Here is a 57,671-nt window from a genome sequence, read left to right on the forward strand (position 1 = left end):
CAAGGTATCGCTGTGCGCCGCGCCGCTGGTGGAGGGCACGCTGGCGGCGATCGTTGCGGCCAATTCGGGAGCCGGGCTGGAGCAGGTGTTGGCCGAAGCGCGTGGCGCATTACAGGCCAAGCAGGCGCAGTTGGGCGAAGCGACGCCAGCCAGCAAATCGCTGAGCCTGCCGCTAAACCAGGGAAAAAGCGTCAGTTGGACGGTGCAAAATGCCCATGGTCTGCATGCACGCCCGGCAGCACGGCTGGCGGAAACGCTGGCGCCGTTCGATGCCGAACTGGTGCTGGAAAAGGCCGGCCAATGCGCCAATCCGCGCAGTTTGAATCAGTTGGCGCTGCTGCAGGTTCGCCAGGGTGATAGCGTGCGGCTGATCGCCAGCGGCACGCAGGCCGATCTGGCCCTGGCCGCTTTCCAGGCGCTGGCGGAACAGCATTTTGGCGAAACGGTTTCAGCTCACCAACAACCTTCGCTGCACGGTATTCCCGTGGAGGAGAGCGTCAGTAGCGGCCCGGTGTTGCAGGTTTACAGTTTCTGGCCGACGCTAGCGGAACGCAAGATCGGCGCTGACGACATTCTCAACGAGCAGCAGCGGCTGCGTGAAGCCTTGCAGCATACGCTGAGCGATTTGAACCGGCTGGCGGAGCGTACCGCGACCTTGATCGGCAAACCGCAGGCGGGAATATTCGGCGCGCACAGCATGTTGCTGGACGATCCGGATCTGCAACAGGCGGCCTATACGCGTATCGCCCAGCAGTTTTGCAGCGCCGAGCAGGCATGGCGGCAAGAGCTGGAGGCCATCGCCGCCGATTATCGCACGCTGGACGACGAGTATCTGCGCGCGCGCGAACTGGACGTGCGCGATATGCTGCGCCGTACCCTGAGCCATTTGCAGCGGCAGACTATTCCACCGATCGTCTTGACCACGCCGGCGATCCTGGTAATGGATGAGCTGATGCCGTCGGAAGTGGTGATGCTGGATCGCCGCATGGTATTGGGCATTTGCCTGAGTGGCGGCCACGCGCTGTCACACAGCGCAATTCTGGCCAAGGCGATGGGCATTCCGATGGTGGTTGGCATGAGCGATTGTCTGAGCAAAACCCGTAGCGGTCAACAAGCCATGCTGGATGCCGCGCGCGGCGTGCTGCAGCTCAGCCACTAGGCGCGCAGCTTGAACTGGCGGATATCGATTTGATAATGCTTTATTTTCCGCCACAGCGTGGTGCGGCCGATCGCCAGCAATTGGGCCATTTCGTTTAACTGTCCACGGCTGACGCTGGCCGCGTGCAGGATCGCCTGACGTTCGGTTTCCGCCAGCGTGGGCGTGGTGATGGTCGGCGGGAGGTCAGACGCCAGCTGCTGGCCCAGCAGATGGGCGGGTAAATCCGCCAGTTGAATATGGTGGTTATGGCAGATCATGGCCGCGCGCTCCACCACGCCTTTCAGTTGCAGATCGTTGCCGGGCCACGGGTATAACCCGAGCTGGGTCAAGACGTCATGATCCACCCGGAAGCGGCATTGAAAATGCAATTCCAACGCGTGTAAATGATGGTGTACCAACAGCGGAATGTCGTCCAGACGCTGGCGTAGCGGCGGGATCTGGATTTCGAACGCCTGCAGACTGTAAAACAGCTGGCGGCGGAAGCGGTTTTGCTGCACCAACAGCGGTAGATTGGCGGCGCTGGTGGCGATGATGCGTACATCGACCGGGATCACCCGGTTGGAATTGAGGCGCATGACAATGCCGGTTTTCAGCACCTGCAACAGCGCTGACTGCATATCCGGCGGTAAATACTCAATCTGTTCCAGATACAGTGTGCCGCCGTTGGCCAGCTCGAATTTGCTTAATTGTCCGGCCCGCTCTTCGTTGGCATCGCTGCCCAGCAGATCGCGCAGGCCCTGCGCTTCGGGCATCAGTTGGCAGTTGAGGGCGATATACGGCCCGGCGGCGCGTTCGCTGGCATTGTGAATCGCCTGGCCCAGCAGTTCCTTGCCTACCCCCTCTTCACCACACAGCAAAATCGGCTGATTACCCTTGGCGGCCTGTTGGCCATAGCGGATCAGGCGGCGCATCTCCAGCGAGCCGGACGGCATTTGCTCAAAGGTATGGCTGACGCGGCCAAGCTGGCTGCTGACGTAACGGCGCAGCGGTTCCAGCGGATGCAGCAGGGCGATAAAGCCACAGTGGTTGCCGTCGGGGATCGGCTTCAAGGTCAGCAGCGCGGCGATAAACTGTTGCTGGTTTTCGAAGGTGACCTCCATATGCTGCAACGGTTGCCGCTGCTCGATGGCGCGCTTGAGCATTGCCGGCAGCGTCAGCAGTTGCGCCAGCGGTTTCCCCAGGCTGTGCTGAACGTCGAGTTTCAGCATTGCTGCCGCGCGCTGGTTGAGGTATTGCAGATAACCCCGGTGATCCCAGGCCATGACGCCATCGTCCACGCCGTCGAGCAAGCCATAAAGCTGGTTCAGGTGGCGGTTGGATTCAGCCAGTAAACCGTCGGCATTCAACGAATTGCCGATCTCGCGCGCCAGCGCCAGCGTCAGTGACAGGTCGCCGGCGGCGGCGGCGATGAGTTGACAGCCGAGCGCAATGGCGCCGCGTTGACGGCCGCTGTTGTCATACACCGGTGTGGCGCAGAATGACCAGTCATGTAACGCCTCACGCACATGCTGCTTGCCGCTGACCTGAATCGGATGCCCTTCGGACGCCGCCAGCGACGGCGCATTGGTGCCGATATCGCCTTCCGCCCAGTAAGCGCCGGGCAGCAAACCCAACTGCGCCAGCCGTTGGCATGTGGTGATATCGCCGCACTGCCACAGCATACAGCCGCTTTCATCGAGGATTATCAGCACGCAACGGCGTTGCTCCATGTATTCGTAAGCGTCCTCCAGCGCCGCCTGACCCAGCGTCAGCAAATCGTTTTTGCGCTGGCAGACGGAGCTGAAGGTGCTGCCCAGCGCGCGCTGGGGCGCCTTCCACACCGACGGGCGCATCAACGTGCGGCAACGCAGCCAGGAGGCATAAATGGCCGCTGGCGGACGCTGTGACGGCGGCAACGCGCCGTCAGCCATCAGGCGCTGCCAGAGTGGGAGATTCTCCATCGCGTTGCGTCCACAGGTTCACGGGGAAAGGATAATACTAAACCGAAGGGAGAGAGGCTGGCTGTGAACCGGCGAGCATTCGGCATAAAAAAGGGGCGTGGCTGACGCCACCCCCCGATATCGTGCCAGACCAGGCTATCAGTTTTGGAACGGATTGCGCGGTTGGCTAGCGGTGGTGGCCGGTGCGCTGGTACGTGGCGCCGGTGCCGAGGACACGCTGCGACTGGCAGGTACTGGCGCGGTCGTCTGCTGCATTGGCGCGTTGTCCTGGTAGCCGTCGGCATAGGCGTCTTGTGCGCTGTTCTGCGGTGCCACGGCGTCTGGCGCGGTTGACACCGGTTTACCCAGCGCGCTGTTCAGCATCATCAGATCGTTTTCGTTCAGCGTGCCGAGCGCAGATTTGATGTTCAACTGGTTGATCAGATAGGTATAACGCGCATCGGACAGGTTGCGTTTGGCGTCATAAAGCTGAGTGGTGGCGTCAAGCACGTCGACGATGGTGCGGGTGCCCACCTGATAGCCGGCTTCCATGGCATCCAGGGAGCTTTGCGCGGAGATCACCGCCTGTTTATACGCGTTGATGCTGCTGATCGAGGCATTGACGTTATTGAACGACGAACGCACGGTCTGCACCACCGTACGGTGCGAGCTTTCCAGCTGTTCGCTGGCACCGACGAAGCTGTACTGCGCCTGCTTGACCTGAGAGTTGGTCTGGCCGCCGCTGTAAATCGGCAGATTGAAACTTACGCCGATCTTGTTCTGGCCAACGTCCGAATCCTCGGTACGATTACGCGAGCCGCCGTTGTTGGTATTGGTAATACCGGTTGAGGCGCTCATGTCGATGGTCGGCATATAACCGGTCTGTGCATATTTGATCTGCTCGCGGGCCAGATCCTGGCTCAGACGGGCGGACAGCAAGCTCAGGTTGCGCGCTTCGGCTTCCTTCAGCAGGTTATTGACCGCGTCCGGGCGCTTGGTGGCGAAGCTGTCGGTGTTCAGCGAGGCCAGTTCCGGATAGAAGGCGCCGGTGACCTGACGCAGTGATTCCAGCGCGTTGTCCAGCGCATTGCGGGCGCTGACTTCTGCCGCCAGCACGGTATCGTAATTGGATCGGGCGTTTTGCACGTCGGTAATGGCGACCAGGCCGACGTTAAAACGCTGGGTAGTCTGATCGAGCGTGCGGTACACCGCATCTTTCTGCGCCTGGGTGTAGCTCAGGGTGTCAATCGCCTTCAATACGTTGAAGTAGGCGGTGGCGGTATTGAGAATCAGCTGCTGTTCAGCGGTCTGGAAGGTAACGTCGGAAATACCGGCGGTTTTTTCCTGCAGCGTCAGCGCACGCCATTTGGACATGTCAAAAATGGTCTGAGTCAGCGCCAGCGAGCCGCTGGTGGTATCGGAATTGGTATCTTTGATATCACGATAACCACTGCCGTAAGTATACCCGGCGGTCAAACCCAGCTGCGGCAGCAACGGGCTGCGCGATTCGTTGATTTTTTCGAATGCGGCATCACGGTCAGCGGCAGACTTGCGCAGATCCGGGTTACTTTCCCTCGCCTGTTTGTAAACCTGCAGCAGGTTCTCTGCCTGGCTCATTGCACTGAAGCCGCCCAGGCTCAGTCCGATAAGAAGGGGGAGCAGTTTCTTCATTTGCATTCCTTGTTGTGCAGCAATATTGGTATGTTAGCGCTGACGATAGTCGAAATAGTTGCCGATTCTAACAGAGTCTTCGGTTCGCATAAGGTGGCTGAATGTGCCATCCGCGGGAACTTTTATCTTTCGAATGCCCTGTGAGCACTGGCTGAAATGCCTGCGCACTTCGCACCTGATATCATGGTCAACAATCTACCACAAAGCGGCGAAAGAAAGTCTCGCCGTTTCTGTCATCAAAACTGTTTATTTTATCGGCATACTCACGCAGGAGAAGAGTGCTTATGAGCCGTCCGCAGCCTACGCCCGTTACTTTCGATAAAAATGATGTAGAAATTATTGCACGTGACACGCTTTATCGTGGTTTTTTTTCACTCAATTTATACCGTTTTCGTCACCGGTTGTTCAATGGCGAGATGAGCGGCGAGGTCCGACGCGAGATTTTTGAACGCGGACACGCCGCGGTGCTGCTGCCTTACGACCCACAGCGCGACCAGGTGGTACTGGTGGAACAACTGCGCATCGCCGCGGTCGATACTTCCGAGTCCCCCTGGTTACTGGAAATGGTGGCGGGCATGATCGAAGTCGGTGAAAGCGTTGAGGATGTCTGTCGCCGAGAAGCGCTGGAGGAGGCGGGCATTGTGGTTGGGCGCTGCAAGCCGGTACTGAGCTACCTCGCCAGCCCGGGCGGCACCAGCGAACGGCTGTCGATTATGGTGGGCGAAGTGGACGCCAGCACCGCAGAAGGCATCCATGGGCTGGCTGAAGAGAATGAAGATATCCGAGTCCATGTGGTGAGCCGCGAACAGGCTTACCGTTGGGTTGAAGAGGGCGCGATTGATAATGCGGCATCGGTGATTGCATTGCAGTGGCTGGCGTTGCACCATGAATCGCTCAGAGCAGAGTGGATCAAGTAAATGACAAAGCGCTACACCCCTGATTTCCCGGAAATGATGAGACTGTGCGAAACCAACTTCGCGCAATTGCGTCGCTTGCTGCCGCGCAATGACCAAGTGGGCGAAACGGTGACTTATCAGGTGAGCAGCGCGCATTATCGTCTGACGATAATGGAATCCACGCGCTATACCACGCTGGTGGAAATCGAACAAACCTTCCCGGCGGTCAGCTATTGGAGCCTGCCGGCGATGACGGTACGGCTGTATCACGACGCGATGGTTGCGGAAGTGTGTGCCAGTCAGCAGATCTTTCGCTTTAAAGCGCGTTATGATTATCCTAATAAAAAGTTGCATCAACGCGACGAAAAGCATCAAATTAACCAGTTTCTTGCTGATTGGCTGCGCTACTGTTTAGCGCATGGGGCAATGTCGGTTCCGGTTTGCTAGGCACCCCCAATGCGTCAAGCGGCCTCTTTGTTGGCTGCCTTTGCTCACCCTGGTCGCCTGGCGGTCAGATACCAGGGATGATGAGCGTCGGCTCACCCGGTGGGCCAACGCAAGCGTTGTTCAAATCGGTCTGCGACCCATTTGCCGTTCAGTTGCCGTCTCGACGCAGCGCGATGCGGTAGGGATATGGACTGAGATAACAAAGGACACCATTTGGAAAGCCTGTTGAAACTGCCCGTGGCGAGTGGGGCCAAGGTCAGGATTTTACAAATAACCGATACCCACCTTTTTGCCGGCGAGAATGAGACCTTGCTGGGCATCAACACTTACCGCAGTTATCACGCGGTATTGGATGCCATCTGCGCGCAGCAACGGGAATACGATCTGATTGTCGCTACCGGTGACCTGGCACAGGATCATTCCCTCGAGGCCTACCGGCATTTTGCCGACGGCATCGCGCAACTGCCTGCGCCATGCGTCTGGCTGCCGGGCAATCACGATTTTCAGCCGGCAATGGTCGACGCATTGGCGGCGGCGGGCATTTCCCCGTCAAAGCAGGTTCTACTGGGCGACGGCTGGCAGGTGATCCTGCTGGACAGCCAGGTGTTCGGCGTGCCGCACGGCGAGCTGAGCGAATACCAGTTGGAATGGCTGGAGCGTTGTTTGCAGGCGTATCCCGAGCGTGCCACGCTGTTGCTGCTGCATCATCATCCGCTGCCGTCCGGCTGCACCTGGCTCGATCAGCACAGCCTGCGTAACCCGCACATGCTGGACGTCGTTCTGCAGCGCTATCCGAAGGTAAATACCCTGCTGTGCGGGCATATTCATCAGGATCTTGATCTGGCCTGGCACGGTCGCCGCGTGTTGGCCAGTCCGTCGACCTGCGTGCAATTCAAGCCGCATTGTACTAATTTTACCATCGATGACGTTTCTCCTGGCTGGCGCTATCTCGATCTGCTGCCGGATGGCCGCGTGGAAACGCAGGTCTTCCGCCTGGAAAACGATGATTTCCGCCCCGACATGGATTCGGATGGATATTGATGTCAACGCTGCTTTATCTACACGGCTTCAACAGCTCCCCCCAATCGGCCAAGGCGTCGTCGTTCAAGGCGTGGCTGGCTGAACATCATCCACATATCGAGATGCTGGTGCCGCAACTGCCACCTTACCCGGCAGAGGCCGCTGAACTGCTGGAAAATCTGGTGATGGAGCGTGCCGGGCAGACGTTGGGCGTGGTGGGGTCGTCGCTGGGGGGCTATTATGCCACCTGGCTGTCGCAGTGTTTTGCGCTGCCAGCAGTAGTGGTAAATCCTGCTGTGAAGCCGTTTGAGCTGCTGATTGACTACCTTGGGCAAAACGAGAACCCCTACACCGGTCAACAATATGTGTTAGAGTCTCGTCACGTTTACGATCTGAAAGTGATGCAGATCGACCCCTTGGAGTCGCCGGATCTGATCTGGCTGCTGCAGCAAACGGGCGATGAAATTCTCGATTACGGCCAGGCAGTGGCGTATTACAGCGCCTGCCGGCAAACGGTGGAGTCAGGTGGAAACCATGCCTTCGTCGGTTTCGAGCACTACTTCCCGCAGATTGTGGGTTTTTTAGGGCTCAACGCGGTCTGAACGGACCGTCCGGCACCTTCCTTTAACCACGAAAAAATAATCTACGATGACTCAATCCAGCTATAACGCTGATGCCATTGAAGTACTCAGCGGTCTAGAACCAGTGCGCCGTCGTCCCGGTATGTATACCGATACGTCGCGCCCGAACCACCTCGGCCAGGAGGTGATTGATAACAGCGTCGATGAAGCGTTGGCTGGCCATGCGAAGCGCATTGACGTGATTCTGCACGCCGATCAGTCACTGGAAGTGGTTGACGACGGTCGCGGCATGCCGGTGGACATCCACCCGGAAGAGGGCGTGCCGGCGGTGGAATTGATCCTGTGCCGGCTGCACGCCGGCGGTAAATTCTCCAACAAGAACTACCAGTTCTCCGGCGGTCTGCACGGCGTGGGGATTTCGGTGGTCAACGCCCTGTCGAAACGGGTGGAAGTCAACGTTAAGCGTGATGGCAACATTTACAGCATCGCGTTTGAAAACGGTGACAAGGTGCAAGATCTTGGCGTTACCGGCTCGTGCGGTAAACGTAACACCGGCACCAGCGTTCATTTTTGGCCGGACGAACAGTTCTTCGACAGCCCGCGCTTCTCCGTTTCGCGCCTCAGCCATTTGCTGAAGGCCAAAGCGGTATTGTGTCCGGGCGTTGAAATCTATTTCATCGACAAGGTGAACAACACCGAGCAGCGCTGGTGCTATCAGGACGGTTTGACCGACTACCTGATGGAGGCGGTCAATGGCCTGATCACCCTGCCGGAAGCACCGTTTGTCGGCAGTTTCGCCGGTGACATCGAAGCGGTGGACTGGGCATTGCTGTGGCTGCCGGAAGGCGGTGAGCTACTGACTGAAAGCTACGTCAACCTGATCCCGACCATGCAGGGCGGTACCCACGTCAATGGCTTGCGCCAGGGACTGCTGGACGCGATGCGCGAGTTCTGCGAATTCCGCAATATCCTGCCACGCGGCGTGAAGCTGTCGGCCGAGGATATCTGGGATCGCTGCGCCTATGTGTTATCGGTGAAAATGCAGGATCCGCAGTTTGCCGGGCAGACCAAGGAACGCTTGTCGTCACGTCAGTGCGCGGCGTTCGTTTCCGGCGTGGTGAAGGACGCTTTCAGCCTGTGGTTGAACCAGAACGTGCAGGCAGCGGAGCAGTTGGCCGAGCTGGCTATTTCCAGCGCCCAGCGTCGTCTGCGGGCAGCAAAAAAGGTGGTACGCAAGAAGCTGACCAGCGGCCCTGCGCTGCCGGGCAAACTGGCCGACTGCACCGCCCAGGATCTCAGCCTGACCGAACTGTTCCTGGTGGAAGGGGATTCCGCAGGCGGTTCGGCCAAACAGGCGCGCGACCGCGAATATCAGGCGATCATGCCGCTGAAGGGTAAAATCCTCAATACCTGGGAAGTGTCTTCGGACGAAGTGCTGGCATCACAGGAAGTGCATGACATTTCCGTTGCCATCGGCATCGATCCGGACAGCGACGATCTCAGCCAGTTGCGCTATGGCAAAATCTGTATCCTGGCGGATGCGGACTCCGACGGCCTGCACATCGCGACGCTGCTGTGCGCGCTGTTTGTCCGTCACTTCCGCTCGCTGGTCAAGGGCGGCCACGTTTACGTGGCGATGCCGCCGCTGTACCGTATCGACCTCGGCAAGGAAGTGTATTACGCACTCGACGAGGAAGAAAAAGCCGGCGTACTGGAGCAGTTGAAGCGCAAGAAAGGCAAGCCGAACGTGCAGCGCTTTAAAGGTCTGGGTGAGATGAACCCGCTGCAGCTGCGCGAAACCACCCTCGATCCGAATACGCGCCGTTTGGTGCAGTTGACGGTGAACGATGAGGATGTCGATCAGACGCTGGCGATGATGGATATGCTGTTGGCCAAGAAGCGCTCGGAAGATCGTCGCAACTGGTTGCAGGACAAAGGCGACATGGCCGAACTGGCGGTCTGACAGCCAACGATGGCGCCCCCGTATGCGCAGCGGCGCAAATAAAAAACCCGGCAAATTTGCCGGGTTTTCTTTTACAGTGCGGCTTCCAGCACCTGAATATTGATACCCAGCACGCTGTCTTTGATGGTCGCCCGATGGCGATGCATATGCTCCATCTCCAGGTGTTTTTCCAGGTGCGCCAGGCTGGCCCATTTTTCCAGCATAAATATTGAGTCAGGCACGGTTTGCTTCCATGGCAGCTGCGCGTTGTGGTCGATCATCGGCTGATAGCCGCCGCAACCGTCTTCCGCCAACACCGACGGAATCAGCTTTTCGATCGCTTGCAATACGCTCTCACGGTGGCCCGGCTTTACTTTGATTTCTGCAATTACGGTGATCATCACAACCTCATTTTTCAAACAGCGAAATGTCTATGCCTGATGCTTCATGCCGCAGCGCGACGGCTGGCCCAAGTCACCCTGGGGCGTACCGGGCCATGTAGCCTGGCGCAGGCGGCGTGAATCATGACGGCTATAGTTAAGCAAAAGTTTTTGTCAGATGCTCACGATATCGTGCGATATCACCTTGAATATCAGGCTGTTTGATGACGTCGTTACAGATAAAGGTCGGCAGCGCTTCCAGGCCGAGGAATTCGTTGGCCTTGTGGAAATGCAGGTAAACGCCGTCAACGCCAACGCCGTGGAAGAATTGTTCCGGGTCGGTAAAGGCTTCCAACGGTGCGTTCCAGGTCAGGCTGAGCATGTGCTTTTTGCCTTGCAGCAGGCCACCGGAGCCGTATTTCTTGCTGGCATCGGAGCGGGTACGGCCATCGCTGGCGTACAGGCTGCCATGGCCGGCGGTAAACACTTCATCGATGTACTTTTTCAGGATCCAGGGTTCGCCCATCCACCAACCCGGCATCTGGTAAATAATCGCGTCGGCCCACAGGTATTTTTGCACTTCTTCTTCAATGTCGTAGCCGTGATCAACCACCGTCAGTTGGAGGTCATGGCCGGCGTCGCGCAGGAAAGAGGCGGCGACGTCGGTCAGCGTGTCGTTCAGTTCGCCATTGGAGTGGCCAAATTTTTTACCTGCGTTGATCAGTAGGATGTTGCTCATCAGCGGTCTCTTTCAATAATAAAATGATTGGAGGAGTGTACGCCGGATTGCAGAGGGGAAAAATGCGTGCTGAGTCACATTACTTTTGCTGATTTAGCAATAATCGAACGGATAACAACCACTCGCCCTGGCGGTATCACCGACAATGCTGTGACAGAATAAGGCCAGATAAGGTACTATCGCCAGCAAGAATCGACAAGCAATCACGGGCACTGCTTTTGTGAACGACAGTCCTTTGCCCCCGAATCAGGGATTGCCAAGCCACGGTCTGAGGATAATTGAGTAATGAGTGATCTGACTCATGACGGTGTTGAGCGTTTACCGCTGCACACATTCACTGAAAACGCCTATCTGAACTATTCCATGTACGTCATCATGGATCGGGCGCTACCGTATATTGGCGACGGCCTCAAGCCGGTACAGCGCCGCATCATTTACGCCATGTCCGAACTGGGGCTGAACAACAGCGCCAAGTTCAAGAAGTCCGCCCGTACCGTGGGTGACGTACTGGGTAAATATCATCCGCACGGCGACAGCGCCTGTTATGAAGCGATGGTGCTGATGGCGCAGCCATTCTCCTACCGTTACCCGCTAGTGGACGGCCAGGGCAACTGGGGGGCACCGGACGATCCGAAGTCGTTCGCCGCGATGCGTTATACCGAGTCGCGCCTGTCGAAGTACGCCGAAGTGCTGTTGGCCGAACTGGGACAAGGTACGGTGGACTGGGTGCCGAACTTTGACGGCACCCTGCAAGAGCCCAAAATGCTGCCGGCGCGTCTGCCGAACATCCTGCTGAACGGGACCACCGGCATTGCCGTGGGTATGGCCACCGATATTCCGCCGCACAACGTGCGGGAAGTTGCCGCCGCCGCCGTCGCGCTGATCGACAAGCCGGGCGCATCGCTTGATGAGCTACTGGAGTTCGTGCAGGGCCCTGATTTTCCAACCGAAGCGGAAATCATTACGCCACGCGACGAAATTCGCAAAATCTACCAGAATGGTCGCGGTTCGGTACGCATGCGCGCGGTCTGGAAGAAAGAAGACGGCAGTGCGGTGATCACCGCCTTGCCGCACCAGGTCTCTGGCGCCAAAGTGCTGGAGCAGATTGCCAGCCAGATGCGCGCCAAGAAGCTGCCGATGGTCGAAGACCTGCGCGATGAGTCGGATCATGAAAACCCGACCCGCCTGGTCATTGTACCGCGCTCAAACCGGGTGGATCTCGAGCAGGTGATGAACCACCTGTTTGCCACCACCGATCTGGAGCGCAGCTATCGTGTCAACATGAACATGATCGGCCTGGACAACCGTCCGTCGGTGAAAGGGCTGGTGGAAATCATCACCGAGTGGCTGGCGTTCCGCCGCGACACGGTGCGCCGCCGCCTCAACTACCGTCTGGAAAAAGTGCTGAAGCGTCTGCACATTCTGGAAGGTTTGCTGATTGCGTTCCTCAATATCGATGAAGTAATCCACATCATCCGCAGCGAGGACGAGCCGAAGCCGGTGTTGATGCAGCGCTTTGGCATCAGCGAAACCCAGGCGGAAGCGATCCTCGAGCTGAAACTGCGCCACCTGGCGAAGCTGGAAGAGATGAAGATCCGCGGTGAACAGGACGAACTGGCCAAGGAGCGTGACCAGTTGCAGGCGCTGCTGGCGTCCGAGCGCAAGCTGAACACCCTGATCAAGAAAGAAATTCAGGCCGACTCGCTGGCATATGGCGATGAACGTCGTTCACCGCTGACCGAACGTGCCGAAGCCAAGGCAATGAGCGAGCACGATTTCGTGCCGTCTGAACCGGTGACCATCGTACTGTCGGAAATGGGCTGGGTACGCAGCGCCAAAGGCCACGATATCGATCCGAGTGGCCTGAGCTACAAGGCCGGCGATACCTTCCGCGCCGCCGCGCGCGGCAAGACCAATCAGCCGGTGGTGTTTATCGATTCCACCGGGCGCAGTTACGCGCTCGATCCGTTGACGCTACCGTCGGCACGCGGGCAGGGCGAGCCGCTGACCGGCAAGCTGACGCCGCCGCCGGGTGCCACCATCGAACAGGTGATTATGGCAGCCGACGATCAGAAACTGCTGATGGCGTCCGATGCCGGCTACGGCTTCGTGTGCACCTTCAACGATCTGGTGGCGCGCAACCGTGCCGGCAAGGTGATGATTACCTTGCCGGAAAACGCCAAGGCGCTGCCGCCGATGGAGATCCACGGCGACGACGACATGCTGCTGTCGATCACCAAGGCCGGCCGCATGTTGATGTTCCCGGTAGCGGACTTGCCGCAGCTATCGAAGGGCAAGGGCAACAAAATCGTCTCGATCCCGTCGGCGCAAGCCGCATCCGGTGAAGACATGCTGTCCTGGCTGTTCGTGCTGCCGCCGCAAACCTCGCTGACGCTGCACGTCGGCAAGCGGAAACTGACGCTGCGGCCGGAAGATTTGCAGAAGTTCCGTGCCGAACGTGGCCGCAAGGGAACGCTGTTGCCACGGGGTCTCCAGCGCATCGACCGCGTTGAGCTGGATCTGCCGCAACGGGCGTCAACCGGCGATAGCGAAGAGTAAGTACCGGGCGCAGCATGGCGATGTTGCGCCGGTTACTCCAGGTCGGCGATGGCTGTTTTCAAATAGTTAACATTTCCCCGCATAAATTTATTGTGCGGATTGTCTGCTGGCAGGAAAATAGCAAAAAATAGTGAGATACCTGACAGGCTTCGCGCTGTATCCCGGTGGCAACGCCAATGCAGCCCAAGCATGGCGGGTCGCTGTTTTGCGAAAGGAATGCGCGTCAGCAGTGTGCTAATGAGGTTGTTATGTTATTAATTTTGCGTGCCGTTTTCGTCACTCTATTCTGTATTCTGGTGTGCATCTTCGGTTCGATTTACTGTCTGTTCAGCCCGCGTAACCCTCGTCATGTGGCGACGTTTGGCCATCTGTTCGGCCGTCTGTCGACGATATTCGGCCTAAAGGTCGAAGTGCGTCGGCCCGCCGGGGCGGACGACTACGGCAACTGCATTTACATTGCCAACCATCAAAACAATTACGATATGGTCACCGCGTCCAATGCCGTGCAGCCGCGAACCGTTACCGTCGGTAAAAAAAGCCTGGCGTGGATCCCGTTTTTTGGCCCACTGTATTGGCTGACCGGCAATCTGCTGATAGATCGGGATAACCGCGCCAAAGCGCACGGCACCATTTCGCAGGTGGTCGAACAGATCGGCAAACGTAATATCTCCATCTGGATGTTCCCGGAAGGTACCCGCAGCCGTGGTCGCGGCCTGATGCCGTTTAAAACCGGCGCCTTTCATGCGGCGATTACCGCCGGCGTGCCGGTGGTGCCGATCTGCGTATCCAATACCAGTAATAAAATCAATCTGAACCGTTGGAACAACGGTCATGTGATTGTCGAAATGCTGGAACCGATCGACACCTCGAAATACGGTAAAGAAAACGTGCGTGAGCTGGCGACCCATTGCCGCGAGCTGATGCAGGTGAAAATCGCGCAGCTGGATGAAGAAGTCGCCCAGCGCGAAGCGGCCGGAAAATAATATTGCCAACGGCAGCAAACGATATTTTTTTAAACGGCAACCTCTGCCGTTAACGCCGGGTTACCTGCTACGCTTAAGCGCATGGTCGGGCCCGGTTTTTGCACACGGTTTAGCTTTTGTTTTCATGGAGAAAATATGTCACTCAGTCGACGTCAGTTTATTCAGGCATCGGGCTTGGCGCTGTGCGCGGGAGCGGTGCCGCTGAGGGCTGAGGCGAGCGGAACGCAGACTCCGTTACCGATCCCCCCGCTGTTGGAATCGCGTCGTGGCCAACCGCTGTTCTTAACCCTGCAACGCGCCCACTGGGCATTTATGGCGAACAACAAAGCCGCAGTGTGGGGCGTCAACGGCATGTACCTGGGGCCGACGGTGCGCGTCTATAGCGGTGATGACGTCAAACTGATTTACAGCAACCGGCTGACGGAACCGGTGTCGATGACCGTCAGCGGCCTGCAGGTTCCCGGAACCCTGATGGGCGGCGCGGCGCGCATGATGTCACCCGGGGTCGACTGGTCGCCAGTGCTGCCGATTCGTCAGGCGGCGGCTACCTGCTGGTATCACGCCAATACGCCGAATCGCATGGCGCCGCACGTCTATAACGGCCTGGCCGGGCTGTGGCTGATCGAAGACGACATCAGCAAGACATTGCCGTTGCCGAACCATTACGGCGTAGATGACTTCCCAGTGATCGTTCAAGACAAGCGGCTGGACAACTTCGGCACGCCGGAATACAACCCGCCGTCGCAGGGGGGCTTCGTTGGCGATACCTTGCTGGTTAACGGCGTGCAGAACCCGTATGTGGAAGTGTCGCGCGGCTGGGTGCGCCTGCGGTTGCTCAATGCCTCCAACTCACGCCGCTATGTGCTGCAACTGAGCGATGGCCGCCCGCTGAACGTGATTGCCAGCGATCAGGGTTTCCTGCCGGCGCCGGTAGCGGTGCAGCAGCTTTCCCTGGCGCCGGGCGAACGACGCGAAGTGCTGATTGACATGTCGAAAGGCGAGGAGGTCACGATCAATGCCGGCGAAGCGGCGGGCATTATGGATCGTCTCCGTGGTCTGTTTGAGCCTTCCAGCCTGTTGGTCTCGACTCAGGTGCTGACGCTGAAGCCCACCGGCCTGTTGCCGTTGGTCACCGACAACCTGCCGATGCGCCTGCTGGCGGATCAACTGCTGGACGGCAGCGTCAGCCGGTCACGCGAATTCCGTCTGGGCGACAGCGTGGCGGGCATCAATGGTGCCATCTGGGATATGAACCGCATCGATGTGCAAACCCTGCAGGGCAGTTGGGAGCGCTGGACCGTGCATGCCGACTCGCCGCAGGCGTTCCATATCGAAGGCGTGCAGTTCCTGGTGAAGCGGGTTAACGGTGCGCAGCCAATGGCCGAAGATCGCGGTTGGAAAGATACCGTCTGGGTCGACGGCGACGTAGAGCTGCTGGTCTATTTCACCCAGCCGTCATCGGAACACTTCCCATTCCTGTATCACAGCCAGACGCTGGAAATGGCCGATCGCGGTAGCGCCGGCCAGTTTGTAGTACAGCCGTCGCTCTAGTCGTTCGGCAAGATTGGCGCAGTCTCGCGGCGGCTTTACCCGTCAGACAACCGCTGGCGGGTACGGCAGCGTGCCCGCGGCCACGCGGTTGGCCAGTTCAACCGCCTGCGGCAGCGTCCAACCGGCGGAAAGGCCGGCCAGCAGACCTGCACAGTGAGCGTCGACGTTGTCGAGCGCCTCGGCTCCGCTGGCCGCATCCAGTGCGCAATGCTGCGGCGCGCTTTTTCCGCTACAGATCCAGACACCCTCCTCGGCCAATCGGCAAATCAGGCTGATGTTATGCGCAGCCGCGTAGCGCTGCGCGACTTCAACCGCGTTGCCTGCGCCGCACAGCAATGCGGTTTCCTGCCGGTCAAGCGACAGCAGGGTGTGGCTGTCGCTGAGCATGGCAAAAAAGTCTTCGCCGAGCTGCTCCAGTTGTGGTCCGGGTGCCAGCAGTCGCCATTGATCGTACGGCAGACGGGTCAGCCACTCACGCAGCACCTCGCCCGACTCGCCCGTCAGCGGATCGCCATTCAGGTAGACCAGCGTTTCCGGCGTCAATGGCAGCGTGGCCAACTGCGCCTTGTTCCATTGCGTTTCACATCCGGCGACGGTAATGACGCTGTGTTCACCGTTTTCCCCCGTCAGGGTCAGACGCCAACCGTTATCCATTTGTCCGTGGTGCAGCAGCACCGGTAAGTTGAGGGTATTCATTGCCGTTGCAATGGCCGCAGCCCACGGCCCGTTACCGACCGGCATGCCATTGATGACCGGCACATCGAGCTGGCGTAATAGACCTGCGACCCGAAAGGCGCTGCCGCCAACCTGCTGTTGTTGCGCCGTGGCGGCCTGTGGTTGGGCGCTGCGCGGCAGTTGTGGCAACCTCAGTTCCGCCTCTGCTATCGCGCCGCCCAGTACCAGTACCGGCGATAGCGGATTAAATTCAGTCATTTGGTTCTCCCGCTGCCTCAGCGATATCTCTATGTCGGCGAGCACACTAAAATACTTTGTTGGAAATAACCATGCTCTTTTGGCGGGGAGTGCGTATAATCGCCGCCCGGCGATTAATTAACCTGCAAAAGAGCACTCGAATGAGCACCACCAGCCTGATCCAACCGGATCGCGAACTGTTTTCCTACAAGCCTTATTGGGCCGAATGTTATGGCACTGCGCCATTTTTACCGATGTCGCGTGAAGAGATGGACCAATTGGGCTGGGACAGCTGTGATGTGATTATTATCAGCGGTGATGCCTATGTCGATCATCCCAGCTTCGGCATGGCGATTATCGGCCGCATGCTGGAGGCGCAGGGGTTCCGCGTGGGCATCATCGCCCAGCCGGACTGGAGCAACAAAGACGACTTCATGCGTTTGGGCAAACCGAACCTGTTTTTCGGCATCACCGCCGGCAATATGGATTCGATGATCAACCGCTATACCGCCGACCGCAAGCTGCGCCACGACGATGCCTATACTCCGGGTAACGTCGGCGGCAAACGTCCCGATCGTGCGACGCTGGTGTATACCCAGCGCTGCAAGGAAGCCTATAAAGACGTGCCGATCGTGCTCGGTGGCATCGAAGCCAGCCTGCGCCGCATCTCCCATTACGACTACTGGTCCGATACCGTACGCCGTTCAATCCTGGTGGATTCCAAGGCCGATATGCTGATCTACGGCAATGGCGAGCGTCCGCTGGTGGAAGTGGCGCACCGTCTGGCCGCCGGCGAGAAAATTGCCGACATCCACGACATCCGCAATACCGCGGTGATGCGCAAAGGCCCGTTGCCAGGCTGGAGCGGAGTGGATTCCACCCGTCTGGACAAGCCGGGGCGCATTGAACCGATCCCGAACCCGTATGGTGAAGACCTGCCGTGCGCCGACGGTAGCAAGCCAGAACCGGAAGCCAAACCGGTCACCGTGCGTGCCGCCAAGCCAAAACCGTGGGAAAAAACCTACGTACTGCTGCCATCGTTTGAGAAAGTGAAGGCAGACAAAGTACTGTACGCCCATACCTCGCGCATTTTGCATCATGAAACCAATCCGGGCTGTGCCCGTGCGCTGATGCAAAAGCACGGCGATCGCTACGTATGGCTTAACCCGCCGGCGATCCCGCTGACCACGCCGGAAATGGACAGCGTCTTCGCGCTGCCTTATCAACGCGTGCCGCACCCGTCCTACGGCGAGGCGCGTATTCCGGCCTATGACATGATCCGTTTCTCGGTCAACATCATGCGCGGCTGCTACGGCGGCTGTTCGTTCTGTTCGATCACCGAACATGAAGGGCGCATCATCCAGAGCCGTTCCGAAGATTCGATCATTCGTGAAATTGAAGAAATTCGCGACAAGGTGCCGGGCTTTACCGGCGTGATTTCCGATCTCGGTGGTCCGACCGCCAACATGTACATGTTGCGCTGTACCAACCCGCGCGCCGAGCAGACCTGCCGCCGCGCCTCGTGCGTGTATCCGGAAATCTGCACCTATATGGATACCAACCACGAGCCGACTATCAAGCTGTATCGCCGCGCGCGCGAACTGGAAGGGGTGAAGAAGATCCTGATCGCTTCCGGTGTGCGTTACGATCTGGCGGTAGAAGATCCGCGTTATATCAAGGAACTGGCCACCCACCACGTCGGCGGCTATCTGAAGATTGCGCCGGAACATACCGAAACCGGGCCGCTGTCGAAGATGATGAAGCCGGGGATGGGCAGTTACGATCGTTTCAAGCAGCTGTTCGATCACTATTCGAAGCAGGCCGGAAAAGAACAGTACCTGATCCCGTACTTTATCTCCTCGCACCCGGGAACGCGCGACGAGGATATGGTCAATCTGGCGCTGTGGCTGAAGAAGAACCGCTTCCGTCTCGATCAGGTGCAGAACTTCTACCCGTCGCCGATGGCCAATTCCACTACCATGTACTACAGCGGCAAAAACCCGCTGAGCAAAGTGGGTTACAAAACCGAAGACGTATTTATCCCGCGCGGCGATCGTCAGCGCCGCCTGCATAAGGCGTTGCTGCGTTATCACGATCCGGCCAACTGGGCGCTGATTCGTGGCGCGCTGGAAGAGATGGGCATGAAGCATTTGATCGGCAGCCGCCGCGAATGCCTGGTACCGGCACCGAGCATTGATGAGCAACGCGAGGCCAAACGCCTGCAGCGCCACACTCGCCCGGCGTTGACCAAACACACGGATATCCAGCGCCAGCGCACGCCAACCAACAAGCCGCCACGCAAGCCGATCCGTAACGGCAAGCCGTAATCGCCACGCCTTGGCGTAAAATGGACATACCGATCTCCAGCGGGCGCGGCTAATCACCGTGCCCGCTGTGTTTATCGGGCTTACAGCTGACTATATGCCGCTTCTACCTTGTTCAGGTAGCGTGGCGCCTGTGCCGACGGGTGATGCTGGCTTACATGCCAACGGAAGGCTTCCGGCGACAGATTGTTGATCATGCGCACCGCCTGTTTGCGGTTGCTGGAGAAGGTGCGCAGCAGCGCCCCTGCGCCGTTGACGTAGGCGACCTCGGTGGCATAACGCAGCGTTACCGGGTCATCGATTCCCTTGAGTTGACGTTGCAGCGACGCCAGATAGGCAGCGCCCAGATCGATATTGGTCTCTGGATCGAGCAGGTCGTCGTCGTCCGGACAGCCGCTTTTCCCTTTGAAACGATAGGCATCGCAACCGGCGGTGGAGGCCTTGAGCTGCATCAGCCCAACCGCATTGGAGCGGCTGACGGCTTGCGGGTTAAAGCCCGATTCTACCTGGATCATCGCAGTAATCAGTTTGGCGTCAACGTCATAATCGTCAGCGGCATCTTCGATGGCATCGTCAAACGCGTGCCGGTCGTAGCTGACGCGCTGCGGTTTGCTGGAACAGCCGGCCAGTATCAACATGGCCAGGGTAATGCCCAGATGTGAACGGGAGGAGATAGAGAAGTTCATGGTGCTCCGTGCTGTAATGAATGTTCGCGCAGTGCGGGAAACCGCAGCAGTATCGCGCCATCATAACGTCAGCAGAGGCAAATATCTTGCGCAAAAAGGCAGGATCCCGCCCGCTCCCGGCTGGAAGAAGGGCGGGGCCGGCAGTTACAGCGTTTCCGGATTCGGCCCCAGACGGTGACCGGTGTCCAGCTTGGCGATTTGACTCAATTCGTCTTTATCCAGTTTAAAATCAAACACCTCGAAGTTCTCGCGAATGCGTCTTGGCGTAACGGATTTCGGAATGACGATCAAACCGCAGTCCAGATGCCAGCGTATGACAATCTGCGCCGGGGTCTTTTGGTATTTTTCCGCCAGCTTTTTAATCACCGGCTGGTCAAACACGCCCTTGCCGCCCTGCGCCAATGGGCTCCAGGATTCAGTGGCGATTTTATGGGTGGCATTCCAGGCGTGCAATTGACGCTGTTGCAGCAACGGATGCAGTTCGATTTGGTTAATCACCGGCATAACGCCGGTTTCGTCCTGCAGGCGTTGCAGATACGCAACGTGGAAATTGCACACGCCGATGCTCTTCGCCAGCCCCTGCTCACGCAGTGCGATCAGGTCGCGCCAGGCATCGACGTATTGATCCTGTGACGGCCGGGGCCAGTGGATCAGATACAGATCGACGTAGTCCAATTTCAGCTTTTTCAGGCTGGTTTCCAGCGCCGCCTGCGGATTGCCCTGATCGTCGTTCCACAGTTTGGTGGTGATGAACAGGTCGCTGCGGGCTATCGAGGCTGACTGCAGCGCATTGCCGACGCCTTCCTCGTTTTTATAGATTGCAGCGGTATCAATGGAGCGATAACCCACTTGCAGGGCTTCAGCCACGGCGTTGGTTGTCTCTTCAATGCTCGCCTGCCAAACGCCGAGACCCAACTGCGGCATCAGATTACCATCGTGGAGTTTGATGATGGGTTGCGTTGTCATGCGTTTCTCCTTTTGACCTGATTGCCGGCTCCGATCGTCAAGAGCCGGGAATTAAAGCCTAGCAGGAAATCACCAGGTTGTGATTAACGTGCCGCCTGGTAGATGCGCTCGCTGACCGCCAGCGTGATGTCCTGATGTTCACCCAGGGCAGTCATGCCGTGCTGTTGCAGCTTATCGAGCAGCGCCGGGATGCTGCTACCGTCAAGCTGATAGTCCGCCATACGGGTCGGCACGCCCATTTTTTCGAAGAATTCGCGGGTGGCGGCGATTGCCGCATCGATACGCTGTTCTTCAGAACCGTCGCGCAGGCCCCAGACGCGCTCGGCGTATTGCAGCAGTTTTTCGCGTTTTTGCGCTTTCTTTTCCACCAATAGCGCGGGCAACACGATCGCCAGCGTTTGAGCATGGTCGAGGCCGTGCATGGCGGTCAGCTCATGGCCCAGCATATGGGTGGCCCAATCCTGCGGCACGCCGGCGCCAATCAGACCGTTCAATGCCATGGTGGCGCTCCACATCACGTTGGCGCGTACCGCGTAGTTTTCTGGCTCGGCCAGCGCACGCGAGCCGTCTTCCAGCAGCGTTAACAGCAGACCTTCGGCAAAGCGATCCTGAACCTTGGCGTCCACCGGATAGGTCAGGTACTGCTCAATGGTATGTACGAAGGCGTCGACCACGCCGTTGGCGATCTGGCGTGCTGGCAGCGAATAGGTCACCACCGGATCGAGCACCGCGAACAGCGGTTGTACCAGCGGTGAGAAAAAGTGCTGCTTGTCGCCGCTGCTTTTACGGGTGATCACCGCGCCGCTGTTGGACTCGGAACCGGTCGCCGGCAGGGTGAGCACGCAGCCCATTGGCACCGCCTGGGTGATTTCGCTGCCGACGGTTTGCAGAATGTGCCACGGGTCGCGGTCGGCGCTATAGTCAGCCGCGGCGGCAATGAATTTGGTGCCGTCAACCACCGAACCGCCGCCGACCGCCAGCAGAAAATCGATGTTTTCTGCGCGCACGATATCTACCGCTTTCATCAGCGTTTCGTAAGTCGGGTTGGGCTCAATGCCGGAAAATTCCTGCACGTTGCGGCCGGCCAGTGCGGCATAGACCTGATCCAGCACGCCGTTTTTCTTCACGCTGCCGCCACCGTAGGTGATCAGGATGCGCGCATCGGCCGGGATCTGCTGGCCCAGTTCGGCAATTTGATCTTTACCGAACAGAATTTTAGTCGGGGTATGAAGAATAAAGTTTTGCATAGGTTATTTGTCCAGTTTGAAGCCTTGTTGCCGAATGGCGGGAAGCACATTCGGGAAATAAATATGTTGGTAATAGCTGGCGGTATTGTTGCCCCAGTCATCGCCGTCGCTGCGGCCGATCTGCTGCCAGTGCTGTACCAGCGTCTGGTTGTAGGCCTTGATGGCATCCGGCAGCGTTTCACGTTGATAGCGCTCTTCGTGACGGAAGCTGGCCAGCGGCAGGCGGGGTTTCTGCGCGGCCGGCTGGTCGACGTAGCCGATGGCCACGCCGGCGACAGGAAACGTCAGCTCCGGTAACTGCAGAAAATCGATCATCGCCTGCGGATCGCGGCGGATACCGCCGATCGGCACAATACCCAGGCCGTGCGAACGTGCGGCGGTCATCAGCGCGCCGAGGGCGATGCCGACGTCGGTGCTGCCGGAAATCAGGCTCTCAATGCTTTGATGCGCCAGCTGTTGTTTGCCGCTTATTGCCATGCCAAGACGGGTTTTGTGCATATCCAGCACCACGGTGATGAACACCGGCGCCTTGGCGATCCACGCCTGGCCGCCGGCCATCTCGGCGATGCGCGCACGCTGTTCGGCGTTGCGTGTAACGATCAGTGAAACCTGTTGCGAGTTCACCGAGGTCGGCGCCAGATGCGCGGCGGCGATAATGCTGTCGAGCACCTCATCGGCGATCGGCGTATCGAGATAGCTGCGTTCGCTGCGATGCGAGGTTAGCAATTCTAGAGTCGGGTTCATGGCACTCCTGCGCGGTTGGCGACGCCTTGCCTAAAAGCCCAAACGGCGGCAGCGGGCGTCAAAGTCATGGAGCGTATTGTCAGTAACCTGGGGCAACATCACAATGCACATTCCTGTTTGGTTCTTGCCTATTTCTACGAAAGACTATAGAAATGGATAGGTTTATATTATTATTTATGCCGGATTGTTCTGGCTGTAAGAGGGTGTTTCCGTGACCGAAATTAATGAACTGCGCAGCCGCATGGCGCGACAGGCCGCGCGTTTTGCCAACGGCAATGGCTATACGCCCTCGCCGGTGCCGCGAGTAAAAATTCTGTATGTCGACCAACACAGCCCGCGCCAGCCGGTAATGTATGAACCGGGCATCGTGATCATCTTTCAAGGACACAAGGTCGGTTATTGCGGCAGCAAGGTGTTCCAGTACGATCCGCGCAACTATCTGCTGATGACGGTGCCGCTGCCGTTTGAATGCGAAACCTTTGCCAGCCCGCAACAGCCGCTGGTGGGGATGGCCGTCAATATTGATACCCAGATGCTGCAGGATCTGCTGATCGACATCGGCGACGATGATTACCTGATGAAGCCGTATGCCGACAGCAACGGCGTCAACTGCGCGCAGTTGGGCGACGAGATGCTGTGCGCCACCGAGCGTTTGCTGGACGTGATGGAACGCCCACTTGATGCGCGGGTTTTGGGGCCGCAGATCGTGCGCGAAATCCTGTATTACGTGCTGCGTGGCAGCTGTGGCGCGTCGTTGCAGGAACTGGTCAACCGGCATACCCACTTCAGCCAGATCGCCAGAGCGTTACGGCGGATTGAAAACCAGTATGCGGAAAGCCTGAACGTTGAGGCGCTGGCCAGCGAAGTCAACATGAGCGTGTCGGCGTTTCATCATAATTTCAAGGCGGTGACCAATACCTCGCCGTTGCAGTACGTCAAATCATACCGCTTGCACAAGGCGCGGCTGCTGATGGTGCACGACGGACTCAAGGCCAGCACCGCCGCGATTCGCGTCGGTTATGAGAGCGCGTCGCAATTCAGCCGTGAATTCAAACGTTTCTTCGGCGTAACGCCGAGCGATGAGCTCGCCCGGCTGCGTGGCACCGGCGCTGCGTTTATGGAAGGGTAAGCACGATTTTACCGAAGGCGCCGCGATCGAGGTGATCCAGCGCGTCAGGCAAACGATCGAAACGGTAGCGCTGTTCGATCACCGGTTGCAGGCCACTGGCATCCACCGCGCGCACCAAATCCTCCAGCGCGCGGCGGTGACCGACGCCGATGCCTTGTACCGTCGGCGATTTCAGCAGCAGCAAACCGGCCGAGCCGGCAAGCTCGAACCCTTCCAGTGCGCCGATGACCGAAATGCGGCCGTGTACCGCCACTGCGCGCAGAGAGTTGGCCAGGTTGCTGCCGCCGACGGTGTCGATGACGTGATCGACGCCGCGATCCTGCGTCATCTGATACAGCGTTTCCACCCAGTCGCCCTGCAGGCGGTTGATGCCGTAATCGGCGCCCAGCGCTTTGGCCTGATTCAGCTTCTGCTCGCTGGCGGAGGTCAGGTAAACCTGCGCACCATGCGCTTTGGCAATTTGCAGCGCGAACAGCGCCACGCCGCCGGTGCCTTGCACCAGTACCGTTTGCCCGGCGCGTAACTGGCCGCGTTCGATCAGCGCAAACCAGGCGGTGAGCCCGGCCACCGGTAGCGTACTGGCCTGGGCATCGTCCAGCGTATGCGGTGCGGCGCTGAGCCAGTCTTCATCTACTACGATATATTCCGCCAGTACGCCCTGATAAAACCCGCCCAAGGTGTTATAGGGTGGAGTTCGGGCATTGCCGCGCGGTTGGCCGTCCAGCCAGCCGGGGGCAAAGTTCGAAATGACCCGATCGCCGAGGCGAAAGCGGCTGGCTTCGGCGCCCACGGCGTCAATCTCGCCGGCCATATCCGACCCCGGAGTGAACGGCAGCGGCATCTTCACCGGCATCTGGCCTTCAATCACCATTTTGTCGCGGTAATTCAGCGCGATGGCCTTTACCCTGACCCGCACCTGATGCGGTGCTGGCTGCGGAATATCGCCGTAACCCAATTGCAGATTCTCTCGCCCGACGGCGTTCATGGTCCAACGTTGCATGGTGTTCGCCATGGTTTTCTCCCAGTGATTAAACAGACCGGGCCATGTTATCGTTGATTCTATTTCGCTAGTGGCGATAATATTTCTTTTTATTGTTTCCTTTTTGGCTACAAATTATGAGCGATCGGTTGAATGGCATCTCGGTGTTTGTCACCGCCGTGGAGGCCGGCAATTTTGCGCTGGCGGCCAGCCGGCTGCATCTGTCACGTTCGGCGGTGGGCAAAACCATCGCCCGGCTGGAGCAGCGGCTTGGCGTACGGCTGTTTCATCGCACCACCCGCAGCCAAAATCTGACCGATGACGGTGCGTTGTTCTATGAACGTTGCCTGCGCGCGCTGGAGGAGATCCGCACGGCGGAAACGCTGCTGGAAAGTGGCAAACGGCAGGTGAGCGGGCGGCTGAGAGTATCGATGCCGGTACTGTTTGGTCGCCTGTGTATTGCGCCGATCCTGACCGAACTGGCCCGTGAACACCCACAGCTGGAACTGGAGCTGTCGTTTAACGACCGACTGGTGGACATGATCGAGGATGGTTTTGATCTGGTGGTGCGCAACGGCGCGTTGCCGGACAGCGCACGGCTGGTGGCCCGGCGTCTGGGCAATCACCACATGGCGTTTTGCGCCTCGCCGGCCTATCTGGCGCGTTGTGGCGAACCGACCACGCTGGACGCGCTGGCGCAGCACGATGCGGTGGCCTATCTGCGATCCGGCACGATACGCAACTGGGAAGTGCCGCTGGAACAGGGTGAAACCCGGCTGATTGCGCCCCGGGCGCGGCTGGTGATGGACGATCTGCAAGCGCTGGCGGATGCGACGATGGCGGGGTTTGGCATCGGCTGGTTACCGTGCTGGCTGGTGCGCGATCAATTGCTCAGCGGTGAACTGGTACGGGTGTTGCAGCAGTATCCGGGTGCCGAATTCAACGCGCATGCCCTGTGGCCGCACACGCCGCATCTGCCGTTAAAGGTCCGTCTGGCCGTGGATGCGCTGGCGAACAAACTGCCCGCCAGCATGGCGTTGATTGAGGCGCAGCTGTAAAGACGGCGTTATCCGCGCTCAGGAGGCGCTGCGCTTTTTACGCCAGATCACCAGCATCGCGCCGAGCAGGCCAATCACCAGCAGCACGATCGGCAGGATCATCAACCCGGCCATCACCTGATCTTCGTAGCGTTTTACCAGCGGGATTTGGCTGAACGCATAGCCGAGGCTGACCACGGCACCGACCCAAATCACCGCGCTCAGCCAGTTGAAGAACTGGAAACGGCTATTGCTGAGACCGGAGATGCCGGCGATGGTGGGCAGCAAAGTGCGCACAAACGCCAGAAATCGGCCGATCAGCAGCGCCATCAGGCCATGGCGGTTAAACAGCATATGCGCCCGCTGGTGGTACTGCACAGGCAGTTGCAACAGCCAGCTTTTCACCAGACCGGTATGGCCGAGCCAGCGGCCCTGCAGGTAGCTGAGCCAACAGCCGAGGCTGGCGGCCAGCGTCAGCAGAAGCAGGGTCGGCACGAAGGCCATGACGCCCTTGGCAATCAGGGCACCTGCCAGCAGCAGCAGGCTGTCGCCGGGCAGGAAGGAGGCGGGGAGTAAACCATTTTCCAAAAACAGTGTGGTGAAAAGCACTGCGTAAACCACCCAGATCACGCCGGGATCGGCCAAGGCCGTAAAGTCCTGTTGCCAAAGCGCGTGAACAATCTCTCTCAATACATCCATTCTATGTCCTGTTGCGCCGGTGCGGGGTAAAGCGAATAGCGATATGCCCAGAATCAACGGAGGTGCGGGAAGGCGGCGGCCGAGCGACCCGGGGGCGCTTACTCCGCCAGGCGGCAAGTAAGGCGGCCAACACGCTAACAGCTTCACGTAAGGTGGCTATAGTGTACCCCTAATGGTTTCACAGCACATTAAACCAGAGGTAGAAATGTGTGCCAAAAGGCGCTTTTAGCGATGCGTTATGGCCGTTACTCAGCAATCAACTGGCGATACGCGCAAAACCGGCAGCCAGATCGTCGATCAGATCCTGTACGTTTTCCAGACCGATATGCACCCGTACCAGCGTACCGACAAAATCAACGCCGCCCGCCGGGCGAATAGCGTCCAGTTCTTCGGGCTGATTGGCCAGGATCAGCGACTCAAAGCCGCCCCAGGAATAGGCCATGGTGAAATGGCGGAAGTTGTCGAGATAATCGGTCAACTGTTGTTCGCTTAGCCGCTGCGTCAACACAAAGGAAAACAGGCCGTTACAGCCGTTGAAATCACGTTGGTAAAATGCATGGCCCTTGCAGCTCGGCAGCGCCGGGTGATTTACCCTCGCCACTTCCGGGCGTTCGGCCAGCCATTGCGCCACCGCAATACTATTTTGTTCATGCTGTTTTAGCCGCACCGCCAGGGTGCGCAAGCCGCGGCTGGCCATATAGGCGGTATCGGCATCGACCATCTGGCCCATCAAATAGGAATACTCGCGCAGTTGATCCCAACAGCGGGCGTTGGCAACGGCGGTGCCGAGCATATAGTCGGAATGGCCGATGATGTATTTGGTGCCGGCCTGAATGGAGATATCGATGTCGAACTCCAGCGCCTTGAACAGAACCCCTGCCGCCCAGGTGTTGTCGATCATGATGACAATCTCCGGGTTGACGGCGCGAATGGCCTTGACCATGGCAGGAATATCCTGCACCTCCATGGTGATGGAGCCGGGAGACTCCAGAAACACCACTTTGGTATTGGGCTGGATCAGCTCGGCAATGCCGGCGCCGATCAGCGGATCGAAGTAGCCGGTGGCGACATTCATGCGGCCGAGAATATGGGTGCAGAAGTCCTGCGTCGGTTCATACACCGAGCCGGTCACCAGCACGTGGTCGCCGGCGCTGACGAACGACAGGATAGCGTTGGACACCGCCGCTGCACCGCACGGGTAGAGCACGCAGCCCGCGCCGCCTTCCAGTTCGGTCATCGCGTCCTGCAGTGCAAAGTGGGTCAGGGTACCGCGCCGGCCATAAAACAGTTCGCCATGCGCCCGCTGGGCGGTAGCTTGCCGTTTTGCCGCCACGGAATCGAACACCAGTGAAGACGCACGCTGCGTGACCGGGTTAACCGCTCCCTGGGTATAGCGTTTACTGCGGCCAACGCCGATCAACGCGGTTTCAAGATGTTTGGACGTCATGCAGGCTCACCCTATTGCTGTTCACTGGCAGAATGTTTGCTACGTTAACATGACGTCGCTTAGCCATCCAGACGTTTTTACATCTATATCTTGCTCAGCCCATCAAACCAAACAGATGCGGCAGCCACAGTGAGATGGCGGGGATATAGGTTACCAACAGCAGCACCATAAACAGCACGCAGTAGAATGGCATCATGGCCTTCACTACCGCTTCTATCTTCTGCTTGCTCACTGCGCTGGCAACGAACAACACCGACCCTACCGGCGGCGTGATCAGGCCGATGCCCAGATTGACCATCATGATCATGCCGAAGTGTACCGGATCGATGCCCAGCGCATTGGTCACCGGCAACAGCACCGGCGTCAGGATCAGAATCAGCGGCGCCATGTCCATCAGCGTGCCGAGCACCAGCAGCATCACGTTGATGCACATCAGGATCACGTACTTGTTTTGCGAGATGGCGGTAAAGAACTCGGTAATGCGCATCGGCAGCTGCATGTAGGTCATCACCGCGCCAAAGCAGGCGGCAAAGCCGATCAGAATCATCACGATGGTGACGGTTTTGATGGTGCGATACATCAGGTTGGGCAGCTCCGACCATTTGTAGTCGCGGTAGATGAACATGGTGACGAAGAACGACCACAGACAGGCAATGGCGGCGGACTCGGTGGCGGTGAACACGCCGGACATGATGCCGCCCATGATGATCACCACCGTCATCAGACCCCACAGCGTGTCGAGGCAGATTTTCAGCGCCTCGCGAAACGGGATCGCCTCACCTTTCGGGTAGCCGCGCTTATGGGCAAAGCCGACGCACATTACCATCAGCGATGTGCACAGCAACAGTCCCGGCAGAATGCCGGCGACAAACAGCGCGGCGATCGATACCGTACCGCCGGCCGCCAGCGAATAAATCACGGCGTTGTGACTGGGCGGGATCAAGATGGCCTGGACCGAACCGCTGGCGGTGACCGAGGCGGCGTAGTCGCGCGGATAGCCCTTTTTCTCCATTTCCGGCACCATCACCGAGCCGATCGACGCGGTATCCGCCACCGACGAGCCGGAAATGGCGCCAAAAAAGGTAGAGGCGACTATGTTTACCAACGACAGGCCACCGCGCACGAAGCCGACAAAGATATAGGCGAAGCTCACCAGCCGCCGTGCGATGCCACCTTCCGCCATGATGGCACCGGCAAGAATAAAGAACGGGATCGCCAGCAGCGAAAACTTGTTCACGCCGTTGGTCATCTGGATCATCAGCGCCTCCAGCGGCAGATCGATCCATAACGCGCCGGCGATGGCGCTCAAGCCGACGGCGTAGGCCACCGGCACCCCGACCGCCAACAGCACGGCGAGGGAACAAAGCAGAATAAATGCGTCCACGGGCGAGCTCCGTCAGGTATTGCCGAGCAGGACCACCGGGCGGTGGTGCTGCGAGCCAAATAGCAGCCGTTCAATCACGAACAGCAAGGTAACGGCTGAACCGATCGGCAGCGGCAGATAGGCCTGGCCGGCGGTCAGCAGCGGAAACTCGGCGACCGGCTGCAGCCATAGCTGACTGCACAGCGCGTAGCCGTAATAGATGATGAACAGGCAAATCACCACCATCAGCAGATCCGCCAGCCGGGCGCACAGACTCTGTAACGCCGGTGACAGACGGTCGATCAGCATATTGACGGCGATGTGCGATCCGGCGCGGTAACTGACCGCCGCGCCGATAAAGGTAAAGGTCACCATACACAGAATGGCGATCGGTTCTGGCCAGGCGGCACCTTCGTTCAGTACGTAGCGGCTGAAGATGCCGATTGGGATCACCGTCACCATCGCCAACAGGGCAATGCCGGCGATCCACATTGAAACGCGGTACAGCACATCCATTGCCTGGTGATAAGCGTGCGCCATGAGATACCTCCGCCGGAACAGGGAAGGGCGCGGTTAACCGCGCCCGCAATTGCGTTATTGCACCGCGTTGATGCGGTCGATCAGATCCTGGTGCGACTTGCCGTATTGGTCGCGCACCGGCTGTGTGGCCTTGTAGTAATAGTCGCGGTCGATGTCATGGAACTGCACGCCGCCGGCTTTCATCTTCTCCAGCGCTTGCTGGTTATACGCCGCCCACAGGGTACGCTGCTCGTCCTGCGCTTCCTTGGCCAGTTTGAGGATCAGCTTCTGGTCATCCGGCGTCAGTTTGTCCCATTTGGTTTTTGAATAGAGGAACAGCTCGGGAATGATGAAATGGCCGCTGAGGGTGTAGTTTTTCGCCACCGGCATATAGTTATGGGCAATAAAGGTCGGCGGGTTGTTTTCCGCACCGTCGATTACCCCGGTCTGCATACCGCTGAAGACTTCGCTGACGCCCATGCTGACGGCGTTGGCGCCCATCGCCTTCAGGGTTGCCAGCGCAATCGGACTGCCCTGCACGCGGATTTTCATCCCTTTCAGATCTTCCGGTTTCACCACCGGCTGCTTGGTAATCAGGTTGCGGGTGCCTGAATCCATCCAGCCAAGGAACACCAGACGGGAAGCGGGGTTGTTGGTGATCTTGTCGCCGATCTCTTTGCCGATTTCGCCGTCCAGCACCTTGTGCAGATGATCTTCGTTGCGGAAAATATACGGTAAGGTAAAGACATCGATTTCCGGCAGGATCGCCGCCACCGGTGCCATCGAGACGCGGATCAGGTCAATGGCGCCGATTTGCGCCTGTTCGATCATCTGCTTTTCGTCGCCCAGCATGCCACCGGGAAAGGTTTTCATCTCCAGACGGCCGTCGGTTGCCGCCTTCAGCTTTTCGCCCATGTGCTGCACGGCGACCACGTTGGGGTAACCTTCCGGGTGAACATCGGCGGCTTTGATTTGCTGTGCCAGCGCGCTCTGGCTGCACAACAGCGCGCTCAGGGCAAGGCACAGACCTGATAAGGCGTGAGGCAATTTCATCTGATAATCTCCCGAGTGTTGGGCGGTGACAATAACCGTTTGTTTTTTAATCATCCCGATGGCAAAGCGATTGCGGAGGGGGGCGGGTTGCGCCAGTGCATCGCATTTCCATGACAAAAGATAAACACAGTTGAAACCTATTTGCTACATAAGTGAAAAGCTGTTTTAAAAATCCTTGATCGCCGTCACTGTGCATTTTCCCTGCATGCGGCTTTTCGTGATGTGGTTAAAAAAAACGCGCAAGGGGTGACGGAATTGTTGGGTTTTATTCGTATGAATGTTAAACAGCGCCGCCACTTGCCGCTGCAGCTGGCGCGGGTTACGGCTTTTTTGGTCCGTGGGTGCGTTATTGAGTAAATAATAATGATAACTACTATCAATCCGCGATTGGTTTGATATGATCGCACGCTGAATTCTCGTTTAATTTTGATCGGTAATGGTTGGAGGCGCAGCGTGAAAACGGCTGGCAAGACTATGAATCAAGCATCCCGCGGCGCAGGCCGGGGATATTGGGGCGTCGCGTTCGGGCGCGGTGTGGTAGCGTCGATGTTGCTGGTGGTCGGTTTGGCCGGCAGCGCACAGGCAGCGCCGGCGACTAATCCTGCCGTTGCCGACAGCGTCTCTACCGCCGCGGCCCCTGCGCCAGCGTCAGCGCCGGATAACGTGACCCCGGTCAACCCGGCACCGACCGTGCAGCCGCCGGAAACGCGTGGCATGGACCTTTCCGTCTGGGGCATGTATCAGCATGCGGACGTAGTGGTGAAGACGGTCATGATCGGCCTGGTGTTGGCGTCGATTATCACCTGGACCATTCTGTTCGCCAAAGGTAGCGAACTGACGCGTGCCAAACGCCGTCTGCGTCGCGAACATCAGGCGCTGTCTGAAGCGCGTTCGTTGGACGAAGCAACGGAAATGGCGCAGAGCTTCCAGAACGACAGCATCAGTGCCACGCTGCTGAATGATGCACAGAACGAACTGGAACTGTCGGCTGAATCCAACGACAACAACGGCATCAAAGAGCGCGCCGGCTTCCGTTTTGAGCGCCGGGTGGCGGCGTATGGCCGCCAACTGGGCAAGGGCAACGGTTTCCTGGCGACCATTGGCGCCATTTCACCGTTCGTTGGTCTGTTCGGCACCGTATGGGGCATCATGAACAGCTTTATCGGCATTGCCCACTCGCAAACCACCAATCTGGCAGTGGTCGCGCCGGGCATCGCGGAAGCGCTGCTGGCAACCGCACTGGGCCTGGTCGCCGCCATTCCGGCGGTGGTGATTTACAATATTTTTGCTCGCGTGATCGGCGGTCATCGTGCGCAGGTGGGCGACGTCGCGGCACAGGTACTGCTACTGCTGAGCCGCGATCTGGATCTGGCAGCCACGGCAGAAGCCAAGCGCTCGCAACACGCACATCAGCTGCGGGTGGGGTGAGTTATGGCGATGCGCTTAAACGATGATGTAGACGACAGCGGCGAACTGCATGAAATCAACGTGACGCCGTTTATCGACGTCATGCTGGTGCTGTTGATCATCTTTATGGTGGCAGCGCCGCTGGCAACGGTAGATATTCGCGTCGATCTGCCGGCGTCGACCGCCAAGCCGCAGCCGCGGCCGGAAAAACCGGTGTTCCTGTCGGTGAAGGCGGACAAGCAACTTTACGTCGGCGAGCAGCCGGTCACCGCAGAACAGTTGACCACGGTGCTCGATCAACGTACCCAGGCCAACAAGGAAACCACCATCTTCTTCCAGGCAGATAAAAGCGTGGACTACGCCACTTTGATGAGCGTGATGGATACGCTGCGCAATGCCGGTTATCTGAAGGTGGGACTGGTCGGTATGGAAGGCGGCGCGAAGTAACTTCGCCGGTTTCAACCAGGGTCGGACAGGCAACTGTCCGGCCCTTTTTTATTACGGGGTCGCCGTGAGCCTACGGCGGTTATCAGCGCCCGGCCAGCTGCGCCAGCGAGCCGGCGTGGCGCCAGTGGATGCTACCCGGCAGAAACAGCGTGCTCTGCGCTAGCGGGCGTTCGTCAATCAGCTGGGTCACCATTTCAAAACTGTGCTGTGCCAGGCCGCGACAGTCTTGCGCCACGGTGTCGATTTTTAACGTCATGCAGTCAAACAGATAATGATCGTCAAAGCTGCACAGGTGGATATCGCTGTCGATCAATTGGTGCTGTGTCAGGTAACGCAATACCCCTTCCAGCAACCCACAGGCGGCGGTAAACAACGCTTTCGGCGGACGGCCCAGATGGGCGCACAGACCGGCGAACATCTCGTAACCGGAACTGGGGTGATAGGTGCCGTGGATAATCCATTCCGGCTGGTCGACAATACCGGCGCGTTCCAGCCCCAGTTGGAAGCCGGCCAGGCGATCGCGGGTAGGAGAAATGCGCGGCTGGCCGCCAAGAAAATAAAACTCGTCCGGGTGCTGACGCGCGACGGTTTCCACCAGTTGCGCGGTGGAGGCAACAGAATCGGTGATCACCAGCGGCAGGGTGGAGCCGTTGATCAGCCGGTCCATTTGCACCACGGGCAAACTGGCGTTGATCTTCTGGTATTCGGCATCGTTCAACTGACTGGAGGCAACGATCAGCCCGTCGACCTGACGTTGGACCAGGCTGTTGACTGCCATCATTTCCTGCGCGGGGTTTTCGTCCGAACAGGCGATCAGCAACTGCAAACCGGCTTCGCGACACAGGGTTTCCAGCTCGCGCGCGATCACCGCAAAACCGTAGTTGGTCATTTCCGGCACCACCAATCCCAGGGTATGGCTGCGATGGGAGCGCAGCGAGCGGGCGTGAATGCTTGGCTGATAGTGCAGTTCGCTCGCCAGCGCCAGAATACGGTCGCGGGTTTCATCGGACACGCGGTATTCCTTGCTGCGTCCGTTGAGTACCAGGCTGGCGGTCGACTTCGACACACCGGCCTGAGCGGCGATATCAGTGATGGTTACGCGTTTATTTTTTTTCACTAACGGCATCTATGGTTTTGACAGAATGCCTCATTCTATCATGACGGCATTCAGCGGCCAGTGTTGCAGCGCCAACGGCGCATCACCACTCAAAAATAGCCGTGGTGAGCGGCAGGGGAAGTAACGCGAACTCATCACCGCCTCACCCTGATTGATAAAGATTTCAACGCTGGAACGGTCGAACAGCAGTTGCAACTGTTGCAGCTCGCCGCGCCAGTAGCGCTGCTCCGGCTCGCCGCTGCGCAGGTTATGGCGGCTCAGGCAAAGCCGCTCGCCGTCCCAGCTCAGTTGCATGCCGTCGCCGAAGCGGGCGCTGAACGGGCCGTGCGGCCGCAGCAGCAGTTCGGCGCTGTCGATCTCCAGTTGCGGTGCTTCGGCCGCCGGCCCCTGCCAACGGGTGGCGGCGCCGCGCAGCTGTTGCAGTTCGCGCGCCGGTTGCTGGTACAGTCTGCCGGCGTGCAGCGTCAGTTCGCGCAGACAGGTCATGGTATGCAGCCAGCCGTAGCGTACCGTCGGCTGGTAGGATTCGTCCTGCTCCGGAACCCCCATCCAGGCGACCAGCAGGCGTCGGCCGTCTTCTGCCAGCGTGGTCTGTGGCGCATAGAATTCAAAGCCGGCGTCCAGCTCGTGGAACTCGCCGTGGCTGAAGCGTGCGGTGGCATAATCCAGCTCGCCGCACAGATAGCCGGCCTGATAAACGTTGAGATAGCGTTCCGGCTCTGCCGCCAGACCCTGTGGACAGCAAATCAGCAGCTCGCGGTCTGCCAGGCGGAACAGATCCGGGCATTCCCACATGTAGCCGAAATCGCCGATGCCGTTCAACCGTGAGCCGGCGATTTCACCCTGCAATTGCCAACTGCGTAAATCATCGGAGCGCAGCAGCAGCACCTTGCCCTGGTCGTGCAGATCGCGCGCACCGAGCACCATGTACCACTGCTGATGATGGCGCCATACCTTCGGATCGCGCACGTGGCCGCTGTAGCCGGCGGGTAGCGGCAGCACCGGGCCAAGCTTGTCGTATTCCCCTGACGCATTTTCCTGCGCCAGGCACTGATAGGCGGTGCGCGAGCCGTCGGTGAATTTCACGTTGCCGGTATACACCAGCGTGATCTTGTCATTTTCCACCACCGCGGAGCCCGAGTAACAACCGTGGCTGTCAAAATCGTCACCGGGCAACAGCGCCACCGGCTGATGGTGCCAGTGGAGCAGATCGTCGGACTGCCAGTGTCCCCAGCACTTGCGACCGTGGTCGCAGGCCAGCGGGTTCCACTGATAAAACAGATGGTAACGGCCGTTGTGCTGGATAAAGCCGTTGGGATCGTTGAGCAACCCGACGCTGGGCGCCAGATGCCAGCATGGGCGATGGGGATCGTCGGCCGCCCGCAGCTGGCCGTTCATCAGCGCCAGCGCGGTTTGCTTTATCAAACTCAGTGCATCCATTATTCAGCGTCCGTTTTGTACTTCAGCAACAGCGAAAGCAGGAACGCGCTGCCAAAGGCAATCACCAGGCCAATAACATAGCTTAACAGCGAACTGGCTTGCACAATGGCCATGCCGGGGATGGCGGTGAGACCGACGGCGTTCATGCCGACGTGGTTGGCCACCACCCAGGCGCCGCCGAGCGCGCCGCCGACCAGCGCGGCGAGGAACGGCTTGACGAAGCGCAGATTGATGCCGAACAGCGCCGCTTCGGTGATGCCCAGCATGGCGGAAAAACCGGAAGGCACGGCGATGGCCTTGATTTTGGCGTCGCGGGTTTTGAAGTATACCGCCAGGCAGGCGCCGCCCTGAGCAATATTGGCCATCGACCAGATCGGCAACAGGAAGTTGACGCCAATGTTCGGGTTACCCAGCAGGCCGGCCTCAATCGCATGGAAACTGTGGTGAATGCCGGTAATGACAATCACCGAATACAGGCCACCAAACAGCAAGCCGGCCAGCCAGCCGGCGTGGGTAATCAGCGTGCTGAGCAGCAGCGAAATGCCATCGCCGAGCACTCGGCCGGCCGGACCGATAAACAGCATGGCGACAAAACCGGAAATGATCACCGTCAGGAAGGGGGTCAGGATCAGATCCAGCGAGTTCGGGATCACCTTGCGCAGCTGTTTTTCCAGCATGCTCATAAACCACACTGCCAGCAGCACCGGGAAGACCGTGCCCTGGTAGCCAATCATGGCGATTTCCATGCCAAAGAAATCCATGGTGTGGAAACCGCTGGCGACGCCCCAGGCGTTGGTTAGCGCCGGGTGGGTGAGAATGCCGCCGAGCGTCGCGCCGAGATAGGGATTACCGCCGAACTCGCGGGCGGCAGTAAAGCCAATCAGTATCGGCAGGATGATAAACGCCGCCGAGCTGAACATGTCGAGCATCACGAACAACGCGCTGCTGGCATCGACCCAGCCATAGGTTTTCACCATGCCCAGCAGTCCCATCAGCAGGCCGGAGGCGACAATGGCCGGGATGATCGGCACAAAGATGTTCGACAGCAGCCGTGCGATACGTTGCAGCGGGTTGAGCTTTTTCGCGGCGATATCCGCAGCTTCGGACTTGCTGGATTCGCTGATGCCTGCGGCCTTGATAAACTCGGCATGCACCTTGTTCACCAGTCCGGTACCGAATATCACCTGAATTTGCCCGGCATTGCTGAAACAGCCTTTCACCCCCTCAAGCTTGCCGATGGCGGCCTTGTCCACCTTACTGTCGTCCAGCAGTACCAGTCGCAGACGGGTGGCACAGTGCGCCGCGCTGGCGATGTTTTCCTTACCCCCGAGCAGCGGTAACAGCGCCTGAGCGGTTGCGGTAATATCCATGTTTTCTCCCTGTTAAATCACAATGCCGCCGGGGTTAACCCTGGCGGCAGGCGGCATATTGTCGATCAGAAAAAGTATTTGAATCTGGCGCGCACGCCGTAACGTTGATCGTCATCGCTATTGGCGATTTTGTTGTCGGCGTTGGCCTCCAGCCGTGAGGCGTAAGCCCCGAGATACAAATTGAAATTCTTCATATTCATGATGTTGGGAATTTGATAAGACGCATGTACGGTGTGGATGTCATAGCGACCCGGTTCGCTGAACGGGTTATCGATATTGGCCGTCATGCCATCGGTGGCGAATTCTTTGATATTGTTGTGCGCATAAATGTAACCCAGTTCAAAACGGCGCCACAGCACGTTGGCACCGGCGGAAAAGTCCTGTTCTCCCGAGGCGTCCAGATAGGCGGTGCTGAGGTTGGCGACGATACCGTTGTCAGCATCGGCGGCCAGACTGTTCCAACTCAGGGTCATGCCGTAGCCGTTGCGTTTTGACTGATCGACCCATTGACCGCGATCGTTCTGATAACCGTAGGCGTTGTTGACCACGTTGCTTTCCATCGCCAGCGCGGCGCTGAACCGATCTTTTTTCCACGCCACCACCGGGCGCAGATAAGCGACATTCTTTTTGTTGTCCAGCTCGTTGCCGTGATAGCTCTGGTCCTGGAACAGCGAGGTGCCGTCCTCTACCAGCGTGTTCAGTTCAAAGTACCAGTTGCCGGCGTATTTGCTCAGCATCAGGTTGCCGCCGCTGCTGCTGCGGCCGCGGCCTTCCTTCATCATGTAGATGTAACCGAAACCGTCGGCGTACAGGTCATTGGCGGTGTTGCCGGAATACTCGATAAAGGTATCCTGGTTGAGCGGGAACATATCGTAGGCTTCGAAACGGCCGATTTTCGCCTGCCAGTTCTTCTCGTTGCCGAAGAAGAACGCGGCGTCGTCGAGGTTCATTTTGCCCTCCATGTCGGCCAGTGGCTGCACGCTAAAGCCGGCGAAGTTGCCGTCCTGATTGCGGCGATAGCCGTCCAGGCCGATCAGAATACGGCCGTTGATGTCCCAACGCTCCTTGTTGCCCGGCTTCCAGTCCTTGTTATCGGTGGTTTTCAGCGAGGTGAGCTGCCCGCTGCGGCTGGCGCCGTCCAGGTTGAACTCTACGTCACCGTACAGCTTCAGCTCGCCAAAGTCGTTCAGCTTCAGATTACTGGCCGCCGGCGCCTTGCTTTCCAGCGTGGCGGTGCGCTGTGCGACCTGTACCGTTTGCTGTTCGGCGTTGAGCGTGCGCTGTTCCAGCCGTTGTGCGCGCTGTTCCGCCGCAGTGGCGCGACTTTCCGCACTCTGCGCCCGTTGTTCTGCCTGTTGCAGGCGCTGCTCAAGGGCGTTGAGACGCGCTTCGATGCTGGCGGCATTGCCGGCGGCCTGGGCGGTGGTAGCAAGTAATAACCCTGTAGTTACAGCCAGATAGCGTAATTTTTTCATGATGTTCTATCATCCTGGAGGCTAATTATTATTGTTTGCTAAATTGCTAAACCGGTTTTTCAGGCTGAAAGATAATCGAGGTGGAGCACTAATGGCAAACAAGATTGCTAACCCGATTCAGCTAATGTGATCGAGTGCTCAATTTCGTCAGGGGGCAGGGTGGGCACCCGGGCCCACCGCAGGATATCAGGCGTGTTGTTGCAGAAAGGCCGCCAACTGCGCAGTGCGCGGCAGCGCGGTCATTGCGCCCTTGGCTGTGGTCGCCAGTGCGCCACACGCCTGGGCCTGGGCGATAACCGCCGGCCATTCTGCTGGTGCAGGCAGGCGGCCCAGCGCCGACAGCGCGGCCAACAGGCCGGCAACAAAGGCATCGCCCGCGCCGGTGGTATCGATTGGCGCGATCGGCGTAGCGCGGAAATGGCGAATGCCGCTACCGTCATGCATGCATACCCCATCGGCACCCAGGGTTACCAACAGCAGTTTTAGCGGGAACTGGCTCATCATCCAGGCGATGGCGCTGCCCAGATCGTCAACCAGACTGATGAAACGCAGCTCGTCGAGCGAGATCTTGACCACGTCGGCCAGCGACAGCGCGTGCGCCAGGCAAGGGCGTAACGCCTCGGGCTGCGTCCAGACGTCCTCGCGGATATTCGGATCAAAACTGACCCAGCCACCGGCGGCTCTAATGCGCTCCATGGCGCCGAAAGTGGTGCTGCGGCTCGGTTCCCGTGACAGGGCGATCGAACAGACGTGCAGCCACTCTCCGGATTTAAATTGCGGTAAATCAGAGGGTTGTAGAAACAGGTCGGCGCTTGGCGTGACCATGAAGGTGAAGGAGCGCTCGCCGTCGTTCGCCAGATCGACCACCACGGTGGAGGTGTGGTAATGCGGGTCGGCGGCCATATGTCGGGTATCGACCCCTTCATCCTGCAGCACCTGGCGCAGGAAGTCGCCGAAGCTGTCGTTCCCCACCCGACCGATAAACCCGCTGCTGCCACCCAGGCGCGCGACGCCAACCGCCACGTTGGCCGGTGCGCCGCCTGGGCATTTGAGGTAACTGTTGGTAGTTTCCGGCACCAGATCGACAACCGCATCCCCCAGCACCCATACGCGATGACCCATATTCACTCCCTGTTTTCAGCATCAAAGATGGTTAGCTAAATTAGACGAACCGGTTTAGCTAGGCAACAAGTAATCGCCATGATACTGAAAACAGCCTGCTTGCACCGTGGATATCAGGCATGCTGTTGCCAGACAACGCGACGCTATGCGTCACCCATCAGTGGATCGCTGATGCTGTGCAGCCCGCTCTCCCAGCGCCCGGCAAGGCGTCGCTGCCAGTGGTTTTCCCCGGTGAGCGTAATGTCATACCAACCACCGCTGGCGGTGATGGCAACGCTGTGCTGTCGTTGACCTTTTGCCGGAATCAGCAACGGTTGCGGATCGGCACCGCTGTAAGGACAGCGGGCCAGTGTGACGGTCAGCGGTTGTTCGACAGGGTTGCTCACCGTCAACAGCAGGCCGTCGTGCCGTGCTTCCAACTGGACCTCCGGCTGGAGTTGCTGCAGGTTACCGCGCAGGGTGCGATGAAAACCGTTCGGCCCCAGCAACCACAAATGGTATTCCCCGGCGCCAGACCAGTTGTCACTCAAGGCCTTGCCTGCTTCGATGGTGTAACGGCGGGGGATTTCATCCAGCTGCAACAGGTCATACACCTGCAGCACTGCGCCCTGCGCGCCGTGATTAAGCATATTGAGGGTGAATAACTGCTGCTGCGGATACGCTGCGGCCTGTACCTGCAAGCGGTAGGGCAATGCGCGCGAAGGGCGCGCCAGCCGCTGTTGCCGGGGGGGCCGCTGCTGGGCGAGCGCTGGCAGCGCCACCGCCGGCAACCGTTCCTGCCGCTGGCGCAGGCGGTCGGCGGCGTGACGGGTAGTGGTGTGCAGCGGCGGCAGCGTTTCCGCATTCGGGTCAACAAAATTGAATGCCGATGTCAGATCGCCGCAGACCGTACGACGCCAGTCGCTGATGTTGGGCTCGCGTACCTGAAAACGCTTTTCCAGGAATTGCAGTACCGAGGTGTGATCAAACACCTGCGAGTTCACCCAGCCACCGCGGCTCCACGGCGAAAGTACCAGCATCGGCACGCGCGGTCCCGGGCCGTAAATGCCGCCATCTGGCGGCGGTTGCTCCTCGCTGCCCGGCGGGGCGATATGCTGGAAAATTTCCGTTTCGAACGGCACGGTGGATTTGCCGGCAAAACTGCCGTCGCTGCGTAGCGACGGCGCCGCCGGCGGCGGCATATGATCAAAGAAACCGTCATTTTCGTCGTAGTTGACCAACAGCACGGTTTTGCTCCACACCTCGGGGTTATCGGTCAGCGCATTGAGAATTTCCTGGGTAAACCAGCCGCCTTGTACCGGGCTGGAAGGATCGGGATGCTCGGAATAGGCGGCCGGTGCGATAATCCAGCTCACCTGCGGCAGGGCGCCGCGTTGCACATCGGCGCGGAACCCGGCCAGCATCGCCTCCAGATCGTTGGCACTGGCGGCGGGCAGCGTGTAGCCATTGCCCTTGTATAGCGGATCGATGGCGTTCAAGGCGTCGTGGAACGGCACATAGGCGGTGAAATCTTTTGGCGGATAGGCCGGGTTGCCGACCTTGATGCTGGCGGCGCGGTATTGGCGAAAACCGGCCAGCGGATTGTCGCCGAAATTGTCCGGCAAATACTGGTAGACCTTCCAACTGACGCCGCTGGCTTCCAGGCGTTCGGGATAGGTTTTCCAGGCGTAGCCCTTATCCGCCGAACCGGTGTAATCCCATTCATTTACCACCACCGCGAGGTTGGCGGCTGGGCCGTTGGTTCCGCTCCACAGGAACAGACGATTGGGATTGGTGCCGCCATGCAGTGAGCAATGATAGGCGTCACACAGGGTAAAGGCATTGGCCAGGGCAAACTGGAACGGCAGCTCTTGCTGACGGTAGTAGCCCATCGAGGTCGGCGTTTTGTAGCTTGGCCAGGCGCGCATACGGCCATTGTCCCAGGCAGACTGGGCGTCCAGCCACGAGTGCGGCGTGCCGCTGACGCGCTGTGCATTGCCGTGTCGACTGTCCAGGTGATAGGGCAGCACCGGCCGCTCCAGTCCCTGCTGTTGCCATACGCTGCGCCCTTGCGGCTGTGGCACGGTGAAGCGATCGCCGAACCCGCGCACGCCGGGCAGCGTGCCAAAATAATGATCAAAGGCGCGATTTTCCTGCATCAGGATCACCACGTGTTCGACGTCCCGGATGCTGCCGGTGCGGTTATGGGCAGGGATGGCCAGCGCTTTGCGGATTGAGGCAGGTAACAGGGAATAGGCCGAACCAATGGCGGCGGCGTGTAACAGCGTCCTGCGTGAAAGTCTGGGCATGCGCATCAAACTCTTGGGGGTCAGTTATCAAGATAGAAGCAAACAGGATAGTTGCCAAAGATAACAGCAGGATGACGGTAGCAGGAAATGCCCTGCGCCTGGTGGCGGCAGGGCATCGGTAGACTTACTGGCGCACCAGTCGGCCGAGCGTCGGTGCCGCTTCGAAATTGCTGCGGAAGGGGTTGATATCCAAGCCGCCACGGCGGGTATAACGGGCGAAAACGCTGAGTTTTTCCGGTTGGCAGTAGCGCGTGATGTCGTTGAAGATGCGTTCGACGCACTGCTCGTGGAACTCGTTATGTTGGCGGAAGGAAATCAGATAGCGCAGCAGCGCTTCGCGATCGATTTTGCGTCCGGCATAGCGGATTACCACGCTGCCCCAATCCGGCTGGTGGGTGACCAGACAGTTGGATTTGAGCAGGTTGGACGACAGCGTTTCACTGACGTATTCCGCCTGCGCCGATACCGCGTGCTCAAGATATTGAGGATCAAAGGCGAAGTCGGTCACTTCGATGTCCAGATCGTCAATGTTGTCACCCGGCAGGGTGTCAATCTGGTGGCTATATCCTGCCAGACCCGGGAACAGCTTGACGCCGACCTGGCCGTCTGCGGCGGCTGACAGATCGTGTTCCAGCGCGGCCAGTACGTCATCAGCGCTGGCAAAGCGCGTCTGGTTAAAGCTGTTCAGGTACAGTTTGAACGATTTGGATTCGATCAGATTGGTGGATGAAAACGGAATGGCGAACTCGCCGATGCCAACCACCGGCTTGCCCTTGGCGTTGAGCCAGGAAAGCTCGAACGCGGTCCAGATATCCACGCCGCTGAACGGCAAGGCATTGGCGTCGAGGCCAACCAAATCCCTGCCGCGTGCGCGCGGCAAGGCTTCCAGCAACGATGGGTCGTAGCGATCCGGGTAGGCAGAATGGGTTCCCAGGTGGGTGATTTTATCTTGCGGTTTTATATGCATATTCGTTGCCTTTGGCATGGTCGACGTTAATGTAGCGGTTGAACAGGCGGCGAGTCGCGTAAATCGGCCCCACGCCGAGCAAGGCGTACACGACTTTGATCAGGAACTGCGACAGGATCATGGTCTGGATAATGTCCCAGCTCAATACGTTATAAAAAGCCAGGGTGCAAAACACCACGCTGTCGATGGCCGAGGCCACCACGGTGCTGGTAATCACGCGGACAAACAGATAGCGTGAGTTGGTCAGCTCTTTGATTTTACAAAGTAAATAGGCGTTTACATTCTCCGAGAGCAGGTAGGCGGCCGACGACGCAAGCAGCACCGCCATGATGCTATGGACGATACCGTTGTAAGTGGTGCTGAACTCCCACTGTGGGATGCTCGGCACCAGCGTTGTCGCCCAGACGCCCAGCACGAAAATCAGGTTGGCGATAAATGAAATGATAATGGTGCGCCTGGCCAGACGCAGCCCATAAAATTCGTTAAGAATATCAACCAGGATGAAGGTCAGCGGATAAACGAAAATGGCGGGCGGAACAATCATATCCAACAGCGGGATCTGAATCGGTTTGACGCCGCACAGGGTTGAAAAGATATAAATCACGCTCAGCGCCACGGTAATGATCAGATAGGCGTACCAGGAACGTTCGTGCCGGTCGCCAAGATCGTAGGCGGTGGTGAGATTGTTGCTGCCGTCATACAGACGGCGGTAAAGCGCCTTGAGTTCGCTGCGGCTGAAGTCATCGGAAATGGTGCTGTCATCCAGCTCTTTGAGCCCCATCGAAATACGTTTGCCGGTGGCGAGGATCATGATATTGGCAGAAATGCTGCCGCTGCGATTAAAGCCCAGCAGCTTGTATTTCTTGTTGCTGTCCATTCAGAACCTCTCCTCGATGATGGAACCGATAAGCTGTTCTTCACGCTTGAGTCGATGCGGAGTAAACACGGTGTCTTCCTTTTCTTTGACGAAAAAACCCTGCTGGGCAGAGTGGTAGAGTCGCAGTGGGTTTTCCGCGCTGGATGAATAACGCTTGATAATCAGCACGTCACCTTCGCTGAACAGATTCCCTATCGGCTGTTGCACCAGCAGTGCCACCAAATTTGAATCTTCGCCAAAGTAATAGGTCAACGGAAAGCGGGTTGCCAGTTGCCCCACGCGTTGTTCATACGCCGCCAGAAATTGCTGCTGTGGTATCACCGGCACGGCGCTGGGATTCCTATTGCCTTCGAGCGATAACGTCTCGTTGATACGTTCGATTTGTTCGAGATCGTAGTTTTCAATTTCTTCACAGGAGACGCCAAAAAAATCAGAAATCCGGCTGACGGTGGATTGCTGAACGTTGTTGACTCTGCCTTCAAGGATTTTATACAGCGCAGTCCGGGTGACGCCGGCGCGATGGGCAAAAGAGGCTTTGGTTTCCCCACGACTACGCAGTAAATATTCAAGATTCTTAATGATATTTGTTTTGCGCTGAGCATTACTAACGTTCATTAGCCCCCCTTATATGTACAGCGTATTTCACTATAAATGAGGTTTGGTTGCTCGCCAATGAGAGAATGAAATCATTTATAATTATTTGAATATGAATAATTTTAATGTCAAGGTCATCGTCTTCTGGTGGGCGGCATGGCGGCGTCGTCAAGCGGACTTCAGACCCGGTATCGCACTACGCATTAACCAAGTTTACATAAATGGCATCATTGTGTTCACTTTTACGTTGACGCCAGCATGTTTTATAAGCTAGTTTGTTAAACATACTGAAGTGCTTCTTGAGTGTCAAAGCACCTCGTCATAATAAAAGCCATAAAATGATGCTACGCACAGCCACAGCGGCGTACATCGTAATACCATTAGCGACAACACCAGGGAATTCTATCTCGCCCGTCAGGGCTGACATTTCGCTCTGTCACCGCAGCCAGGCATCCTTGCCAGGCGCTGCAGCACTTGGCGTATCGCCATGCCAAAGATAAACAACCCGCATTGTTTCCTCGCCGCTTGCCACAGATACCGCTTTGCCTAGTGTGAAGAAACAAACTCTGCCGCTGCATGCGCCGGCGGAATGGTGAAGTTCTCCCGCATACGTCTGCTCTCTTCTGCCGGTGGAAGGCCAAATAACCGCTTGAATTCACGATTAAATTGCGAGGGGCTTTCATAGCCTACCGCCTGGCTGGCGACCGAAGCGCTTACCCCTTGCCGCACCATCAGCAGCCGCGCCTGATGCAGGCGTATCGACTTCAGGTATTGCATCGGGGCGATATGGGTAATTGCCTTAAAATGGCGGTGAAAGGTGGGGACGCTCATTGCTGCCTCGGCGGCCAGTTGCGGCAGGGTAATCGGGTGCGCATAGGTGGCATGAATACGGCGTAACGCTTTGGCAATTTTGCCGAATTGCCCACGCATCGCCAGCGCCGAACGCATGGCGTTGCCCTGCGCGCCGGTGAGAATGCGAAAATACAGCTCGCGGAGCAGCGCTGGGCCGAGTATTGCCGCGTCAAGCGGGGCGCTCATGGCCTCGAGAAAACGCAGCAGCGAGCCGCGCATCGCCGCATCCATCGGGCTGGACATCATGCTGGCGGGGTTAACTGCGCAGGAGGGCGCGCCCTGTCTGTCAATTTGCAGCATCAGGTCGGCCGCGAGCTGAAAATCCAGATGCAGGTAAATGGCCAGTAATGGCCGTGCCGGCGACGCGTCGGTTTCCATCACAAAGGGTACCGGCACCGAAACGGCAAGATAATGCTGCTGGTCGTAGCAGTAGGTTTGCCCGCCAAAATAGCCTCTTTTGCTGCCCTGACAGACGATGACGATACCCGGATCGTACAGCACCGGCGTGCTTGCCAGTGGCCGATTGGAACGCAGGAAACGCACATCGGGCAGTGGCGTGAGGTTATAACCTTCCTGCGGCGCCAGCGACAGCAGCAGATCCACCATGCGTTGTCGATCGTCAGTCTGGGCAGGCAACGTTGTCGATCTGTGGTTCATAATCCTTACCGTTCGATAGAAATAGGCAATAACTAAAGCAGAATCGGGCTAAAAAAACGCCAATTGAGAGAATAGTATGCACATGCCTCTTAACCAACGGGAGTTTTTTTATGTCTTTAGCCAAAACGATTTTTATCACCGGCGTCAGTAGCGGTTTTGGGCGCGCCCTGGCACAGGCCGCGTTGAGCAGCGGTCACCGGGTCATCGGCACGGTGCGCAGTGCGTCGGCAGTGGCGGCGTTTGAAGCGCTTGGTGCTGGCAAGGCGCTGGCGCGAGTACTGGACGTGACCGACTTTGCGTCAGTCGAGCGGGTCGTCGCCGAGGTAGAAGCCGACATCGGCCCGATTGATGTATTAGTGAATAATGCCGGTTATGGCCACGAAGGGGTGATGGAGGAATCAGCGCTGGACGAACTGAAGCGGCAGTTCGACGTCAACGTGTTCGGTGCGGTGGCGATGATCAAGGCGTTGTTGCCTTATCTGCGCCAGCGTCGTCGTGGACAGATTATCAACATCACCTCGATGGGGGGATTTATTACCCTGCCGGGCATCAGTTATTACTGCGGCAGCAAGTTTGCACTGGAAGGTATTTCCGAGACGCTGAGCAAAGAGCTCAAGCCGTTTGGCATCGCGGTAACTGCCGTAGCCCCTGGCTCTTTCCGCACCGATTGGGCGGGCAGATCGATGGTCAGATCGCCTCGGATCATTGCGGATTATGACGCGCTGTTTGATCCGATCCGCCAGGCGCGACAGCAAAAAAACGGCAGGCAGCTTGGCGATCCGGCCAAGGCAGCACAGGCGATACTGGCCATCATCGACAGCGATGCGCCGCCGGTACACCTGCTATTGGGCAGCGATGCACTCAGCCTGGTGCGCGAAAAGCTGCAAAGCTATGCAACCGAAATCGATGACTGGGAAACGCTGAGCCGTTCAACCGACGGTTAATCGTCGATGGCGGCAAGCCGGGATGCTCGCAGGCGTGCGCTGGTTTATGGCGTGGCCTGCCAGCTGATTTCTATCGTATCAACGCCGCCGATCAGCATGGGCATCTCGTTCAACAGTGCAAAAATTTGCTGGATCGGCGTGCCGGGGGCGATGGCAAGTGCGTCAGGCCGTCGGGGGGCAAGCGGCGTTGCCTGTGACATGATGACGCAATGGTCGTGCCTGAATATCTGTCTCAGCACCGCGGCAGGCAGGCCAGCCGTCAGGTAAATAAGCATTTGCGCAGGACGTAACCGAATTTGGCTCGCCAGCTCGGGCAAGGCGTACAGCGGCCAACTGACCAGAAGCAGCTCTGCTTCATCAATAACGGCCTGATTATCCGCCATGGTCCAGCAGGGAAAATCCATCGCCAGCGCGTTAATCCGCTCAGGCTGGCCGGGGGAGAGGAAAACCTGCGCGTCGGGTGCCGCCAGAAATAGCTGACGCACCAGCTGTGCGGTCAGTTCATCTACGCCAAGAATACCGATTTTTTTCATGTGACCCCGGTTAGATGCGCCATTGAACAACAGGTTGCCAAGCGGGGCGCCACGGTAAATTCCCCCGCGACACGGCCAGGCCGCCAACAGGAAACCTCAATTGATTGTGACCAAGTTACACATTGGTCACTCGTTGTCAATCGAAACACGCCGCGTTAAGCTATAGCCATGAATAAAAAAATGAACGCACTTGCTACCCGTGGTCCTTCCGATCACAGCGTACGCGATCAGATCGTGGAAGCCGCTACGGCGTATTTCGGCCACTACGGCTATGAAAAAACCACCGTCTCCGATCTGGCAAAATCCATTGGTTTTTCCAAGGCGTATATCTATAAGTTTTTTGAGTCCAAGCAGGCGATTGGCGAGGTAATCTGCGCTATCCGACTGACCACCATCATGACCGTGGTGGAGGCGGCGATCGCCGATGCGCCCAGCGCCTCGGAGAAGCTGAGACGCCTGTTCCGTACTCTGGCAGAGGCCGGTAGCGAGCTGTTTTTCCATGACCGCAAGCTGTATGACATCGCTGCCGTTGCCGCGCGCGATCAATGGCCTTCGGCCAGGCAGCACCAGGCCCAACTGCTCACGCTGATTGAACAGATCCTGCGTGAAGGCCGTGAGGCCGGAGAATTTGAGCGCAAAACGCCGCTCGACGAAGCCGCCAGCGCCATTTATCTGGTGATGTGTCCTTACATCAATCCCGTACAGCTGCAATATAACCTGGAAACCGCCGGGGAAGCGGCAGTACTGCTGTCCTCGCTGATATTGCGCAGCCTATCGCCGTGATAGGATTTGTGACCATTGACATAATTGGTCACTAGTCGGAGAATGCGAACCCTACACTGTTTATCAAGAAGGGTATTCCATGCTTCGTCTCAGCGCTGTCAGCATCGCCGCCTGCCTGCTGCCGCTTGCCCTGGTGGCGTGCGGTGAGGCTTCGACGGCCGACGATCCGCGTAATCAGCCACCGTTGGTCAGGGTGGCGCGAGTCGCTGATGCGGTTGACGCCACGCGTGCCTTTAGCGGTACCGTGGTGGCGCGTGTTCAGAGCGATCTCGGTTTTCGCGTCGGCGGCAAAATACTGGAGCGTCTGGTCGATGCCGGCCAGAGCGTCAAGAAAGGCCAGCCGTTGATGCGACTGGATCCGACCGATCTGGGGCTGCAAGCCCGGGCGCAGCAACAGGCGGTAGCAGCCGCCAGGGCGCAGGCTCGCCAGACCGCCGCCGACGAGGCACGCTATCGTGGCCTGGTAGCCAGCGGTGCGGTGTCGGCCTCCGCCTACGATCAAATCAAGGCCGCGGCTGAAACCGCACGGGCGCAGCTCAGCGCAGCACAAGCACAGGCGGATGTCGCCATTAACGCTTCCGGCTACGCGGTGTTGCTGGCCGACGCCGACGGGGTGGTGATGGACACCCTGGCGGAGCCAGGACAGGTGGTCTCTGCCGGCCAACCGGTGGTCAGGCTGGCGCGGGCGGGTCAGCGCGAGGCGATCGTTCATCTGCCGGAAACGCTGCGGCCGGCTATCGGCAGTATGGCGATGGCCAGCCTGTATGGCGACCGCGCGGCCGCGGTCCCCGCGCAGCTGCGACTGCTTTCCGATGCCGCCGATCCGTTGACCCGAACCTTCGAAGCGCGCTATGTGCTGGCCGGCACGCTGGCCAGCGCGCCGCTGGGCGCGACCGTCACGCTGAACATCGTCAACGGCAAGGCGGACGCGCCAACGCTGCAGGTGCCGATTGCCGCGCTGTACGATTCTGGCAAAGGTGCAGGGGTATGGATCGTCGCCGGTACGCCGGCGAAGGTCTCCTGGCGCGCGGTTCGGGTGCTGGGTATCAGCGACGACGCGGCGCGGGTGGCGGGCAACCTTACCGTTGGCGAGCAGGTGGTGGCGCTGGGGGCCCATCTGCTGCATGACGGCGAGCCGGTCAGGTTGGCGCAAGCAGGGCGTAACAACGCGCAGGGGAGCCAACCATGAGCGGCGGACGCTTTAACCTTTCGGCGCTGGCGGTACGTGAACGCTCGATCACGCTGTTTTTGATCTTTCTGATCGCCATCGCCGGCACCCTGTCGTTCTTCGAACTGGGACGGGCGGAAGATCCGCCGTTCACCGTCAAGCAACTGACGGTAATCACCGCCTGGCCAGGGGCGACCGCGCAGGAAATGCAGGATCAGGTGGCGGAACCGCTTGAAAAACGCATGCAGGAATTGAAGTGGTACGATCGCACGGAAACCTATACGCGGCCGGGGCTGGCGTTCACCATGGTGTCGCTGGCTGACGGCACGCCACCGGGCGAGGTGCAGGAGCAGTTCTATCAGGCGCGCAAGAAGCTGGACGACGAGGCTGGCAACCTGCCCGCCGGCGTCATCGGACCGATGGTCAACGACGAGTTTTCCGATGTGACGTTTGCGCTGCTGGCGCTGAAGGCCAAAGGGGAACCGCAGCGCCTGCTGGTGCGCGACGCCGAGTCATTGCGCCAGCGCCTGTTGCACCTGCCGGGGGTAAAAAAGGTCAATATCATTGGCGAGCAGGCGGAACGCATCTTCGTGTCATTCTCCCACGATCGGCTTGCCACGCTGGGCGTGTCGCCGCAGGACATTTTTACCGCCCTTAATAGCCAGAACGTACTCACCCCTGCAGGTTCGATCGAAACCCACGGGCCGCAGGTGTTTATCCGGCTGGACGGCGCTTTTGACAGCTTGCAGAAAATCCGCGAGACGCCGATTGTCGTGCAGGGGCGAACGCTGAAACTGTCGGACGTGGCGCAGGTTGAACGCGGTTACGAAGATCCGGCGACCTTTATCATTCGCAATAACGGCGAACAGGCCCTGTTGCTGGGCATCGTCATGCGCGAAGGCTGGAATGGTCTCGATCTGGGCAAGGCGCTGGACGAGGAAACCAGCCGCATCAACGCCGGCATGCCGTTGGGTATGACGCTCAGCAAAGTCACCGATCAGTCGGTGAACATCAGCTCGTCCGTCGACGAGTTTATGGTGAAGTTCTTTGTCGCCTTGCTGGTGGTGATGGTGGTGTGTTTCGTCAGCATGGGCTGGCGAGTCGGCGTGGTGGTGGCCGCTGCGGTGCCGTTGACGCTGGCGGTGGTGTTTGTGGTGATGGCCGCCACCGGTAAAAACTTCGATCGCATTACCCTCGGCTCACTGATCCTGGCGCTGGGGCTGTTGGTGGACGATGCGATCATCGCCATTGAAATGATGGTAGTGAAAATGGAAGAGGGCTTTGATCGCGTCAAGGCCTCGGCCTACGCCTGGAGCCATACCGCGGCGCCCATGCTGTCGGGGACGCTGGTGACGGCCATCGGTTTTATGCCCAACGGTTTCGCGCAGTCTACCGCCGGCGAATACACCAGCAATATGTTCTGGATTGTCGGCATTGCGCTGATTGCCTCCTGGGTGGTGGCGGTGGCCTTTACCCCCTATCTGGGCGTGAAACTGCTGCCGGCAATCAGGCAGGTTGAAGGGGGCCACGCCGCCATCTACAACACCCGCCACTACAACCGTTTTCGTCGGCTGCTGACGCGGATTATCGCTGCCAAATGGCTGGTGGCCGGCGCGGTTATCGCCGCCTTTGTGCTGGCCATATTGGCCATGGGACTGGTCAAGAAGCAGTTTTTCCCCACCTCCGATCGCCCGGAAGTGCTGGTCGAAGTACAAATGCCGTATGGCAGCTCCATTGAGCAGACCAGCAATACCAGCGCCAAAGTCGAAGCCTGGCTGAGAAAGCAGCGTGAAGCGAAGATCGTCACCGCCTATATTGGCCAGGGGGCGCCGCGTTTCTATCTGGCGATGGCGCCGGAACTGCCCGATCCGTCGTTTGCCAAGATTGTGGTGCTGACGGACAGCCAGGAGGCACGCGAGGCTCTCAAGTTCCGCCTGCGGCAAGCGGTGGCGGACGGTTTGGCCCCCGAGGCGCGTGTCAGAGTGACACAGCTGGTATTCGGCCCGTATTCACCTTATCCGGTGGCCTACCGGATTATGGGGTCGGATCCTGCCATGCTGCGTGAGATCGCCGCGCAGGCTCAGGCCATCATGCAGGCCAGTCCGATGATGCGCACCGTCAATACCGACTGGGGCGCACGCGTGCCGACGCTGCATTTTTCTCTGGATCAGGATCGCCTGCAGTCGGTCGGGCTCAGCTCTAACGCGGTGGCGCAGCAGTTGCAGTTCCTGCTGTCCGGCGTGCCGATCACCTCGGTGCGCGAGGACATTCGTGCCGTGCAGGTGGTTGGCCGAGCGGCGGGTGAGATCCGGCTCGATCCGGCAAAAATCGCCGGCTTTACGCTGGTGGGGTCGGCCGGCCAGCGAATTCCGCTGTCGCAGGTGGGCAGCGTCGAGGTACGCATGGAGGATCCGCTGCTGCGACGCCGCGATCGTACGCCAACCATCACGGTGCGCGGGGATATTGCCGAAGGGCTACAACCGCCGGACGTTTCCAGCGCAATCTCGGTGCAGCTACAACCGTTAATCGACACGCTGCCTGAGGGCTACCGCATCGAACAGGCGGGATCGATTGAAGAGTCGGGCAAGGCCAGCAAGGCGATGTTGCCGCTGTTCCCGATCATGATTGCCATGACGCTATTGATCATCATCCTGCAGGTTCGTTCGATGTCGGCGATGATCATGGTGTTCCTGACCGCGCCATTGGGGCTGATCGGCGTGGTGCCAACGCTGCTGTTGTTCAACCAGCCATTTGGTATCAATGCGCTGGTGGGACTGATCGCGCTGTCGGGTATTCTGATGCGCAACACCCTGATCCTGATAGGCCAGATCCATCACAACGAAAAGCAAGGGCTCGATCCGTTCCACGCGGTGGTCGAGGCCACGGTGCAGCGTGCCAGACCGGTATTGCTGACGGCGATGGCGGCCATTCTGGCGTTTATTCCGCTGACCCATTCGGTGTTCTGGGGCACGCTGGCCTACACCCTGATTGGCGGGACCTTCGGCGGCACCATCATGACGCTGGTATTCTTGCCTGCGATGTACGCCATCTGGTTCAGGATCCACCCTGGCAGCGGCGCGCCGTCAGCCGCATAGGGTAAGGACGCCGTCGGGCTGCGCATCTACCCGGCGGCGTGGCGCTTATAGGGTGAAGTGGTCGCGGAACTGCTGCAGTGCGGCGGTGCTGTCGCCGCTGGCCCAGCCTTCCATTGCCACGGTGCCCTGATAACCGATCTGCTGTAACGTACGGGCAATGGCGCGATAGTTGATCTCGCCGGTGCCCGGCTGCTGACGCCCTGGCACGTCGGCCACCTGGATCTCACCGATGGCCGGGCCGGCACGGCGGATCAGGGCGATCAGATTGCCTTCGCCGATCTGCGCGTGATACAGATCAAGGTTCATTTTCAGCGCCGGGCTGTTCACCGCTTCGACCAACGCCAGGGTATCGGCGGCCAGGGCGAACGGCGTACCGGGATGGTCGACCGGCAGATTGAGGTTCTCCAGCGTGAACACCCGCCCGGCACGCTCGCCCAACTGCGCTACGCGGCGCAGCGTTGCGGCGGCTTGCAGCCACATCGCCCCACTGACCACCGCCACCGGCTTCACCGGCAGACCCCGCTCGTCCAGTCCGCTGCCGTGCAGATTCAGCGTCGGGCAGTTCAGCCGTTCGGCCACTGCCAGCGAGGCTTCGGCGCTCTGCAACAGCTGCGCGATACCGTCGCTGTCGGTCAGATTGCCGCTCAGGTAGCCGGTCATGGAGGTGAAACGTGCGCCGGTGGCGACCAGGGCGTCAATGTCCTTATTGGCCCAGTCCCAGATTTCGACGCCGAACCCGAGCGCGTGAATACGCTCGACGCGTTCAACCAACGGCAGATCGAGAAACACCATTTCGGCACAAACCGAGAGTTGATAGCCGGCCATCAGCGACCTCCCAGGGCGATCGGGCGGTTCTGCCGTACCGACTCAATGCAGGCCAGCGCGATTTCCAGCGCGTTACGCGCATCTTCGCCGGTGGCACGTGGCGTTTCACCGCTGCGGATGCAGTGGGCAAATTCCGTCATTTCAGCTACATAGGCGTCACGCAGCAGATCGGAATCCAGCCGCGAAGTATCAATGGCGATACCGCCCTGATGGTAGCGTACGCAGTGAGTGGCATTGATATGGCCAGCCTGCAACATGCCTTTGCTGCCAAATACTTCCCCACGTACGTCGTAACCGTAGACAGCCTGGAAACTGGCCTCGGCGGTGGCAATTGCGCCGTTGTCAAAACGCAGGGTGACTACCGAGGTATCCAGCAACCCCTGCTGCTTGAAGTCCGGGCGCACCAGCGCATCAGCCAGCGCGTAGACTTCCACCGGTTTTGCGCCGTGGTTGAAATGCAGCAGCGTATCAAAATCGTGGATCAGGGTTTCCAGAAAAATAGTCCACTGCGGGATCGGCGCCGGATCGCGCAGCGCCGGGTCGCGGGTAATCGAGCGACTCAGCTGCGTGGTGCCGTTTTCACCGGACTTGACCGCCGCAATCGCTGCGGCAAAGCCCGAATCAAAGCGGCGGTTAAAGCCCACCTGTAGCACCACGCCGGCCTGGTTAGCTGCCGCAATCGCGCGATCGGCTTCGTCCAGCGTGACCGCCATCGGTTTTTCACAGAACACATGTTTACCGGCCTGTGCGGCGGCGATCACCCATTCGGCATGAGTGCGTGCCGGGGCGGCAATGGCAACCGCATCGATATCCGGATCGTGCAGCAATGCGTGCAGATCGCCATAGGCCTTGGTAATGCCGAGCCGTTGCGCCAGCGTTTCGGCGGCGCCTGGCTGCGGATCGGCCACCGCGCTCAGCCGGGCTCCCGGCACGCGATAGGCCAGGTTTTCTGCGTGAAAGCTGCCCATGCGACCGGCGCCGATCAGGCCAACGCGTACCGGTTGTGAAGATATAGTCATGCTGCACTCCTTGTTATTTGTGGTTCGCCCATTCAGGCATGGAAGAGGGGTCAACCGGTCGAGGCGCCTCGGGGGCGAAACGACGGGATTTGGATAACATCAGCGGTTCGATGTGTTCGAGCGACACGCCACGGGTTTCCGGCAGGAAGCGCCGCACAAACCAGAACGCGATCAGGCTGCCTGCGGCACACAGCATCAGTGGGAATGCGCCGTTGAAGTGTTCCATCAACACCGCGCTGCGGTTCATCATCGGGAAACTCTGGGTGACGATAAAGTTCGCCACATACATCGAAGAAAAGGCAAAGCCCATCGCCACGGCGCGGATGCGGTTGGGGAAGATCTCGGAGATCAGCAGCCAGGCACCGAGGCTCCATGACAGGCCGAAGATCAGCACGAAGGCCACCAGCCCGAGCACCGGCACCAGTCCGTCGATATGTGCGATAAAGGCCCAGGAGGTAAAGATCAGGCTGATGGTGCAACCCAATGCGCCCCAGCGCAGCAGCGGCGTACGGCCGATCCTGTCCACCACGTTGAGGCAGACAGCGACGCCCACCAGCAACGCCAACCCCAGGAAGATGCTCTGGAATAACGAGGCCTGGGTACTGCCGGTGACGTTTTGCAGCAGTGACGGTGCGTAATACAACAGGATATTGATGCCGGAAACCTGCTGCAAAATGGCGATGGCACAGCCAATCAGCAGGATATAGCGGGTACGTGCATCGCGCAGCAGGCCGCGCTGCGCGACCTGAGCATTATGCGGGGAGGCGCTGGCCAGGATTTCTGCCAGCAGCCGGTCGGCATGTTGCGCGTTGGACAGCCGGGTCAGTACCTGCCGCGCCCGTTCGGTTTTGCCCCTTAGCGCCAGCCAGCGCGGCGATTCCGGCATAAACGGCACCAGCAGCAGGAACATCACGCAGGGCACGACTCCCGACGCCAGCATCCACCGCCAGCCGTCGCTGACTATCCACGCATGCGACATGCCGCGGGCAATCAGATAGTTGACGATATACACCGTCAGTTGCCCGCCGACCATCAGCATCTGTTGCAGTCCCAGCATGCGGCCACGCCAGTCTTTCGGCGACACTTCGGCGATATATAACGGCGTGATGGCCGACGCCATGCCCACCGCCAGACCGCCGAGCAGGCGATAGAGAACGAATTCGCCCAGGCTGGTGGCCAACGCCGAGCCGACGGCGGAAATCACGAACATCAGCGCGGTGACGATCAAGGTTGATTTGCGGCCAATCCGATCGGAAATGTAGCCGACGCAGCAGGCGCCAATCACGCAACCCAGAATAACGTTTGAAACGGCCCATCCGCTTTCCCAGGGGGAAAGATTGAGATGTTCCGTTAGCGGATCGATCACCCCGGAGATCACCGAGGCGTCATAACCGAGGATCACCCCACTGAGTGAGGCGATGGTGCAGATAAAAAAGATCAACGGTAAATTGTGTTTACCCATAGTCACTTATTTCCTTTTGGCGCGTTCGGCGTAGGTGTCATGGGTATTGCAAAGGCGGTGCCAACCTCAAAACGTGGCAATCTGTGAGGTGCTGCACAGATATACATCACAATCTGGCAACAAAATTTACATGCCAACCTTACATGTAAATAAAATGAACATTCCATACAAAGCCGGAGTGCCAGATGCGAGTCCTCGATCGTTTACCGTTCAAAGATGAAAGTGATCCCATATTCAGCCTGCCGGACGGCGCAGAAGTGGCTGAATGGGACAGCCTGCTGTGGCAGGGCTGGCAGCGTTTTTTAGCCGGCGAAAGCTCTCACTGGATACGGCACAGCATCTGGCAGTCCTGGCAACGATCGCAGCAGCGGGCGATCGATCCGCTGTCGTTTGTCTATGTCACGCCAGCCGCTGACGAGCTGGCGGCGATCCTTGAACGCAATGCCGATCTGATCCAGGTGGCGCGCAGCATTATGGAAAACCTGCTGGCCTATAATCCGGATGGTCATATCAACCTGACCGACGCGCAGGGGGTGACGCTGCATTATTGCGGGGCGGATATGACGCCGGTCGGCAGTATCCTGCGCGAGGAGGTACTCGGCACCAACTGCACCGCGCGCTGCCTGATTGAACAGCGGCTGGTGTATGTGCTGAGCGGTGAAAACTGGAAGTTCGATCTGCGTAAGCGCAACCGGCAGTGCGCCGCCGCGCCGGTACGCGATGCCGGCGGCAGCCTGATTGGCGTGCTCACCCTGACGGCGACGCCGGACAATTTCAACGCCCATACCCTGGGGACGGTGCAGGCCGCGGCGGAGGCGGTAGGCCAGCAACTGATGTTGCGGCGCCTGCTGGCCGAACAGCAATCGATCCTCGAAACGCTCAATGAAGGGGTGATCGTCTGCGATCGTCACGGGCGGATCAAAACCCTCAACCGTTACGCGCGACAGATCTTCAGCGGTATCGATCCCGAGGGCGGATCGATCGATGCGTTGTTGCAACCGCAGCAAGGATCGTTGCTGACGTTGCCGTTTTGCAATGACCGCGAGTTGCAGTTCATGCCCGACGGCGAGCGGCCGCTTTCCTGTCTGATTTCACTGATGCCGGCGCCGGACGGCGGGCGGGTGCTTTCATTGCGTGAGAATCAGCGCATCCGCGCCATTACCCGCCGGGTAATGGGGGTGAGCGCCCGTTACACTTTTGAGATGATTCGTGGCAATGCGCAGTGCGTACAGCAAGTGATCCAGCAGGCGCGCGCCGGCAGTCGCAGCGACAGCACCATATTGCTGAGCGGTGAAAGCGGCACCGGCAAGGAACTGTTTGCTCAGGCGATCCACAATGCCAGCCCGCGTCGGCAAGAACCCTTTATTGCGCTTAACTGCGGCGCATTGCCGCGCGATCTGGTACAGAGCGAACTGTTTGGCTACGTCGACGGCGCCTTTACTGGGTCAAGGCGCGGCGGTTCCGCCGGCAAGTTCGAACTGGCCGATGGCGGCACGCTGTTTCTGGACGAAATTGGCGAAATGCCGCTGGAAGCGCAAACCAGCCTGCTGCGCGTGTTGCAGGAGAGCGAGGTGCTGCGCATTGGCGCAGCGCATCCGTTGAAGGTAGACGTGCGCATCATCGCCGCCACCCACTGCGACTTGCTGAGCGCGGTCGCCAAAGGGGCATTTCGCCGCGATCTCTACTACCGCCTGAACGTGATTTCGCTGGAAATCCCGCCGCTGCGCGCACGCCGCGAGGATATTCCCGAGCTGGTCAATACCTTCATACAGGCGCTGTGCACCCGGTTAAAACGCATTCCGCCACGGGTAATGCCGGCGGCAATGCGCTGTTTGCAGGACTGGCATTGGCCGGGCAACGTGCGCGAGCTGGAAAACCTGGTAGAACGCACGCTGAACCTGTGCGAAGGGGTGGAGATAGACTGCCGCGATCTGCCTGACGATATGGCGCAGGCGTCTGTGACGCCAACGCTATCAGGCGCGCGGCCTTCGTTGCAGGAAAGTGAACGCCAGCATGTGCTGCAGGTGGTGGCCGAGCAGAACGGCAACCTGCGCCAGTCCGCGCAACTGCTGGGTATTTCGCGCACCGCGCTGTACAACAAACTCCGCCAATGGCAGGTGGATGTGGCCGCCTTCAGGCGGCGCTGAACGGCATCATGCAGCGGGCAGGCCGCGATAAATCTGCCTGCCGGCAGCCGCCATTGGCAGGTTGCGCGTGATATTTTTATTCAGTTGGCCAGTTAACCTTGCGGTTAAGCGCAACGATCTCCTGATGCGA

The 57,671-nt window shown here is 58.8% G+C and carries 48 protein-coding genes and 1 pseudogene (2 of these 49 running past the window's edge); 19 read left to right on the forward strand and 30 right to left on the reverse strand.

Annotated features, from left to right (window positions below; genetic code table 11):
• Positions 1-1,159 carry the 3' portion of a dihydroxyacetone kinase phosphoryl donor subunit DhaM gene (gene dhaM, locus ACCC84_RS11525; RefSeq protein ID WP_198773741.1) on the forward strand. The gene continues 272 nt to the left of window position 1, outside the view, so the window shows 1,159 of its 1,431 coding nt (coding positions 273-1,431); its start codon lies beyond the left edge, outside the window; it ends in the stop codon at positions 1,157-1,159.
• Here the strand turns inward: dhaM and dhaR are convergent.
• Entirely contained in the window at positions 1,156-3,099 is a 1,944-nt protein-coding gene (gene dhaR, locus ACCC84_RS11530; protein WP_371901921.1) for a dihydroxyacetone kinase operon transcriptional regulator DhaR, read from the reverse strand. The genes dhaM and dhaR overlap by 4 nt on opposite strands.
• Before the next feature lie 138 nt (positions 3,100-3,237).
• Positions 3,238-4,749, reverse strand: coding sequence for an outer membrane channel protein TolC (tolC, locus tag ACCC84_RS11535; RefSeq protein WP_371901922.1), 1,512 nt, complete (start codon positions 4,747-4,749; stop codon positions 3,238-3,240).
• 284 nt (positions 4,750-5,033) lie between these two features.
• On the opposite strand from tolC, the gene nudF reads away from it, so the two are divergent.
• The 5 genes from nudF to parE all read left to right on the forward strand — a co-directional run bounded on the left by nudF (position 5,034) and on the right by parE (position 9,656).
• Positions 5,034-5,666 (forward strand): ADP-ribose diphosphatase, encoded by a 633-nt coding sequence (nudF, locus tag ACCC84_RS11540; protein WP_004958330.1) that lies wholly within the window; start codon positions 5,034-5,036, stop codon positions 5,664-5,666.
• Positions 5,667-6,092 carry a DUF1249 family protein gene (locus ACCC84_RS11545; RefSeq protein ID WP_004958333.1) on the forward strand — a complete coding sequence of 142 codons (426 nt, stop codon included), beginning with the start codon at positions 5,667-5,669 and terminating at the stop codon, positions 6,090-6,092.
• A 213-nt stretch (positions 6,093-6,305) separates the two neighbouring features.
• Complete coding sequence (gene cpdA, locus ACCC84_RS11550) at positions 6,306-7,133, forward strand: 3',5'-cyclic-AMP phosphodiesterase (protein ID WP_004958334.1); 828 nt, start codon at positions 6,306-6,308, stop codon at positions 7,131-7,133.
• A complete protein-coding gene (gene yqiA, locus ACCC84_RS11555; RefSeq protein WP_004958336.1) occupies positions 7,133-7,714 on the forward strand; it encodes an esterase YqiA in 582 nt (193 codons plus the stop codon). The genes cpdA and yqiA overlap by 1 nt, the downstream gene beginning before the upstream one ends.
• A 46-nt stretch (positions 7,715-7,760) precedes the next feature.
• A complete protein-coding gene (gene parE, locus ACCC84_RS11560; protein WP_039991707.1) occupies positions 7,761-9,656 on the forward strand; it encodes a DNA topoisomerase IV subunit B in 1,896 nt (631 codons plus the stop codon).
• 71 nt (positions 9,657-9,727) lie between these two features.
• Here the strand turns inward: parE and ACCC84_RS11565 are convergent, their stop codons facing one another.
• Together ACCC84_RS11565 and ACCC84_RS11570 are read right to left on the reverse strand one after the other, a co-directional pair.
• On the reverse strand, positions 9,728-10,036 hold the full coding sequence (locus tag ACCC84_RS11565) for a putative quinol monooxygenase (RefSeq protein WP_004958340.1): 309 nt from the start codon (positions 10,034-10,036) through the stop codon (positions 9,728-9,730).
• Between the two features lie 136 nt (positions 10,037-10,172).
• Positions 10,173-10,754, reverse strand: coding sequence for an NAD(P)H-dependent oxidoreductase (locus tag ACCC84_RS11570; RefSeq protein ID WP_004958341.1), 582 nt, complete (start codon positions 10,752-10,754; stop codon positions 10,173-10,175).
• Positions 10,755-11,039: 285 nt separating this feature from the next.
• Between ACCC84_RS11570 and parC the strand changes: the two genes are divergently transcribed.
• From parC to ftsP, 3 genes are all read left to right on the forward strand, one after another.
• Positions 11,040-13,313 carry a DNA topoisomerase IV subunit A gene (parC, locus tag ACCC84_RS11575; RefSeq protein WP_371901923.1) on the forward strand — a complete coding sequence of 758 codons (2,274 nt, stop codon included), beginning with the start codon at positions 11,040-11,042 and terminating at the stop codon, positions 13,311-13,313.
• A 248-nt stretch (positions 13,314-13,561) separates the two neighbouring features.
• Positions 13,562-14,296 carry a 1-acylglycerol-3-phosphate O-acyltransferase gene (locus ACCC84_RS11580; protein WP_198773743.1) on the forward strand — a complete coding sequence of 245 codons (735 nt, stop codon included), beginning with the start codon at positions 13,562-13,564 and terminating at the stop codon, positions 14,294-14,296.
• Between the two features lie 135 nt (positions 14,297-14,431).
• The gene (gene ftsP / locus ACCC84_RS11585; protein ID WP_004958346.1) at positions 14,432-15,847 is read left to right on the forward strand and encodes a cell division protein FtsP; all 1,416 of its coding nucleotides are present in this window, start codon (positions 14,432-14,434) and stop codon (positions 15,845-15,847) included.
• Positions 15,848-15,889: 42 nt separating this feature from the next.
• On the opposite strand, the gene ACCC84_RS11590 is transcribed toward ftsP, so the two are convergent.
• A complete protein-coding gene (locus ACCC84_RS11590) occupies positions 15,890-16,780 on the reverse strand; it encodes a PfkB family carbohydrate kinase (protein ID WP_233092395.1) in 891 nt (296 codons plus the stop codon).
• Between the two features lie 140 nt (positions 16,781-16,920).
• Between ACCC84_RS11590 and ACCC84_RS11595 the strand changes: the two genes are divergently transcribed.
• On the forward strand, positions 16,921-19,086 hold the full coding sequence (locus tag ACCC84_RS11595; protein ID WP_039991709.1) for a YgiQ family radical SAM protein: 2,166 nt from the start codon (positions 16,921-16,923) through the stop codon (positions 19,084-19,086).
• An 80-nt stretch (positions 19,087-19,166) separates the two neighbouring features.
• Here ACCC84_RS11595 and ACCC84_RS11600 read toward each other — a convergent pair whose 3' ends face one another.
• From ACCC84_RS11600 to ACCC84_RS11615, 4 genes are all read right to left on the reverse strand, one after another.
• Positions 19,167-19,769, reverse strand: coding sequence for a transglycosylase SLT domain-containing protein (locus ACCC84_RS11600; RefSeq protein WP_004958353.1), 603 nt, complete (start codon positions 19,767-19,769; stop codon positions 19,167-19,169).
• Positions 19,770-19,913: 144 nt separating this feature from the next.
• Positions 19,914-20,735: a 2,5-didehydrogluconate reductase DkgA gene (gene dkgA, locus ACCC84_RS11605; protein WP_004958354.1), complete on the reverse strand. Its 822-nt coding sequence runs from the start codon at positions 20,733-20,735 to the stop codon at positions 19,914-19,916.
• An 83-nt stretch (positions 20,736-20,818) separates the two neighbouring features.
• Entirely contained in the window at positions 20,819-21,982 is a 1,164-nt protein-coding gene (gene yqhD, locus ACCC84_RS11610; protein WP_371901924.1) for an alcohol dehydrogenase, read from the reverse strand.
• Positions 21,983-21,985: 3 nt separating this feature from the next.
• Entirely contained in the window at positions 21,986-22,726 is a 741-nt protein-coding gene (locus ACCC84_RS11615) for an NADPH-dependent oxidoreductase (protein ID WP_371901925.1), read from the reverse strand.
• 211 nt (positions 22,727-22,937) lie between these two features.
• Between ACCC84_RS11615 and ACCC84_RS11620 the strand changes: the two genes are divergently transcribed.
• Positions 22,938-23,855 carry an AraC family transcriptional regulator gene (locus tag ACCC84_RS11620; RefSeq protein WP_371901926.1) on the forward strand — a complete coding sequence of 306 codons (918 nt, stop codon included), beginning with the start codon at positions 22,938-22,940 and terminating at the stop codon, positions 23,853-23,855.
• On the opposite strand, the gene ACCC84_RS11625 is transcribed toward ACCC84_RS11620, so the two are convergent.
• Positions 23,842-24,867: a zinc-dependent alcohol dehydrogenase family protein gene (locus ACCC84_RS11625; RefSeq protein ID WP_004958363.1), complete on the reverse strand. Its 1,026-nt coding sequence runs from the start codon at positions 24,865-24,867 to the stop codon at positions 23,842-23,844. The two genes, ACCC84_RS11620 and ACCC84_RS11625, sit on opposite strands and share 14 nt — an antisense overlap.
• Positions 24,868-24,971: 104 nt before the next feature.
• Here ACCC84_RS11625 and ACCC84_RS11630 point away from each other — a divergent pair, with 104 nt between their 5' ends.
• A complete protein-coding gene (locus tag ACCC84_RS11630) occupies positions 24,972-25,892 on the forward strand; it encodes a LysR family transcriptional regulator (protein WP_273869192.1) in 921 nt (306 codons plus the stop codon).
• A gap of 18 nt (positions 25,893-25,910) precedes the next feature.
• On the opposite strand, the gene ACCC84_RS11635 is transcribed toward ACCC84_RS11630, so the two are convergent.
• The 5 genes from ACCC84_RS11635 to ACCC84_RS11655 all read right to left on the reverse strand — a co-directional run bounded on the left by ACCC84_RS11635 (position 25,911) and on the right by ACCC84_RS11655 (position 30,952).
• Positions 25,911-26,570, reverse strand: a complete 660-nt coding sequence (locus ACCC84_RS11635) for a DedA family protein (protein ID WP_004958367.1) — start codon at positions 26,568-26,570, stop codon at positions 25,911-25,913.
• A 256-nt stretch (positions 26,571-26,826) separates the two neighbouring features.
• Positions 26,827-28,017 (reverse strand): cystathionine beta-lyase, encoded by a 1,191-nt coding sequence (gene metC, locus ACCC84_RS11640; RefSeq protein ID WP_004958370.1) that lies wholly within the window; start codon positions 28,015-28,017, stop codon positions 26,827-26,829.
• A gap of 94 nt (positions 28,018-28,111) precedes the next feature.
• The gene (locus ACCC84_RS11645; RefSeq protein WP_004958372.1) at positions 28,112-29,401 is read right to left on the reverse strand and encodes a TRAP transporter large permease; all 1,290 of its coding nucleotides are present in this window, start codon (positions 29,399-29,401) and stop codon (positions 28,112-28,114) included.
• 12 nt (positions 29,402-29,413) lie between these two features.
• Positions 29,414-29,920 carry a TRAP transporter small permease gene (locus ACCC84_RS11650; RefSeq protein ID WP_198773748.1) on the reverse strand — a complete coding sequence of 169 codons (507 nt, stop codon included), beginning with the start codon at positions 29,918-29,920 and terminating at the stop codon, positions 29,414-29,416.
• A 54-nt stretch (positions 29,921-29,974) separates the two neighbouring features.
• Complete coding sequence (locus tag ACCC84_RS11655) at positions 29,975-30,952, reverse strand: TRAP transporter substrate-binding protein (protein WP_039992538.1); 978 nt, start codon at positions 30,950-30,952, stop codon at positions 29,975-29,977.
• 453 nt (positions 30,953-31,405) lie between these two features.
• Between ACCC84_RS11655 and exbB the strand changes: the two genes are divergently transcribed.
• Together exbB and exbD are read left to right on the forward strand one after the other, a co-directional pair.
• The gene (gene exbB / locus ACCC84_RS11660; RefSeq protein WP_081445067.1) at positions 31,406-32,380 is read left to right on the forward strand and encodes a tol-pal system-associated acyl-CoA thioesterase; all 975 of its coding nucleotides are present in this window, start codon (positions 31,406-31,408) and stop codon (positions 32,378-32,380) included.
• Between the two features lie 3 nt (positions 32,381-32,383).
• Positions 32,384-32,806, forward strand: coding sequence for a TonB system transport protein ExbD (gene exbD, locus ACCC84_RS11665; RefSeq protein WP_004958384.1), 423 nt, complete (start codon positions 32,384-32,386; stop codon positions 32,804-32,806).
• An 82-nt stretch (positions 32,807-32,888) separates the two neighbouring features.
• Here exbD and ACCC84_RS11670 read toward each other — a convergent pair whose 3' ends face one another.
• From ACCC84_RS11670 to ACCC84_RS11715, 10 genes are all read right to left on the reverse strand, one after another.
• Complete coding sequence (locus ACCC84_RS11670; RefSeq protein ID WP_088499796.1) at positions 32,889-33,932, reverse strand: LacI family DNA-binding transcriptional regulator; 1,044 nt, start codon at positions 33,930-33,932, stop codon at positions 32,889-32,891.
• A 21-nt stretch (positions 33,933-33,953) separates the two neighbouring features.
• On the reverse strand, positions 33,954-35,363 hold the full coding sequence (locus ACCC84_RS11675; RefSeq protein WP_371901927.1) for a sucrose-6-phosphate hydrolase: 1,410 nt from the start codon (positions 35,361-35,363) through the stop codon (positions 33,954-33,956).
• Complete coding sequence (locus tag ACCC84_RS11680) at positions 35,363-36,733, reverse strand: sucrose-specific PTS transporter subunit IIBC (RefSeq protein WP_198773749.1); 1,371 nt, start codon at positions 36,731-36,733, stop codon at positions 35,363-35,365. The genes ACCC84_RS11675 and ACCC84_RS11680 overlap by 1 nt, the downstream gene beginning before the upstream one ends.
• A 65-nt stretch (positions 36,734-36,798) precedes the next feature.
• Complete coding sequence (locus ACCC84_RS11685) at positions 36,799-38,208, reverse strand: carbohydrate porin (protein ID WP_371901928.1); 1,410 nt, start codon at positions 38,206-38,208, stop codon at positions 36,799-36,801.
• Between the two features lie 186 nt (positions 38,209-38,394).
• Positions 38,395-39,330 (reverse strand): fructokinase, encoded by a 936-nt coding sequence (gene cscK, locus ACCC84_RS11690; RefSeq protein WP_371901929.1) that lies wholly within the window; start codon positions 39,328-39,330, stop codon positions 38,395-38,397.
• 143 nt (positions 39,331-39,473) lie between these two features.
• On the reverse strand, positions 39,474-41,618 hold the full coding sequence (locus ACCC84_RS11695; protein WP_039992541.1) for a phosphocholine-specific phospholipase C: 2,145 nt from the start codon (positions 41,616-41,618) through the stop codon (positions 39,474-39,476).
• Positions 41,619-41,742: 124 nt separating this feature from the next.
• Entirely contained in the window at positions 41,743-42,585 is an 843-nt protein-coding gene (queF, locus tag ACCC84_RS11700) for an NADPH-dependent 7-cyano-7-deazaguanine reductase QueF (RefSeq protein WP_004958408.1), read from the reverse strand.
• Positions 42,563-43,462: a queuosine precursor transporter gene (locus tag ACCC84_RS11705; RefSeq protein ID WP_004958410.1), complete on the reverse strand. Its 900-nt coding sequence runs from the start codon at positions 43,460-43,462 to the stop codon at positions 42,563-42,565. Before ACCC84_RS11705 ends, queF begins: the two co-directional genes overlap by 23 nt.
• Complete coding sequence (locus ACCC84_RS11710) at positions 43,463-44,077, reverse strand: helix-turn-helix domain-containing protein (RefSeq protein ID WP_004958412.1); 615 nt, start codon at positions 44,075-44,077, stop codon at positions 43,463-43,465.
• A gap of 525 nt (positions 44,078-44,602) precedes the next feature.
• Positions 44,603-45,514 (reverse strand): AraC family transcriptional regulator, encoded by a 912-nt coding sequence (locus ACCC84_RS11715; RefSeq protein WP_004958415.1) that lies wholly within the window; start codon positions 45,512-45,514, stop codon positions 44,603-44,605.
• Between the two features lie 161 nt (positions 45,515-45,675).
• Here ACCC84_RS11715 and ACCC84_RS11720 point away from each other — a divergent pair, with 161 nt between their 5' ends.
• Positions 45,676-46,509 carry an oxidoreductase gene (locus tag ACCC84_RS11720; RefSeq protein ID WP_004958418.1) on the forward strand — a complete coding sequence of 278 codons (834 nt, stop codon included), beginning with the start codon at positions 45,676-45,678 and terminating at the stop codon, positions 46,507-46,509.
• A 44-nt stretch (positions 46,510-46,553) separates the two neighbouring features.
• Here ACCC84_RS11720 and ACCC84_RS11725 read toward each other — a convergent pair whose 3' ends face one another.
• On the reverse strand, positions 46,554-47,042 hold the full coding sequence (locus ACCC84_RS11725; protein ID WP_004958420.1) for an NAD(P)-binding domain-containing protein: 489 nt from the start codon (positions 47,040-47,042) through the stop codon (positions 46,554-46,556).
• Positions 47,043-47,210: 168 nt separating this feature from the next.
• Between ACCC84_RS11725 and ACCC84_RS11730 the strand changes: the two genes are divergently transcribed.
• From ACCC84_RS11730 to ACCC84_RS11740, 3 genes are all read left to right on the forward strand, one after another.
• Positions 47,211-47,825 carry a TetR/AcrR family transcriptional regulator gene (locus ACCC84_RS11730; RefSeq protein WP_102991040.1) on the forward strand — a complete coding sequence of 205 codons (615 nt, stop codon included), beginning with the start codon at positions 47,211-47,213 and terminating at the stop codon, positions 47,823-47,825.
• A gap of 79 nt (positions 47,826-47,904) precedes the next feature.
• Complete coding sequence (locus tag ACCC84_RS11735; protein WP_004958426.1) at positions 47,905-49,014, forward strand: efflux RND transporter periplasmic adaptor subunit; 1,110 nt, start codon at positions 47,905-47,907, stop codon at positions 49,012-49,014.
• Complete coding sequence (locus ACCC84_RS11740; RefSeq protein WP_004958429.1) at positions 49,011-52,088, forward strand: efflux RND transporter permease subunit; 3,078 nt, start codon at positions 49,011-49,013, stop codon at positions 52,086-52,088. Before ACCC84_RS11735 ends, ACCC84_RS11740 begins: the two co-directional genes overlap by 4 nt.
• 45 nt (positions 52,089-52,133) lie before the next feature.
• On the opposite strand, the gene ACCC84_RS11745 is transcribed toward ACCC84_RS11740, so the two are convergent.
• Genes ACCC84_RS11745 through ACCC84_RS11755 form a run of 3 tightly spaced genes read right to left on the reverse strand, consistent with a single transcriptional unit; the run spans position 52,134 to position 55,394 of the window.
• Positions 52,134-52,913 carry a TIM barrel protein gene (locus tag ACCC84_RS11745; RefSeq protein WP_004958432.1) on the reverse strand — a complete coding sequence of 260 codons (780 nt, stop codon included), beginning with the start codon at positions 52,911-52,913 and terminating at the stop codon, positions 52,134-52,136.
• Positions 52,913-53,932, reverse strand: a complete 1,020-nt coding sequence (locus ACCC84_RS11750) for a Gfo/Idh/MocA family oxidoreductase (protein WP_039991713.1) — start codon at positions 53,930-53,932, stop codon at positions 52,913-52,915. The genes ACCC84_RS11745 and ACCC84_RS11750 overlap by 1 nt, the downstream gene beginning before the upstream one ends.
• A 13-nt stretch (positions 53,933-53,945) precedes the next feature.
• Positions 53,946-55,394, reverse strand: coding sequence for a sugar porter family MFS transporter (locus ACCC84_RS11755; protein WP_004958437.1), 1,449 nt, complete (start codon positions 55,392-55,394; stop codon positions 53,946-53,948).
• Between the two features lie 185 nt (positions 55,395-55,579).
• Here ACCC84_RS11755 and ACCC84_RS11760 point away from each other — a divergent pair, with 185 nt between their 5' ends.
• Complete coding sequence (locus ACCC84_RS11760; RefSeq protein WP_371901930.1) at positions 55,580-57,541, forward strand: sigma-54-dependent Fis family transcriptional regulator; 1,962 nt, start codon at positions 55,580-55,582, stop codon at positions 57,539-57,541.
• A gap of 76 nt (positions 57,542-57,617) precedes the next feature.
• On the opposite strand, the pseudogene ACCC84_RS11765 reads toward ACCC84_RS11760, so the two are convergent.
• A pseudogene (locus ACCC84_RS11765) lies at positions 57,618-57,671 on the reverse strand (NADPH-dependent F420 reductase); its annotated part runs 702 nt beyond the window's last position; the annotation flags it as partial.

It is taken from the genome of Serratia odorifera, assembly GCF_041448735.1.
Taxonomy (GTDB): domain Bacteria; phylum Pseudomonadota; class Gammaproteobacteria; order Enterobacterales; family Enterobacteriaceae; genus Serratia_F; species Serratia_F odorifera.

Coding starts and splice junctions, on each gene's coding strand:
- dhaR (WP_371901921.1), bottom strand. CDS start 3,099: ATGGAGAATCTCCCACTCTGGCAGCGCCTGATGGCTGACGGCGCGTTG.
- tolC (WP_371901922.1), bottom strand. CDS start 4,749: ATGAAGAAACTGCTCCCCCTTCTTATCGGACTGAGCCTGGGCGGCTTC.
- nudF (WP_004958330.1), top strand. CDS start 5,034: ATGAGCCGTCCGCAGCCTACGCCCGTTACTTTCGATAAAAATGATGTA.
- ACCC84_RS11545 (WP_004958333.1), top strand. CDS start 5,667: ATGACAAAGCGCTACACCCCTGATTTCCCGGAAATGATGAGACTGTGC.
- yqiA (WP_004958336.1), top strand. CDS start 7,133: ATGTCAACGCTGCTTTATCTACACGGCTTCAACAGCTCCCCCCAATCG.
- parE (WP_039991707.1), top strand. CDS start 7,761: ATGACTCAATCCAGCTATAACGCTGATGCCATTGAAGTACTCAGCGGT.
- ACCC84_RS11565 (WP_004958340.1), bottom strand. CDS start 10,036: ATGATCACCGTAATTGCAGAAATCAAAGTAAAGCCGGGCCACCGTGAG.
- ACCC84_RS11570 (WP_004958341.1), bottom strand. CDS start 10,754: ATGAGCAACATCCTACTGATCAACGCAGGTAAAAAATTTGGCCACTCC.
- parC (WP_371901923.1), top strand. CDS start 11,040: ATGAGTGATCTGACTCATGACGGTGTTGAGCGTTTACCGCTGCACACA.
- ACCC84_RS11580 (WP_198773743.1), top strand. CDS start 13,562: ATGTTATTAATTTTGCGTGCCGTTTTCGTCACTCTATTCTGTATTCTG.
- ftsP (WP_004958346.1), top strand. CDS start 14,432: ATGTCACTCAGTCGACGTCAGTTTATTCAGGCATCGGGCTTGGCGCTG.
- ACCC84_RS11590 (WP_233092395.1), bottom strand. CDS start 16,780: ATGACTGAATTTAATCCGCTATCGCCGGTACTGGTACTGGGCGGCGCG.
- ACCC84_RS11595 (WP_039991709.1), top strand. CDS start 16,921: ATGAGCACCACCAGCCTGATCCAACCGGATCGCGAACTGTTTTCCTAC.
- ACCC84_RS11600 (WP_004958353.1), bottom strand. CDS start 19,769: ATGAACTTCTCTATCTCCTCCCGTTCACATCTGGGCATTACCCTGGCC.
- dkgA (WP_004958354.1), bottom strand. CDS start 20,735: ATGACAACGCAACCCATCATCAAACTCCACGATGGTAATCTGATGCCG.
- yqhD (WP_371901924.1), bottom strand. CDS start 21,982: ATGCAAAACTTTATTCTTCATACCCCGACTAAAATTCTGTTCGGTAAA.
- ACCC84_RS11615 (WP_371901925.1), bottom strand. CDS start 22,726: ATGAACCCGACTCTAGAATTGCTAACCTCGCATCGCAGCGAACGCAGC.
- ACCC84_RS11625 (WP_004958363.1), bottom strand. CDS start 24,867: ATGGCGAACACCATGCAACGTTGGACCATGAACGCCGTCGGGCGAGAG.
- ACCC84_RS11630 (WP_273869192.1), top strand. CDS start 24,972: ATGAGCGATCGGTTGAATGGCATCTCGGTGTTTGTCACCGCCGTGGAG.
- ACCC84_RS11635 (WP_004958367.1), bottom strand. CDS start 26,570: ATGGATGTATTGAGAGAGATTGTTCACGCGCTTTGGCAACAGGACTTT.
- metC (WP_004958370.1), bottom strand. CDS start 28,017: ATGACGTCCAAACATCTTGAAACCGCGTTGATCGGCGTTGGCCGCAGT.
- ACCC84_RS11650 (WP_198773748.1), bottom strand. CDS start 29,920: ATGGCGCACGCTTATCACCAGGCAATGGATGTGCTGTACCGCGTTTCA.
- ACCC84_RS11655 (WP_039992538.1), bottom strand. CDS start 30,952: ATGAAATTGCCTCACGCCTTATCAGGTCTGTGCCTTGCCCTGAGCGCG.
- exbD (WP_004958384.1), top strand. CDS start 32,384: ATGGCGATGCGCTTAAACGATGATGTAGACGACAGCGGCGAACTGCAT.
- ACCC84_RS11670 (WP_088499796.1), bottom strand. CDS start 33,932: ATGCCGTTAGTGAAAAAAAATAAACGCGTAACCATCACTGATATCGCC.
- ACCC84_RS11675 (WP_371901927.1), bottom strand. CDS start 35,363: ATGGATGCACTGAGTTTGATAAAGCAAACCGCGCTGGCGCTGATGAAC.
- ACCC84_RS11680 (WP_198773749.1), bottom strand. CDS start 36,733: ATGGATATTACCGCAACCGCTCAGGCGCTGTTACCGCTGCTCGGGGGT.
- ACCC84_RS11685 (WP_371901928.1), bottom strand. CDS start 38,208: ATGAAAAAATTACGCTATCTGGCTGTAACTACAGGGTTATTACTTGCT.
- cscK (WP_371901929.1), bottom strand. CDS start 39,330: ATGGGTCATCGCGTATGGGTGCTGGGGGATGCGGTTGTCGATCTGGTG.
- ACCC84_RS11695 (WP_039992541.1), bottom strand. CDS start 41,618: ATGCCCAGACTTTCACGCAGGACGCTGTTACACGCCGCCGCCATTGGT.
- queF (WP_004958408.1), bottom strand. CDS start 42,585: ATGCATATAAAACCGCAAGATAAAATCACCCACCTGGGAACCCATTCT.
- ACCC84_RS11705 (WP_004958410.1), bottom strand. CDS start 43,462: ATGGACAGCAACAAGAAATACAAGCTGCTGGGCTTTAATCGCAGCGGC.
- ACCC84_RS11710 (WP_004958412.1), bottom strand. CDS start 44,077: ATGAACGTTAGTAATGCTCAGCGCAAAACAAATATCATTAAGAATCTT.
- ACCC84_RS11715 (WP_004958415.1), bottom strand. CDS start 45,514: ATGGTGGATCTGCTGCTGTCGCTGGCGCCGCAGGAAGGTTATAACCTC.
- ACCC84_RS11720 (WP_004958418.1), top strand. CDS start 45,676: ATGTCTTTAGCCAAAACGATTTTTATCACCGGCGTCAGTAGCGGTTTT.
- ACCC84_RS11725 (WP_004958420.1), bottom strand. CDS start 47,042: ATGAAAAAAATCGGTATTCTTGGCGTAGATGAACTGACCGCACAGCTG.
- ACCC84_RS11730 (WP_102991040.1), top strand. CDS start 47,211: ATGAATAAAAAAATGAACGCACTTGCTACCCGTGGTCCTTCCGATCAC.
- ACCC84_RS11735 (WP_004958426.1), top strand. CDS start 47,905: ATGCTTCGTCTCAGCGCTGTCAGCATCGCCGCCTGCCTGCTGCCGCTT.
- ACCC84_RS11740 (WP_004958429.1), top strand. CDS start 49,011: ATGAGCGGCGGACGCTTTAACCTTTCGGCGCTGGCGGTACGTGAACGC.
- ACCC84_RS11745 (WP_004958432.1), bottom strand. CDS start 52,913: ATGGCCGGCTATCAACTCTCGGTTTGTGCCGAAATGGTGTTTCTCGAT.
- ACCC84_RS11750 (WP_039991713.1), bottom strand. CDS start 53,932: ATGACTATATCTTCACAACCGGTACGCGTTGGCCTGATCGGCGCCGGT.
- ACCC84_RS11755 (WP_004958437.1), bottom strand. CDS start 55,394: ATGGGTAAACACAATTTACCGTTGATCTTTTTTATCTGCACCATCGCC.
- ACCC84_RS11760 (WP_371901930.1), top strand. CDS start 55,580: ATGCGAGTCCTCGATCGTTTACCGTTCAAAGATGAAAGTGATCCCATA.